General features: G+C 67.8%; 56 protein-coding genes and 4 pseudogenes (1 of these 60 only partly in view). 30 read left to right on the forward strand and 30 right to left on the reverse strand.

Features of this window, described 5'->3' with window-relative positions; translation table 11 throughout:
* Positions 1-768 precede the first annotated feature (768 nt).
* The gene (locus ACFVJQ_RS37065) at positions 769-1,830 is read left to right on the forward strand and encodes a hypothetical protein (RefSeq protein ID WP_385515016.1); all 1,062 of its coding nucleotides are present in this window, start codon (positions 769-771) and stop codon (positions 1,828-1,830) included.
* Here ACFVJQ_RS37065 and ACFVJQ_RS37070 read toward each other — a convergent pair.
* From ACFVJQ_RS37070 to ACFVJQ_RS37095, 6 genes and pseudogenes are all read right to left on the reverse strand, one after another.
* A complete protein-coding gene (locus tag ACFVJQ_RS37070) occupies positions 1,827-2,837 on the reverse strand; it encodes an IS481 family transposase (RefSeq protein WP_385515017.1) in 1,011 nt (336 codons plus the stop codon). The genes ACFVJQ_RS37065 and ACFVJQ_RS37070 overlap by 4 nt on opposite strands.
* Positions 2,834-4,012: a Cmx/CmrA family chloramphenicol efflux MFS transporter gene (locus ACFVJQ_RS37075; RefSeq protein WP_385515018.1), complete on the reverse strand. Its 1,179-nt coding sequence runs from the start codon at positions 4,010-4,012 to the stop codon at positions 2,834-2,836. The genes ACFVJQ_RS37070 and ACFVJQ_RS37075 overlap by 4 nt, the downstream gene beginning before the upstream one ends.
* A gap of 495 nt (positions 4,013-4,507) precedes the next feature.
* The gene (locus ACFVJQ_RS37080) at positions 4,508-4,855 is read right to left on the reverse strand and encodes a transposase (protein ID WP_385790085.1); all 348 of its coding nucleotides are present in this window, start codon (positions 4,853-4,855) and stop codon (positions 4,508-4,510) included.
* Between the two features lie 82 nt (positions 4,856-4,937).
* Positions 4,938-5,045: pseudogene (locus tag ACFVJQ_RS37085) on the reverse strand (transposase); the annotation flags it as partial.
* Between the two features lie 90 nt (positions 5,046-5,135).
* Complete coding sequence (locus ACFVJQ_RS37090) at positions 5,136-5,459, reverse strand: hypothetical protein (RefSeq protein WP_385515020.1); 324 nt, start codon at positions 5,457-5,459, stop codon at positions 5,136-5,138.
* 52 nt (positions 5,460-5,511) lie between these two features.
* Positions 5,512-6,525, reverse strand: a complete 1,014-nt coding sequence (locus ACFVJQ_RS37095; protein WP_385515021.1) for a LacI family DNA-binding transcriptional regulator — start codon at positions 6,523-6,525, stop codon at positions 5,512-5,514.
* Between the two features lie 303 nt (positions 6,526-6,828).
* Between ACFVJQ_RS37095 and ACFVJQ_RS37100 the strand changes: the two genes are divergently transcribed.
* The 4 genes from ACFVJQ_RS37100 (at position 6,829) to ACFVJQ_RS37115 (ending at position 11,695) form a co-directional block, all read left to right on the forward strand.
* The gene (locus ACFVJQ_RS37100; protein ID WP_385515022.1) at positions 6,829-8,139 is read left to right on the forward strand and encodes an ABC transporter substrate-binding protein; all 1,311 of its coding nucleotides are present in this window, start codon (positions 6,829-6,831) and stop codon (positions 8,137-8,139) included.
* 92 nt (positions 8,140-8,231) lie between these two features.
* Positions 8,232-9,230: a carbohydrate ABC transporter permease gene (locus ACFVJQ_RS37105; RefSeq protein ID WP_385515023.1), complete on the forward strand. Its 999-nt coding sequence runs from the start codon at positions 8,232-8,234 to the stop codon at positions 9,228-9,230.
* A gap of 12 nt (positions 9,231-9,242) precedes the next feature.
* Positions 9,243-10,163 carry a carbohydrate ABC transporter permease gene (locus ACFVJQ_RS37110; protein ID WP_385515024.1) on the forward strand — a complete coding sequence of 307 codons (921 nt, stop codon included), beginning with the start codon at positions 9,243-9,245 and terminating at the stop codon, positions 10,161-10,163.
* Positions 10,164-10,255: 92 nt separating this feature from the next.
* A complete protein-coding gene (locus tag ACFVJQ_RS37115; RefSeq protein ID WP_385790089.1) occupies positions 10,256-11,695 on the forward strand; it encodes a GH1 family beta-glucosidase in 1,440 nt (479 codons plus the stop codon).
* Between the two features lie 331 nt (positions 11,696-12,026).
* Here ACFVJQ_RS37115 and ACFVJQ_RS37120 read toward each other — a convergent pair whose 3' ends face one another.
* Positions 12,027-12,245, reverse strand: a complete 219-nt coding sequence (locus ACFVJQ_RS37120) for a DUF6207 family protein (protein WP_385515026.1) — start codon at positions 12,243-12,245, stop codon at positions 12,027-12,029.
* Between the two features lie 439 nt (positions 12,246-12,684).
* Entirely contained in the window at positions 12,685-13,344 is a 660-nt protein-coding gene (locus ACFVJQ_RS37125) for a LysE family translocator (RefSeq protein ID WP_385790091.1), read from the reverse strand.
* 136 nt (positions 13,345-13,480) lie between these two features.
* Between ACFVJQ_RS37125 and ACFVJQ_RS37130 the strand changes: the two are divergent.
* Positions 13,481-13,658: pseudogene (locus ACFVJQ_RS37130) on the forward strand (GNAT family N-acetyltransferase); the annotation flags it as partial.
* 89 nt (positions 13,659-13,747) lie between these two features.
* On the opposite strand, the gene ACFVJQ_RS37135 reads toward ACFVJQ_RS37130, so the two are convergent.
* From ACFVJQ_RS37135 to ACFVJQ_RS37155, 5 genes are all read right to left on the reverse strand, one after another.
* On the reverse strand, positions 13,748-14,305 hold the full coding sequence (locus ACFVJQ_RS37135; RefSeq protein ID WP_385790093.1) for a hypothetical protein: 558 nt from the start codon (positions 14,303-14,305) through the stop codon (positions 13,748-13,750).
* A gap of 170 nt (positions 14,306-14,475) precedes the next feature.
* A complete protein-coding gene (locus tag ACFVJQ_RS37140; protein WP_385790095.1) occupies positions 14,476-14,619 on the reverse strand; it encodes a hypothetical protein in 144 nt (47 codons plus the stop codon).
* A 292-nt stretch (positions 14,620-14,911) separates the two neighbouring features.
* A complete protein-coding gene (locus tag ACFVJQ_RS37145; RefSeq protein WP_385515029.1) occupies positions 14,912-15,472 on the reverse strand; it encodes a hypothetical protein in 561 nt (186 codons plus the stop codon).
* Positions 15,473-15,536: 64 nt separating this feature from the next.
* A complete protein-coding gene (locus ACFVJQ_RS37150) occupies positions 15,537-15,734 on the reverse strand; it encodes a hypothetical protein (RefSeq protein ID WP_385790097.1) in 198 nt (65 codons plus the stop codon).
* Between the two features lie 56 nt (positions 15,735-15,790).
* On the reverse strand, positions 15,791-16,024 hold the full coding sequence (locus tag ACFVJQ_RS37155; protein ID WP_385790099.1) for a hypothetical protein: 234 nt from the start codon (positions 16,022-16,024) through the stop codon (positions 15,791-15,793).
* Between the two features lie 72 nt (positions 16,025-16,096).
* Here ACFVJQ_RS37155 and ACFVJQ_RS37160 point away from each other — a divergent pair, with 72 nt between their 5' ends.
* The 3 genes from ACFVJQ_RS37160 (at position 16,097) to ACFVJQ_RS37170 (ending at position 17,460) form a co-directional block, all read left to right on the forward strand.
* On the forward strand, positions 16,097-16,219 hold the full coding sequence (locus ACFVJQ_RS37160) for a hypothetical protein (RefSeq protein ID WP_385790101.1): 123 nt from the start codon (positions 16,097-16,099) through the stop codon (positions 16,217-16,219).
* A gap of 9 nt (positions 16,220-16,228) precedes the next feature.
* Entirely contained in the window at positions 16,229-16,798 is a 570-nt protein-coding gene (locus ACFVJQ_RS37165; protein ID WP_385790103.1) for a GNAT family N-acetyltransferase, read from the forward strand.
* 125 nt (positions 16,799-16,923) lie between these two features.
* A complete protein-coding gene (locus ACFVJQ_RS37170; protein WP_385790105.1) occupies positions 16,924-17,460 on the forward strand; it encodes a hypothetical protein in 537 nt (178 codons plus the stop codon).
* A gap of 191 nt (positions 17,461-17,651) precedes the next feature.
* On the opposite strand, the gene ACFVJQ_RS37175 is transcribed toward ACFVJQ_RS37170, so the two are convergent.
* Both ACFVJQ_RS37175 and ACFVJQ_RS37180 read right to left on the reverse strand, forming a co-directional pair.
* Entirely contained in the window at positions 17,652-18,560 is a 909-nt protein-coding gene (locus tag ACFVJQ_RS37175) for a class I SAM-dependent methyltransferase (RefSeq protein WP_385790107.1), read from the reverse strand.
* A 646-nt stretch (positions 18,561-19,206) separates the two neighbouring features.
* Positions 19,207-20,274 (reverse strand): hypothetical protein, encoded by a 1,068-nt coding sequence (locus tag ACFVJQ_RS37180; RefSeq protein ID WP_385790143.1) that lies wholly within the window; start codon positions 20,272-20,274, stop codon positions 19,207-19,209.
* Positions 20,275-20,866: 592 nt separating this feature from the next.
* On the opposite strand from ACFVJQ_RS37180, the gene ACFVJQ_RS37185 reads away from it, so the two are divergent.
* Positions 20,867-21,352, forward strand: coding sequence for a hypothetical protein (locus ACFVJQ_RS37185; RefSeq protein ID WP_385515035.1), 486 nt, complete (start codon positions 20,867-20,869; stop codon positions 21,350-21,352).
* A 267-nt stretch (positions 21,353-21,619) separates the two neighbouring features.
* On the opposite strand, the gene ACFVJQ_RS37190 is transcribed toward ACFVJQ_RS37185, so the two are convergent.
* Positions 21,620-22,132 carry a hypothetical protein gene (locus tag ACFVJQ_RS37190; RefSeq protein ID WP_385790109.1) on the reverse strand — a complete coding sequence of 171 codons (513 nt, stop codon included), beginning with the start codon at positions 22,130-22,132 and terminating at the stop codon, positions 21,620-21,622.
* Between the two features lie 138 nt (positions 22,133-22,270).
* On the opposite strand from ACFVJQ_RS37190, the gene ACFVJQ_RS37195 reads away from it, so the two are divergent.
* From ACFVJQ_RS37195 to ACFVJQ_RS37225, 7 genes and pseudogenes are all read left to right on the forward strand, one after another.
* On the forward strand, positions 22,271-22,852 hold the full coding sequence (locus ACFVJQ_RS37195; RefSeq protein ID WP_385790111.1) for an RNA polymerase sigma factor: 582 nt from the start codon (positions 22,271-22,273) through the stop codon (positions 22,850-22,852).
* Complete coding sequence (locus tag ACFVJQ_RS37200; protein ID WP_385515038.1) at positions 22,849-23,076, forward strand: anti-sigma factor family protein; 228 nt, start codon at positions 22,849-22,851, stop codon at positions 23,074-23,076. Before ACFVJQ_RS37195 ends, ACFVJQ_RS37200 begins: the two co-directional genes overlap by 4 nt.
* Positions 23,076-23,888, forward strand: coding sequence for a methyltransferase domain-containing protein (locus tag ACFVJQ_RS37205; RefSeq protein WP_385790113.1), 813 nt, complete (start codon positions 23,076-23,078; stop codon positions 23,886-23,888). The genes ACFVJQ_RS37200 and ACFVJQ_RS37205 overlap by 1 nt, the downstream gene beginning before the upstream one ends.
* A 159-nt stretch (positions 23,889-24,047) precedes the next feature.
* A complete protein-coding gene (locus ACFVJQ_RS37210) occupies positions 24,048-24,473 on the forward strand; it encodes a DUF4259 domain-containing protein (protein ID WP_385515040.1) in 426 nt (141 codons plus the stop codon).
* A 41-nt stretch (positions 24,474-24,514) separates the two neighbouring features.
* Positions 24,515-24,919, forward strand: coding sequence for a hypothetical protein (locus tag ACFVJQ_RS37215; protein ID WP_385515041.1), 405 nt, complete (start codon positions 24,515-24,517; stop codon positions 24,917-24,919).
* Positions 24,920-25,724: 805 nt separating this feature from the next.
* A pseudogene (locus ACFVJQ_RS37220) lies at positions 25,725-26,177 on the forward strand (IS3 family transposase); the annotation flags it as partial.
* Positions 26,178-26,736: 559 nt separating this feature from the next.
* Positions 26,737-27,483 carry a phosphotransferase family protein gene (locus ACFVJQ_RS37225; RefSeq protein WP_385515042.1) on the forward strand — a complete coding sequence of 249 codons (747 nt, stop codon included), beginning with the start codon at positions 26,737-26,739 and terminating at the stop codon, positions 27,481-27,483.
* 76 nt (positions 27,484-27,559) lie between these two features.
* On the opposite strand, the gene ACFVJQ_RS37230 is transcribed toward ACFVJQ_RS37225, so the two are convergent.
* A complete protein-coding gene (locus tag ACFVJQ_RS37230) occupies positions 27,560-28,360 on the reverse strand; it encodes an IS5 family transposase (protein ID WP_385790145.1) in 801 nt (266 codons plus the stop codon).
* 186 nt (positions 28,361-28,546) lie between these two features.
* On the opposite strand from ACFVJQ_RS37230, the gene ACFVJQ_RS37235 reads away from it, so the two are divergent.
* A complete protein-coding gene (locus tag ACFVJQ_RS37235) occupies positions 28,547-29,956 on the forward strand; it encodes an IS701 family transposase (protein WP_385790147.1) in 1,410 nt (469 codons plus the stop codon).
* Between the two features lie 189 nt (positions 29,957-30,145).
* Here ACFVJQ_RS37235 and ACFVJQ_RS37240 read toward each other — a convergent pair whose 3' ends face one another.
* The 4 genes from ACFVJQ_RS37240 to ACFVJQ_RS37255 are packed head-to-tail and all read right to left on the reverse strand — an operon-like array spanning position 30,146 to position 34,254.
* Positions 30,146-31,099 (reverse strand): carbohydrate kinase family protein, encoded by a 954-nt coding sequence (locus tag ACFVJQ_RS37240; protein ID WP_385790116.1) that lies wholly within the window; start codon positions 31,097-31,099, stop codon positions 30,146-30,148.
* A 1-nt stretch (position 31,100) separates the two neighbouring features.
* Positions 31,101-32,294 carry a methionine adenosyltransferase gene (metK, locus tag ACFVJQ_RS37245; RefSeq protein ID WP_385790118.1) on the reverse strand — a complete coding sequence of 398 codons (1,194 nt, stop codon included), beginning with the start codon at positions 32,292-32,294 and terminating at the stop codon, positions 31,101-31,103.
* Positions 32,295-32,332: 38 nt separating this feature from the next.
* The gene (locus tag ACFVJQ_RS37250; RefSeq protein ID WP_385515045.1) at positions 32,333-32,725 is read right to left on the reverse strand and encodes a hypothetical protein; all 393 of its coding nucleotides are present in this window, start codon (positions 32,723-32,725) and stop codon (positions 32,333-32,335) included.
* Complete coding sequence (locus ACFVJQ_RS37255; protein ID WP_385515046.1) at positions 32,722-34,254, reverse strand: MFS transporter; 1,533 nt, start codon at positions 34,252-34,254, stop codon at positions 32,722-32,724. Before ACFVJQ_RS37255 ends, ACFVJQ_RS37250 begins: the two co-directional genes overlap by 4 nt.
* Before the next feature lie 174 nt (positions 34,255-34,428).
* On the opposite strand from ACFVJQ_RS37255, the gene ACFVJQ_RS37260 reads away from it, so the two are divergent.
* The gene (locus tag ACFVJQ_RS37260) at positions 34,429-34,845 is read left to right on the forward strand and encodes a hypothetical protein (protein WP_385515047.1); all 417 of its coding nucleotides are present in this window, start codon (positions 34,429-34,431) and stop codon (positions 34,843-34,845) included.
* Positions 34,846-35,015: 170 nt separating this feature from the next.
* On the opposite strand, the gene ACFVJQ_RS37265 is transcribed toward ACFVJQ_RS37260, so the two are convergent.
* A complete protein-coding gene (locus tag ACFVJQ_RS37265; protein ID WP_385515048.1) occupies positions 35,016-36,062 on the reverse strand; it encodes a methyltransferase in 1,047 nt (348 codons plus the stop codon).
* A 197-nt stretch (positions 36,063-36,259) separates the two neighbouring features.
* Here ACFVJQ_RS37265 and ACFVJQ_RS37270 point away from each other — a divergent pair, with 197 nt between their 5' ends.
* The 8 genes from ACFVJQ_RS37270 to ACFVJQ_RS37305 all read left to right on the forward strand — a co-directional run bounded on the left by ACFVJQ_RS37270 (position 36,260) and on the right by ACFVJQ_RS37305 (position 43,354).
* On the forward strand, positions 36,260-36,580 hold the full coding sequence (locus ACFVJQ_RS37270; RefSeq protein WP_385515049.1) for a TcmI family type II polyketide cyclase: 321 nt from the start codon (positions 36,260-36,262) through the stop codon (positions 36,578-36,580).
* Positions 36,565-37,023: a cupin domain-containing protein gene (locus tag ACFVJQ_RS37275; RefSeq protein WP_385515050.1), complete on the forward strand. Its 459-nt coding sequence runs from the start codon at positions 36,565-36,567 to the stop codon at positions 37,021-37,023. Before ACFVJQ_RS37270 ends, ACFVJQ_RS37275 begins: the two co-directional genes overlap by 16 nt.
* On the forward strand, positions 37,013-38,284 hold the full coding sequence (locus ACFVJQ_RS37280) for a beta-ketoacyl-[acyl-carrier-protein] synthase family protein (RefSeq protein ID WP_385515051.1): 1,272 nt from the start codon (positions 37,013-37,015) through the stop codon (positions 38,282-38,284). Before ACFVJQ_RS37275 ends, ACFVJQ_RS37280 begins: the two co-directional genes overlap by 11 nt.
* Complete coding sequence (locus ACFVJQ_RS37285) at positions 38,281-39,492, forward strand: ketosynthase chain-length factor (RefSeq protein ID WP_385515052.1); 1,212 nt, start codon at positions 38,281-38,283, stop codon at positions 39,490-39,492. The genes ACFVJQ_RS37280 and ACFVJQ_RS37285 overlap by 4 nt, the downstream gene beginning before the upstream one ends.
* An 89-nt stretch (positions 39,493-39,581) precedes the next feature.
* Positions 39,582-39,842: an acyl carrier protein gene (locus ACFVJQ_RS37290; RefSeq protein WP_385515053.1), complete on the forward strand. Its 261-nt coding sequence runs from the start codon at positions 39,582-39,584 to the stop codon at positions 39,840-39,842.
* Between the two features lies 1 nt (position 39,843).
* Positions 39,844-40,683: an antibiotic biosynthesis monooxygenase gene (locus ACFVJQ_RS37295; protein WP_385515054.1), complete on the forward strand. Its 840-nt coding sequence runs from the start codon at positions 39,844-39,846 to the stop codon at positions 40,681-40,683.
* A complete protein-coding gene (locus ACFVJQ_RS37300) occupies positions 40,680-41,024 on the forward strand; it encodes an antibiotic biosynthesis monooxygenase family protein (protein WP_385790122.1) in 345 nt (114 codons plus the stop codon). The genes ACFVJQ_RS37295 and ACFVJQ_RS37300 overlap by 4 nt, the downstream gene beginning before the upstream one ends.
* Before the next feature lie 551 nt (positions 41,025-41,575).
* Positions 41,576-43,354: a BTAD domain-containing putative transcriptional regulator gene (locus tag ACFVJQ_RS37305; protein ID WP_385790124.1), complete on the forward strand. Its 1,779-nt coding sequence runs from the start codon at positions 41,576-41,578 to the stop codon at positions 43,352-43,354.
* Positions 43,355-43,466: 112 nt separating this feature from the next.
* Here ACFVJQ_RS37305 and ACFVJQ_RS37310 read toward each other — a convergent pair whose 3' ends face one another.
* From ACFVJQ_RS37310 to ACFVJQ_RS37320, 3 genes are all read right to left on the reverse strand, one after another.
* Entirely contained in the window at positions 43,467-44,216 is a 750-nt protein-coding gene (locus tag ACFVJQ_RS37310; RefSeq protein ID WP_385790126.1) for an SDR family NAD(P)-dependent oxidoreductase, read from the reverse strand.
* Positions 44,217-44,356: 140 nt separating this feature from the next.
* Entirely contained in the window at positions 44,357-45,367 is a 1,011-nt protein-coding gene (locus ACFVJQ_RS37315; RefSeq protein WP_385790128.1) for a beta-ketoacyl-ACP synthase III, read from the reverse strand.
* A gap of 161 nt (positions 45,368-45,528) precedes the next feature.
* Positions 45,529-47,739 carry an MMPL family transporter gene (locus tag ACFVJQ_RS37320; protein WP_385515059.1) on the reverse strand — a complete coding sequence of 737 codons (2,211 nt, stop codon included), beginning with the start codon at positions 47,737-47,739 and terminating at the stop codon, positions 45,529-45,531.
* Positions 47,740-47,867: 128 nt separating this feature from the next.
* Between ACFVJQ_RS37320 and ACFVJQ_RS37325 the strand changes: the two genes are divergently transcribed.
* Complete coding sequence (locus ACFVJQ_RS37325; protein WP_385790130.1) at positions 47,868-48,497, forward strand: TetR/AcrR family transcriptional regulator; 630 nt, start codon at positions 47,868-47,870, stop codon at positions 48,495-48,497.
* Between the two features lie 57 nt (positions 48,498-48,554).
* Here the strand turns inward: ACFVJQ_RS37325 and ACFVJQ_RS37330 are convergent, their stop codons facing one another.
* The gene (locus ACFVJQ_RS37330) at positions 48,555-48,926 is read right to left on the reverse strand and encodes a CAP domain-containing protein (protein ID WP_385790132.1); all 372 of its coding nucleotides are present in this window, start codon (positions 48,924-48,926) and stop codon (positions 48,555-48,557) included.
* Positions 48,927-49,094: 168 nt separating this feature from the next.
* Here ACFVJQ_RS37330 and ACFVJQ_RS37335 point away from each other — a divergent pair, with 168 nt between their 5' ends.
* A complete protein-coding gene (locus ACFVJQ_RS37335) occupies positions 49,095-49,244 on the forward strand; it encodes a hypothetical protein (RefSeq protein ID WP_385515061.1) in 150 nt (49 codons plus the stop codon).
* 547 nt (positions 49,245-49,791) lie between these two features.
* Here ACFVJQ_RS37335 and ACFVJQ_RS37340 read toward each other — a convergent pair.
* From ACFVJQ_RS37340 to ACFVJQ_RS37355, 4 genes are all read right to left on the reverse strand, one after another.
* Positions 49,792-50,049, reverse strand: coding sequence for an RNA polymerase sigma factor (locus ACFVJQ_RS37340; protein ID WP_385515076.1), 258 nt, complete (start codon positions 50,047-50,049; stop codon positions 49,792-49,794).
* 199 nt (positions 50,050-50,248) lie between these two features.
* Positions 50,249-50,407, reverse strand: a complete 159-nt coding sequence (locus ACFVJQ_RS37345; RefSeq protein ID WP_385515063.1) for a hypothetical protein — start codon at positions 50,405-50,407, stop codon at positions 50,249-50,251.
* A 513-nt stretch (positions 50,408-50,920) separates the two neighbouring features.
* Positions 50,921-52,483 carry a vanadium-dependent haloperoxidase gene (locus ACFVJQ_RS37350; RefSeq protein ID WP_385790135.1) on the reverse strand — a complete coding sequence of 521 codons (1,563 nt, stop codon included), beginning with the start codon at positions 52,481-52,483 and terminating at the stop codon, positions 50,921-50,923.
* Positions 52,484-52,511: 28 nt separating this feature from the next.
* The gene (locus ACFVJQ_RS37355) at positions 52,512-54,164 is read right to left on the reverse strand and encodes a vanadium-dependent haloperoxidase (protein WP_385790137.1); all 1,653 of its coding nucleotides are present in this window, start codon (positions 54,162-54,164) and stop codon (positions 52,512-52,514) included.
* Between the two features lie 830 nt (positions 54,165-54,994).
* Between ACFVJQ_RS37355 and ACFVJQ_RS37360 the strand changes: the two are divergent.
* Positions 54,995-55,467 (forward strand): annotated as a pseudogene (locus tag ACFVJQ_RS37360) (winged helix-turn-helix domain-containing protein) (it continues 9 nt past the right edge of the window).

A 55,467-nucleotide genomic window follows, 5' to 3' on the forward strand; every position in this document is an offset into this window, starting at 1 on the left:
GAGCAACGCCCAGCGCCTGCCCGGGAGCGTCAGTGCTCACTCATGCACGTCAGAACACACTCCCGCGCAGTCAAACCCGAGCAGTTCCCAACCCCGCCCCGATGTCACCCGTGATGTGCATACCCGCTGCGCGGTCAGGTACCTTACAAATGGCGGGAATTCAGCCCTCCCGGGGCGCACTGAAGCGCGCGGGGGCCGGACGGTGACGGCCGCGAGGGCGATGCAGTGGCCTGCCGGAGTGAGCAGTGCCGGCCCGGCTGGCGGCTTTCATCCGGCGTCGGCATGCACGGTGGGCCGCTCGGAGGACTGCTGGGCCGTGGATCCGCCGTCGCCCCTGTACTGAAACCCACCGCCCCACGGCTCGCCCACCAGCGCGCCCGGAGTACCTGCGTCGACGCCCGCGAGCAGCCCGGGGGCCCGACTGGGCGAAGACCGCCGTCACTGCGCTGGGGGAGTACGACGCGGACGCTGGTTCGGCCGAGGCATGTCGAGAGGGCGGCGAAGGCGAGCCGCAGCACGAAGCTGCTGAACGGGGTCACTATCTGGTCGGCTGTCACGGAGCCCGTTGCCCGGCCTGCCCGTTCGGTGATCGGCCGCGGCACTGCGAACAGCAGGGCGCTCCGCGAGAAGCAGGCAAAGCCTTGCTGATCCCGGCGCATCCTGACCTGCGCCGTCAGCACTGGCCGGCCGCCGGGAACCACCAACCCGCCAATCACACTCTGTGTGTGAGGGTCGGCCCTGTTGAACTGCGTAAGTATGGGGGTTGTTGTGAGCCAGGTGCTCTATGGCGAGCGGTCGTGGAACCCGCTGGCGCGAACCGTTGAGTTGACCGAGGACGGGCTGCGCAGGGGCGGCAGGGCCACGCCGTTGAACGAGCTGAACCTTGCTGCCATGGCCGAGGCGTACCAGCGTGGGTACTGGCTCGGAGGCGGCGGGGCGGAACGCCCGCTGGAGCGGCTGGTGGACGGGCCCGGGGTCGTGCCGGTGACCCGCGTTACCGGCACCACCAAGCCGGTGAAGGTGCGGCGGGCCGAGGAGTTCGCCCGCATGCTGGGGGAGTTGGCCGTACGGCACTGTGGCGGGCCGCAGCAGGTGGCCGCCCTGGGGGCGAGGGCCCGGGCCGAGGGCGTACCGCTGTGGATCGCGCGCCGGTTCGCGCCGGGGCCCGCAGGGCCGATCGCGGTGGCCGTGGACCGGCATCTGGTGCGGGTGGACGTGTGGGGGCCGCCCGCTCCCGTCGTACGGATCCGGGCGCCGTTCGGCTTCCACCGCGACGCCTCCGATCCGTCCCAGGGGCTGCGGCTGACCGTCGGCGACGTCTCGGCGGAGCTCAGGCTCAAGCGGAAGAAGCGCAAGTCCAAGAGGCGGGTGGAGGTCGGACTGCCCGGGCAGCACTGGGTGTTGCAGCGGGAGAGCGCCAAGACTTCGCGGCTGCTGCGCGACGAACGGCCTGTCGCCCTGCTGACCCGTCCGCGGGGTCGACAGGTGCCCGAGCCGGGCACCGTCCTGCTGCCGCTGACTCCTGTGCAGTACGAGAGCCCCGACCCGCTGGACGCCGTCATGGCACACGCCTTCGCTGTCGCCTTCGGACTCGGGGACACGACGGGAGCGGCACGGTTCCGCGCGGAGCGGCGCCGGTTCAACAGCGGGGAGCCGATCGCCGTCGACGAATGGTGGGACCGTCCCTGGTTCAGCAACCTCGGGATCGGACGGGACGACAACGAACCCGGCGGCTCCGACGGCTGGGGCGCGGACGGCGGCGACGGCGGGGACTCCGGAGGGGGCGACAGCGGAGGGAGTGACGGCGGCGGGGGCGGCGGTGGCGACTAGTTGTTGCTGGCCATGACGTTGGTGACGCTCGTACGGAGGCGTAAGGCTGGAGGACGGTTACCGGCGGCGGTGTGAGGCCGGTGGTAGTTGTAGTGGATGTTCCAGACCGTGATCGCCCTGGCTCGCTCTGCTTCAGAGGTCCAGGTGCGGGCGTAGAGCAGCTCTTCAGCGAGAATGCGCTGGTAGCGCTCGACCTTGCCGTTGTGCCGGGGCGTGTAGGGCTTGGTCCGCTGGTGGCGGGAGGCCCACGAGATCAGGGAGCGCACGAAGACCGCGGCGCGGTAGTTGGCGCCGTTGTCGGTGACCACACGCACGATCCGGTGGATGCCGTGGGCGGCGAAGAACGCGCGGGCGCGGCTGAAGAACGCCACGGTGGTGGCGGCCTTCTCGTCGGGAAGGGGCTCGGTATAGGCCAGGCGGGAGAACCCGTCGACGGCGGGGTGCAGGTAGACGTATCCACCCTTGGCGCCGACGGTCTTCGCGCGCTGGGCGGCCCTGGCCTGCTGGGAGTCGCGGCCGTGGGCCCGCCACCCGCCGCCGTCCGGGATACGTCCGACCTTCTTGACGTCCAGGTGGACCATGTGGCCCGGGTAGCGGGCCACGATGCATCCCGGCGGACGCCGGTTGGCGGACCCCTCGGGATCGAGGAACCGGCGGTGGTTGATGCCCAGGCGAGCCAGCCACCGACCCACGGTGCGTTCGCTGATCACCACGCCCTGGTTCGCGAGTTCGGTCGCGATCCGGCGGGCGGACCATTTGTTGTCCCGCCGCAGCTGCTCAATCCGTTCAACAACATCGGGTGGGGTCTGGGTCGGTGAGGAGTGCGGGACGCTCGAGCGGTCCTGCAGTCCGACCTCGCCGTAGGTGTCGTACCGGTTCTTCCACTTGGACAGGCAGGCGCGGGAGACACCGGCCTCGGCGGCCACGTGGGCGATCGGGCGGCTGCGGCAGCGCTCCACGAGCCTTCGGCGTCCTTCGATATTCCAGGGAGCGTTCGCATGCGTCATTGGAGCACCTCGGTGCTTCGGCCGGCCGCGACCGCAGTGCGGAGGGGGAACGCGATGAGCAGTGTGATCGCGACGAGCAGGCCGCTTGCCCACAGCGGCCCGAGGTTCCCGAGCTCGGTGCTGAGGGTGGTCGCGGCGATGAGGGGGCCGACGGCGGCGCCGACGTTGAGTGCTGCGGTCGCATACGAGCCGGCCATCGTGGGGGCTCCCGCAGCCTCGTAGAGGACCCGCGTGATCAGCGTGCTGCCCAGCGCGAACGACAACGCGCCCTGCACGAACACGAGAGTGAACAGGGCGACCGGCTCGTTGGCCAGCACCGCCAGGGCCGGCCAGCCGATGAGCAGCAGCGGACCACCGACTGCGATGACCAGACCGGGACGCTGGTCGGACAGTCGGCCGGCGACGGTGACGCCGACGAAGGAACCGGCACCGAAGAGCACCAGAACGACAGAGATCCACAACTCGCCCAGCCCAGCAGTGCCGGTCACAACGGGGGCGAGGAAGGTGAAGCTTGCGAACGTTGCCGCGTTCACCAGCGCGCCGAGCAGCATCACAAGGATCAACCGCCGCCTTGTGAGCTGGGCGAGCTCTGCTCGCAAGGTTGGCCCGCCAGTCGTCTCTTCCTTCACACGTCCCGCTGGGATCCCCTTCAGGATGCCGAGAGCAGCGGGCAGGCAGAGAGCGGCTACCGCCCAAAATGTGGCCCGCCAGCCGAGCAACGTGCCGAGTACCGACCCACCAGGGACACCGGCGATCGTGGCCACCGTCGTGCCTGACAGCAGCACGGCCAGCGCACGTCCCTTCTTGTCGGGCGAGACCAGCGTGGCGGCAGCTGTCAGAGCGACGGCAAGGAACCCTGCGTTCGCGAGCGCGGCGACGACCCGGGTAGCGAACAGGACCGGGAAGCTCGTGGTGACGGCGCCCACAGCGTGAGCTGCCGCGAAAGCGAGGATGAACCCGAGAAGGCTGGAGCGCCTGGGCCAGTTGCGGGCAAACGCGGCCACAAGGGGGGCGCCGACGATCATGCCGATCGCGAAGGCCGAGGTGAGAACGCCTGCTGCCGCGACTGTGACGTCGACATCTGAGGCGATGTCCGGCAAGAGGCCGGCGAGCATGAACTCCGAGGTGCCCATGGCGAAGACCGCCATGGCAAGCAGGTACAGCGGGAGAGGCATCGAGTGGCTCCGAGGTGAGGAGAAGCACGAGAAGGTCATCTCGTCACCGCGGCCAGCCCCAAGGGCACACTCGTCCCACCACAGAATGCGGCGCGACGACAGGGCTACGAGCTCAGTGGTTCAGGGGGCTGACGGCGTGACCGAAAGCCCCCACCTTGTCTGACTCAGGACTCGACATGGTCCGCACGCTACCCGCCCGATGCCCGTCGAGGCACCTCGGTTTCACCGGCATTGATCTGTGCCACCAACGTCATGTCCCGCAACAACTAGTACTGCAATCACAGTTGCGGGGTTTGGCCTCGGCGTTTGTATTGGCTGAGACGAGCGCGGGTCTGACTGAGCCCTCTCCACCATGACCAGTGCAGATGGTGTGGTGGGGTGAGGTGTTGTGGGCGGAGGAGCAGTCCGATCAGGCGGCGGATTTCCGCGACGGACAGGGGTATCAGGTGGGTTTGTCTGGGCTTGACTCTGTCGGGGATCTTGGAGGTGTCGAGGTCAGCTGCTGGTGGCCCGCCAGGACTTCAGCCGGGGGATCTTGCGCTGGTCCAGGTAGTTCTGGAAGGCGGTGGGTGGCGGGGGTGGAGGTGTTTCCCCAGCCGGAGGCGGGCCGCTGAGACGTTTGATGTTCACGGCGATGGCGGTCAGGACGTGCTGGAGGTGGACTTTCGGCTGTCCTCGGTAGCGGCAGCGGCGCATGCCGTGGCCGTGGGCGAACTCGTTGACGGTGCCCTCGACTCCGGAGTGGACCGCATAGCGGGCCTGCCACTCGGGTGTCTGCTGTTCGGTGCGGACGTGGAACGTGGGCGGAGGGACAACGGGCACCTCGACGACTGCATCGGCCATTGGAACGGCCCCGAGCATGCCTTCTGATCATGCTGTCGCACCGGGAAACTTCAAGATCCCGACAGAGTCAAGCTAAGGGTGTACAGCGTGCTCGTGATCCGTACCGCTCGGGTACGTCCCGCCAGGCAGCCCCGGCATGGAACTTCCACACGATCCCGTTGAGGGCCGTCCGGTCGTCCAGCCGTTTCCGACTCCATGAACCCCCGCGGAGCATCAGACAGTTCGTGGCGGCGTATCACCCAACCATGATCCACAAATCGAGATCGGTGGACGGGCAGACTCAGGAACGCGCTGGCAACGTCTTTGGCGGCGCTTCGTATCCGGCGAGGCAGAGCCTGAGGCGGCACTGGTCTTCGGCTTCGACGAGTACCTGCTGCCCCCAGTAGGTGGTGCGGCGGTGCGCGACATCGACGAGCCGACGGCGGTCTTCCGGTGTGTACGCCGGGTAACGTACCCAGCCTTGGTCGGCGATCTTGTTGCCCAGTTCACTGAACAACACAGCCCGGTAGCGCTGCTCTTCCTCGTCGGTCAGCAGTGTGGCAGTGCCCTCCGCGGGCAGCAACCGGACGTTGTAAAGGTCTCGAATCACTGTGCGGCTCGCCATCTGCTCAAGGTCCGTTCGCGACAGCTTACCGACCGACGTTTGACTCCAGCCCCTAGGACGACTCGCGCACCACCAGTTCCGTCGGCAGCGTCAACTGCTGCCGGGCTGCGCCGTGCTGTGTGATGTCGGTGAGTATCTGGGCCATCGTGCGGCCCAGTTCCTCCACCGGCTGACGCACCGTCGTCAGTGGCGGGTTGGTGTGGCGGGCAAGGATGGAGTCCTCGAATCCGACGACGGCGACATCGCCGGGTACCTGCCGCTTCTGGCGGTGCAGTTCGGCCAGGGCGCCGACCGCCATGAGGTCGGAGGCGGCGAAGACGGCGTCCAGATCCGGGGCGCGTTCGAGAAGCGAACGCATCGCGCGGCAGCCGCTCTCCTCGGTGAAGTCGCCCACCTCGATCAGGACTTCCCTTGCAGGCACCCCTGCCTCCTGCAAGGCGGTGCGCCAGCCGGCCAGCCGACTGCGGCCGACGTCCATGTCCAGCGGTCCGGTGATCGTGGCGATCCTGGTCCTTCCGCTGTGCAGCAGGTGCCGGACCGCCTCGGCGGCCCCCCCGGCGTTGTCGGAGTCCACGTAGCTCAGCCGCTCGCCTGCGTCGCGGCGGCCGGCCAGCACGGTGGGCAGACCCATCTCCTCCAGCATGCCCGGCAGCCGGTCGTCGGTATGGACGGAGACCAGGAGGACGCCGTCCACACGGCGCGCCGCCACCGACTCGGTCAGTTGGTCCCGCTCGGCCTGGTCGCGGACGAGCATCAGCTGCAGCTGGGTCCGGCTCTTGGCGAGGGCTCCGCTGACCCCTCGGATCAGCGCGGCGAAGAACGGTTCCGAACCGAGTCGGCTCTCCGATTCCGGGATCACCAGGGCCACCGCGTTGGTGCGGTTGGTCACCAGGCCGCGGGCGACCGAGTTGGGAACGTAGTTGAGCTCCTTGATCGCCGCCAGGACCCTGGATCGCGCGTCGGCACTCACCAGATCCGAGCCGTTGACGACGCGGGACACTGTCGTCCGCCCCACACCGGCACGGGCGGCGACCGTTTTGATCGTGGGACGGCGGTTCCCAGCCATGCGCTCCCCTCCTCGGCAGTCCGCGGCGGCACCGGCCGCGGAGGTGACCAGCGACAATTCTTGCAGACACCACCGCGGGCGGAGCACCCGATGGGCCCAGGAAAACGAACGCCGGGCACACGGACCGCCTAGGAGTTGCCTTCAAGTCATTGACAGATCGGTCCGCTGGGGCGAGTCTTCGTTGCGTTGTTGGGAACGTGCCCACCCTGAAGTGGGCACGTTCCCACTACTCATCAGAGCCGCTGTAGTCATCGCAGAAACTCGTCACTCCGATGTGTCAGCGTCGCCGCTAGGAGGAGATCCATGGGAAGTCTCGGTTCGTTGCGCACAAAGGCGGTGGCGGCAGCCGCAGCCGCCGGCGCGCTGTCACTTGTTGTAGGTTGCAGCAGCGGTGACGACTCGGTTACGGGCGGTGGCAAGAAGGACGGCAAGGTCGTCATCACCATGGGCTTGTTCGGCGTCATGGGCATCGAGGAGACGGGCCTCATCGAGCAGTACGAGAAGGAGAACCCAGGCGTCGACGTCCAGGCCGAGATAGCCGGCGACGAACAGACGTACTACACCGCACTGCAGACCCGGCTCGCCGCCGGGAACGGCCTCAAGGACATCCAGGGTATCGAGATCGGCCGGGCCAAGGAGATCGTCGACACCCAAGCGGACAAGTTCGCGGACTTCTCCGACATGGCGGGCACCGACCACTTCCTGCCCTGGAAGGAGTCCCAGATCAGCACCGCGGACGGCAAGGTGCTGGGCCTCGGCACCGACATCGGCCCGATGGCCGTCTGCTATCGCAAGGACTACTTCGAGCAGGCCGGCCTGCCCACCGACCGCGAGGAGGTCGGCAAGCTGTGGGAGGGCGACTGGGAGAAGTACGTCGAGGTCGGCCGCACCTTCAAGAAGGACTTCAAGGGCGACGACGTGGCGTACATGGACTCGTCCAGCGGCCTGTTCAACGCCATGGTCTACGGCTATCCCGAGCAGTACTACAACGAAAAGGGCGAGCTGATCTACGACAAGAACCCGGCCGTGAAGGAGGCCTGGAACCTTGCCGCCGATGCCGCCGAGGACGACCTCACCGCCAAACTCCGCCAGTTCCAGCCTGGCTGGGACCCGGGGCTGGCCAACGGCACGTTCGCGACCGCCGTGTGTCCGGCGTGGATGCTCAGCCACATCAGTGAGAAGGCCGGTGACGCGAACAAGGGCAAGTGGGACGTCGCCAAGGCGCCCAAGGGTGCCAACTGGGGCGGGACCTTCCTCGGCGTGATCGAGAAGAGCCCGGTGAAGGAGGAGGCCAAGAAGCTCGTCGCCTGGCTGACCGCACCGGAGCAGCAGGCCCACATCTTCAAGGAACTGGGCAACATCCCGTCCTCCGAGACGGCGCTGGAGAGTGACGAAGTGAAGAGCGTCGCCTCGGAGTACTTCAGCAACGCACCGATCGGCCAGATCTTCGGTGACGCCGCCCAGGAGATCCCGGACAAGCAGGTCCTCGGCCGCAAGGACGGCACGATCAAGGACACCTTCACCCAGGGCCTGGCGCTGATCGAGCAGGGCAGCGCCTCGCGTGACGAAGCATGGGACACCACCGCGGAGCGCATCGAGAAGGCCGTCGGCTGACCCGTTGAGCCTCCGGTTGCCCTGGGCGCGCCCGCACCCTGCCGGCGCGCCCGGGGCCCGGCTCACACATCCGCACTCAGGAAGGAAGTCCGGTGGCCACCTCCACCACCAAAGCCCTGGCCGACGAGGAGCGTCCAGGCCCGTCTCCCAAGACGGGCGGCGAGGGCACCGGTCGGCGACGGCGCAGCGCGCTGCTGCACCGGCTGGACGTCAAGGGCGCGCCGTACGCGTTCGTCGCGCCGTTCTTCGTCATCTTCGCCGCGTTCAGTTTCTACCCCCTCATCTACACGTCGTGGATCTCCCTGCACCGGGTGGAACTGGCCACCCTCGACGTCATGGAGTGGCTGGCGTTCGACAACTACGTCGAGCTCTGGGGCGACTCAAGGTTCTGGAACGCACTGCAGAACACCTTCACCATCGGCGTCATCTCCACAGTGCCGCAGCTGCTGATGGCGCTCGGCCTGGCGCACCTGCTCAACTACAGGATGCGCGCCTCGCTGTTCTTCCGCGTCGCGTCGCTGGTCCCCTACGCCACCTCGGTAGGCGCCGCTGCCCTCGTGTTCACCATGCTCTTCGAACGCGACTTCGGCATGATCAACTGGGCGCTCGGCCTGGTCGGCATCGACCCGGTGAACTGGGAGGCCGACAAGTGGCCCGCCCAGATCGCAATCTCCACCATCGTGATCTGGCGCTGGACCGGCTACAACGCGCTGCTCTACCTGGCCGCCATGCAGGCCATCCCGGCCGAGCGGTACGAGGCGGCCTCCATCGACGGCGCCTCGCGGTGGAAGCAGTTCACCCATGTCACCGTTCCCGGGATCCGCTCCACCATCGTCTTCACCATCGTGCTCTCCACGATCGGCGCCACCCAGCTGTTCGGTGAGCCGCTGATCTTCGGCCAGGGACCCAACGGTGTCACCGGCGGCGCGGACAACCAGTACCAGACGCTGGGCCTGCTGCTCTACGAAGAGGGCTGGAGGAATTACCAGATGGGCCGCGCAGCGACCGTCGCCTGGGCGATGTTCCTGCTCCTCATCCTCGTCTTCGTGGTGCAGCGGCTGATCACCCGCCTGCGCAACCGTACGTCCTGACCAGGAGTCGCCATGACCACCAACAGCCTCCCGGTCCGGACGGACACCCAGGTCCGGACCTCCGCCGAGAAGACGGGCCGCGGTGGCCGCCGGCTGCTGCGCCAGCGCGCCGGCCGTCAGCACCATGTGGGCCCGCTCGGCTACATCCTGCTCGCCGTGATGGCGATTCTGTCGATCTTCCCGCTGTACTGGACGATGGTGGCGGCCTCCACCGACAACACCCGGGTCAGCCAGACGCCTCCGCCGTTCCTGCCCGGCCCGAACCTGTTCAGCAACCTCGCCCGGGCCTGGGACGAGGCGGCGATGGGGAAGGCCATGATCAACAGCCTGATCGTGGCCGGGGTGATCGCTCTGTCCACGGTCTTGTTCGCCACCCTGGCGGGCTTCGCCTTCGCCAAGCTGCGGTTCAAGGGCCGCAACGCTCTGCTCATGCTGGTGATCGGCACCATGATGGTGCCGCCGCAGCTCGGCGTCGTCCCGCTGTTCATGATGATGTCCGAGCTCGGCTGGTCCCAGCAGTTGCCCGCCGTCATCTTCCCCACGCTGGTGAGCGCGGTTGGGGTCTTCTTCATGCGGCAGTACCTTTCGGAGGCACTGCCGGACGAGCTCGTCGAGGCCGGACGCGTGGACGGCGCACACTCGCTGCGGATCTTCTGGAGCATCGTGCTGCCCGTCGCGCGACCCGCGATGGCAGTCTTGTTCATGATCACGTTCGTGCATGCGTGGAACGACTTCTTCTGGCCGTTCGTGGTGCTCGACATGACCAACCCGACGGTCCCCGTCGCGCTCACCCAGCTCAGCGCGGGCTATGTCCGCGACCAGTCGCTGATCATGGCAGGCGCGCTGCTCGGCACGCTCCCGCTGCTGGCGATGTTCATCGTCTTCGGCCGTCAGATCGTCAGCGGCATCATGGCGGGCGCCGTCAAGGGCTGACCCGCCGCCCCGGCCCGGCGCGAAGCCGCCGGGCCTCCCCATACCTGTGTCTTTCGCGCGCCCGCGAACCACCCCACCTTGAGAGGACTTACGTGGTCACCGCCGCACAACAGACCGAGTCCGGCCCGGACGCAGCCCGCACCTTCCCCAAGGACTTCCTCTGGGGCTCGGCGACAGCTTCTTACCAGATCGAGGGGGCAGCCGCCGAAGACGGCCGTACGCCGTCCATCTGGGACACCTACGCCCGCACCCCGGGCCGGGTCCGCAACGGCGACACCGGCGACATCGCCACCGACCACTATCACCGCTGGCGCGAGGATGTCGCCCTCATGGCCGACCTCGGCCTGGGCGCCTACCGCTTCTCCCTCGCCTGGCCCCGGATCCAGCCCACCGGCCGCGGCCCCGCCGTGCAGAAGGGCCTGGACTTCTACCGTCGTCTCGTCGATGAGCTGCTGGAAAAGGGCATCAAGCCCGTCGCCACGCTCTACCACTGGGACCTGCCGCAGGAGCTGGAGGACGCGGGAGGCTGGCCCGAGCGGGTTACGGCCGAGCGGTTCGCCGAGTACGCGGCCCTCGCCGCGGACGCCCTCGGTGACCGGGTGAAGACCTGGACCACCCTCAACGAGCCCTGGTGCAGCGCCTTCCTCGGTTATGGTTCCGGCGTCCACGCTCCCGGCCGCACCGACCCGGTCGCCGCGCTGCGTGCCGCCCACCACCTCAACTTGGGCCATGGCCTTGCCGTTCAGGCACTGCGTGACCGCCTTTCCGCCGACGCCCAGTGCTCGGTCACGCTCAACATCCACCATGTCCGCCCGCTCACCGGCGGCGACGCCGACGCTGATGCGGTCAGGCGGATCGACGCGCTCGCCAACCGGGTCTTCACCGGCCCGATGCTGCAGGGCGCGTACCCGGAGGACCTGCTCAAGGACACCGCCGCGCTGACCGACTGGTCCTTCGTACGCGACGGCGACCTGCAGCAGATCCACCAGCCACTGGACTTCCTCGGCGTCAACTACTACACGCCCACCCTTGTCTCAGAGGCCGACGGCAGCGGTACCCACAACTCGGACGGACACGGCAAGAGCGCCCACAGCCCTTGGCCGGGAGCAGACCAGGTCGCCTTCCACCAGCCGCCCGGCGACACCACCGCCATGGGCTGGGCCATCGACCCCACCGGCCTGTACGACCTGCTGCGCCGACTGGCGTCCGACTTCCCGACGCTGCCGCTGGTCATCACGGAGAACGGCGCGGCGTTCGACGACTACGCCGACCCCTCCGGGTGCGTCAAGGACCCCGAGCGGATTGCCTACCTGCGCGGCCACTTGGCCGCGGTCCATCAGGCCGTCGCGGACGGCGCGGATGTACGCGGCTACTTCCTGTGGTCGCTGCTGGACAACTTCGAGTGGGGCCACGGCTACGGCAAGCGCTTCGGTGCCGTCTACGTGGACTACCCGACGGGCACCCGCATCCCCAAGGCCAGCGCCCGCTGGTACTCCGAGGTGGCCCGCACCGGCATCCTGCCCGGCGCCTGACAGGCCCCGGTGCGGCACCCCCGGTCGCCGCCCCGCACGGTGCCGTCACCGTTGAGCCTGCCCCCATGTCCCCGTTTCCCGGGCGGGGGACAGGCTCGTCTCCCCGCTCCCAGGTCCGCCACTCGGGGCAGCGGTCACCTCCATGCGTTCGGGGTGTCCATGACCGCGAGGGTGCCGACCGACCGCACCACAGCGGTTGATCGGGCAGGCCCGCACGATGAGACACCGCAGGTCAGCGGCCCGCACCTCGTACACCAGGCCCACAATCCATGCGCGTTGGGACATGACCGTCGCGGCCCAGCCGTGAGGGGGGGGCTCGCGCCCCGCAGCGCTATGAGCCAGGCTCCCGGCGCAGGTCCGGGTAGCCGTGCAGCCGTACGCCGGGCTCGCCGGGTTCCCGGGTCGTGCGGTTCCGCCGGCATGGCCGCCCATCGCCCGGCGAGCAGTTCCTGGACTGCGAATGCGATCTGGTCGTCGCAGCTGCGACCTCGACCACGGCCAGACCTGACTGCGTCACGTGCATCTTGTTGATCGACCTCAGGCGGGGCACTACTAGGACTCCGTTAGGTCTGTCTCGATCTTGGGGTCGTGTGTCCTGCTGGGCAGGGGCTGTTGGCAGGTGGTGCAGGTGCAGGTCCAGCAGCTCAGGACGTCCTGGAGGGTGTCGAGGACTTGGTAGACACCGAGAACCGGTTCGGGTCAAATTCCTCAAGCGCCAAGGCTACGGCCGAGCCAACTTCGACCTCCTCCGACGCCGCATCCTCTTCACACCGTGAACAGTCACGCTCGGCGATCCCGAAATGTTGATCAGAGCCGAACAAACTGGCCGTGACATTCCGGGCTGCCTTCCAAGTGACCGACCGACTCGCGGGGGTCGGTGCGGACTGTGTGCGGACTGCTCGGAGGGGAGGGACGAGCGCTCCCCAAGCCCGTGTTCGGCGGATCGGGCTTGACGTGTCGCCGAGTCTCCAGGCGGCGGGCTCCGCCGCTCAAGACTCGGTGGCCAGGCGCACCCCCAACCCGACCAGGACCGCCCCGCAGACCTGTTCCATGCGGCGCCGAACGGACTGCCGCTGAAGCACTCCTCCCACCCGCCCGGCCAGCCAGATCAGCGGTAGATACCAGATCAGGTCGACGAGGGCCCAGATCACCGAGAAGGCGAGCAGCGTCAGAAAGACAGGGGCTCCATCCGGAACGAACTGCGGCAGGAAAGAGACGGCGAACACGCCGGCCTTGGGATTGGCGAAGTTGGTGACCAGGCCCTGCCAGTACGCCCGCCGAAGCGACAGCGTGGCCGCTTCCGCCGTTTTCTCATCCGGCCGAGCGGCTCGCCGCGCCTGCCACAAGGCACGCGCTCCCATCCACACCAGCACCGCCGCGCCGGCCATCCGGATGATGTCATAGGCGACCTGCGAGGCCAGCAGCAGGGCCGAGAGACCGACGGCCGAGGCGAGGCCCCACAGCAGCACCCCGCACTCGTTACCCAGGACCGTGGCCATGCCGGTTCTCCGGCCGTTCACCACCGCCCGGCGCAGGATCACGACCGTGCTCGGCCCTGGAACCATGGCGATCAGGAAGGCCGCACCGACGAACGCAACGACGGAAGTCATCATCGACGCAGCATCGCCAAGCTTGTTGATGCCCCACAAGACCTTTTCTCGGCTCAGCCGTGGACGGCTTCCACAGGCCACCCTTCAAGGCGACGCTGAGAGATCGGGTCCACGCCGCGGGAAGGGCGCGGAATTGGATGGACACGGCTCGGCACGGTGACCGTTGTTCTCCGGCATGATCCGGGCTGCCACCGTGAGCGATGTTGCTGAGATCCGCGCGATGGTCCGCGAACTCGCCGAGTACGAACGGGCCGTTGAGCAGGCCCGAGCGACCGAGGAGCAGCTCCGTGAGGCGCTTGTTCGGCGGCCGTCCCGCCGCCTTCGCGCTGATCGCCGAGGACGACGGGACGGGCTCTTCTGCTGAGCGCGGTGCGGTGGCTCGCAGCCTGAGTGGGCTGCGAGCCACCGCGGGGGAGGGGACTTTGACCGGGGCTTGTGCGGTTCAGGCCAGGCGGTTGCGGAAGACCTGGTTGAGGTAGTCACCGACCGGTGAGAGCACCAGGTAATGGTCGTTACCGCTGGGTACGCTGGAGGGGGTGACAGCGAGGGATGTGTCGTTGTAGGGGCGCACGGTGAAGCCCCGTTCGATCCCGGTGTCGGTGGCGTACAGATGCCACCACTGCTGCTTATTGGCGGCCGAGCACGTCTTGGTGGAAATCACCTTGCGGCTCTCCACGCTCGCGGGTTGCAGACAGATGTCGTTGCCGCCCGCGTTCTTGATCAGGAACGTGGTAGTGCTGCCGTCGACCGCCTGGTAGACCCACTTCTCGGTGTCGTAGATGACGCCGTTGTGGTCCTCCCAGATGTCCACGTACGTCGTCGGCCCCTTGGCGAATCCGTCGGGGGTGATGTGCTCCCCGGTCTGCACGTGATCAATGAAGACTTCCTGACCGGTCGGGACGGGGACCTGCGGGGCCGCACTGGCCGAGGTGGGGTACAGCGCCGCGAGACCAGCGAACACGGCGGCGGCGAAAGCCCGAAGAACGGTTGCCTTGGACATGGATGCGTCTCCTTCTTGGCGTGGGAACGGTGGGTCGGCTCCGGGGCACTGGCCCGGGCTGGCGGCGGGAGGGCTATGGAGGCGGACAAGCCGCCTTCGCCCCGGCGGCCAGCTCCGCGCGTCCCGGGGGGATGTGGGGCGCCCGCCCGGTTTCAGAGGTCAGCCTGTCGTCAGCCGATGCTGAACTGGCCGGTGAAAGCAGCTTCCTTCACGCCGCCCATGGGTGCTTCGATGGTGCACTTGCCCGCGCCGCCGAACAGGGCGGTGGTGAGTTCGCCGCTGAAGCCTTGGCCGACGAAGCGGCCGGAGCGCACGTGGCCGGTGATGGTGGCCGTATTGAAAAGGCGGAGGCTGTGGCAAGCGGGTGGGTTTGGGATTTCAGCTTTCGCTCCTTATTGAGAGCAGGCGACAGCGCACACAAATACGCAGCGAGTAGCGGAAAAGGACCGACCGCACCCACGCATGTGCACTGCCGGGCAGATGAGGACCCTTCCACAATCGGGGAGCACCGAGAGTGAGGTCAATAGCACCTGGAGTAATGGAAGGATTTTCCTTCCTGCGGGTGATTTCTGGCCCATAAACCCCTTCTGGTCAGCGCGTTTTACGCTAATCGAGGTTCTCGGGAAGTCTCGCTACTGCGATCCGCCGTCGTACGCGGCGCATATGGGCGGCGTACAATTCCAGCGCCTTTTGAAACTCGTCCCGGCGTGCACCACACCGCGCAGAGACGGCGCGCGTGCTGGACCTCCTGACCGCCTCGCCGACGTCATAACCCGAGGCGCGAGCGTCCTTTTCCAGGTCGCAGAGCCCGTGGCTGCGTCGTAAAGCGGACGTGGGAGTGCAGGCGGCGACCTCCCTCGACTTCGTCGCGGAAGCCGGAGTGCTGGTGCCGGCGTAGCCCTCGAACATCTGGATGCGCTGGTGGCGGTACTGGAGGGCGCTGGCGATGGTGCCGCCGGGGCGGTGGGCGATGAACCAGGCCAGGGTGCGGCGGAACTGCCGGGTGGTCAGGTGCAGCAGCCGTCCCCGATCCTCGGGGATCGTGTCCGCGCGCCCCCGGGCGGCGTAGTAGGCGTTGATCCACTGGGCGAGTGCCGCGATGTCCGTGACGGTGGTGTTGCTGCGCCGGCGGCATCCAGTGCGGTTCGTCCGTCTCCGGGAAGACATGGCACCTGGCGACGTGGCGGCCTTCGGTAAGGGCGCGGTGCCGGCCTCCGGGTGACTGCACCCGTCAGCCGGACGAGCCCTTGGCGGTCGGGTCAGCGGCCACCCGACAGGCCGGGCACAGAACCTGGGCCTTGGGTCCGTAGCGGCGGGTGAGCCCCTGGCAGCGTGGGCAGAAGCCGACCTCTTCCGGTAGGCAGCCGAGCAGGAGCGCGGCGGCGCCCCGGTCCATTGAGGGGTCGATGCGCTGCGGCATCTCGTCCATACGTCCGAATGTACGTCCGGGGCCTCGTCCGGGCAGGCCGACAAGGGTCACGTTGCTCATGCCACGTCGATGCCCAGCACGGTGTCCGGCCGGCAGAACTGGCACGGCTCGATGTTCGGGTCAGTGAGCTCTCTCGTGCGCCCAGCAGAACAAGAGGTGACACCATGACGTAGCGGTGTTCTTGCTGTTCGGAAGCTGGCCGCGGCCGGGCTGAACAGGCCGTGTTGCTGCACGGCGACCAGTTCGCCCGCAATCGGGCCTTGTACCCGGCCGACGTTGCCATTCAGCATGCCGTCAGGGAACGTCCGGAGCCGGAGGCCGCGGCCGAGGCCGCCGGGCGCGTCCTCGCGTACCTTCCGGAGGTGCGTTCCGATCGGCTGTTGCAGCAGCTGCACAACGTGTCGAGTGCGCTGCAGCGGCACGCGTCCATCCCGGCGGTCGCGGACTGGCTGGAGGAGTACCGCACCATCGCCGGCGTCAGCTAGGAGGAGACGGTGACCACCCCGAGCACCCGCACCGACGTGGTGATCCGTACCTACGGGCCCGGCCAGGTCCCGCCGTTGATCGACACGCTCGCCGACATTTGGGCCGACAGCCATCCGGAGCTGGTGGACAACCCGGGCGCGGAGGCGATGGGCCTGTCGGTGCCCGCGCTCCACCGACAGATCACCGGTCACCTCAAGCACCCCGGCTTCGTCCTGGTCGTCGCGTACGCGGGCGGCAGTGCCGTCGGGTTCGGCTACGCGTTCCCCTGCTCGGCGGACTACTGGTTCGGCCCTCTGGTGGAGCAGGTCCCCGAAGGCGCCCGCACCGAGCGGCTGATGGGCTTGTGTGAGCTGGCCGTCCGGCCGCCGTGGCAGTCCCAGGGCATCGGCACTCGGCTGCACACCGCCCTGCTCCAGGCCCTCAACCCGCGCTGCTCCTCGCTGCTCGCGCTCCCGTCCAACCTGCGAGGCCAGGACCTCTACGCACGGCTCGGGTACATGTACGCGGGCCCGTACCGCAACACGCCCGACGGGCCTGAGTTCGACCTGCTGCTCCTTCACGTCCCGGACGCGGCCTGAGGGTCGTCGAGGCGGCGGCCGTCCGTCCAAAGGCCCTTCATCGGGATTCGTCAGACCCTCGGATCATCGGCGGGCTACTGTACGGACACGCTGCGCTGCGCACGGTCAGCTGAGGAGGGAATCCCGTGCCATCGCCCTGCGACCCCGAGCACGCTCCCGCCGGCGATGTGGGTGCAGCGCTCATGATGATCGACTCTCGGCTCAAAGCCATCTACGACGGCAAGACCCAGACCGACGCTGAACAACAAGCGCTGACCGACCAGTTCGCCGGGTCCCTGGGCCCCGGCGGAGTCGACGACGTGCTGGACGGCGCGTGCACGCTCATCTACATGTTCATGCAGTGGCTGCGGATGGCCTACGAGGACCACGGCAAGGACGTCATCGAGTACGTGGTGCCCAACCTCGTGGCCACGCTGCGCATGATGCCCAAGAGCGTCCGTCCCGAGGCCATCCCCACCATGGCCGGCCTGCTGGTCGCTGCGGGCACCGGCCTGAGCCCCAGCCTGTGGCGCAAGCAGTACGGATCCTGGACCGAGGACGAGATGAATCCCCTGGAAGCCACCGCCTTCCTGCTCGCGGAGCACATCAACCGACTCACCGACGACCGTGACTTCGCCACCCGCATGATCACCGAAGCTCTGTCCAGTGCGGACGAAGGCTGACGTGCAGCCTCCCCAGGTGATCAACCTTCAGTGGCAAACGGTTGTCCCGTCTCAAAGGATTTGGTCCCGGCTCAGGCCTGTGGCCTGCGGGGACCAGTTCAGTTGAGACCCGGGGATGCTGGGAATCCCGGGTGATGTGGTCCTGGACCAGCGGATGCCGGACGCTGTCTCAGTTGATCTGGTCGGGTTGCTCAGCCCCTCGGGGTGCCTTCGAGTTGGAAGTGCCAGATGACCACGATCGGGGAATCGTCCAGGGCCACGGCCGACGCTTCCGGGCACCAGTGCAACAGGTCCCAGGACATGCAGGTCGGGAGTGGATCCGGGGCGGTGTCGGAGTCGAGGGAGTGGCGCGGGCGGCGGGGTTCCTCGCAGTGCCGGACCTGGAAGCCCAGTGGGAGGGCTGCGGCGAGGTAGGCGCTGAGCGGGCGGTGGTATTCGGCGAGGAGGGACGGGCGGCCGTCCGGGCCGGGACGGCGGGCCAGGGTCGGCCGGAGGTAGGACACCAGCAGGTGGGCATCCGAGATCACAAGGTTCCCGCCAGGGCGCAGGACACGCGCGAACTCGGCCAGCACGGGGGCCAGGTCGGGGACGTGAGTCAGGGCGAGCGCGCAGACGACGGTGTCGACCGCGTTGTCGGGAAGCGGCAGCTGGTGCAGGTCGGCCTCGTGAAAGTCGACATCTGGCAGGCCCTTGCGGGCCTGGGCGAGCATTTCGGGCGAGGCGTCGACGCCGATCACATCGTGGCCGAGTTCATGCAGGTAGGTGGTGTGGCGGCCGGTCCCGCAGGCCGCGTCCAGCGCCGTGCCGGCGGGCAGGCTGTCCAGGATGCGCCGGACAATGGGCTGCTCGACGTCGATCATCTGGTTGCCGGGGGCGTCATAGTGCGGCGCCCACCCCTGGTAGACGTCGGCCGCGCTGATCGTGCCCGGACTCGCCGTGACCCCCTCGGCATGCGCGAGGGCGGGCGCATCCAGCAGGGTGCGGATCTCGGCGATCCGGGCCTCGACGAACGCCCGGTCGGCGCTCCCCTCCCTGATGCCGCGCAGCAAAGCAGCACCCTCGATGCCCAGCAGATATCCCAGGGGGCTCAGATAGGTCATCCCACGGACGGTACGGACTCATGCTCCGACGGCTCCACCGGTTTTCCGGCGCTTCGAGCGGCCGTCATCGGTGGACCAGATCACCTGCGACCACCGGCGAATCAGACCAGATCATCTGAGACGGAGACCAGATCGTTAGAGACGGGACAACGGTCAAGGTTCGGTGACACCGAACACTCGATGTTCTGTGTCACCGAACCTTGACCGGTTGCCATTGAACCTTGACCAACGGCTGGTTTGTGACAGCGAAGTTGGATCGCTGCCGGTCAGCGACCCAGACGCTGACCGCTGGCGGCGCTCTGAGGGGTCAGTAGTCGAACCTGGGCGGCAGTCCGCCAGGGCGCAGTGGCGCAGGACAGTCGGAACGAGGGTGCAGCGTGGGCCCCGAGCTCCACCCCCAACAACCGACCGCTTTCCAGATCTTCCTGGACCAACGAGGCTTCCCGCGAGCCCAGAGATGGCGTGCCACCGGCTGACCCCACCCACAAGATTCCCGACAGAGTCAGGCACTGACGCCTCTGCCGCCAGGGTGGGCGCCAGGAAGTGGCGGGTAATGATCACCAGCCACGCTGGAAGCGATCTTCATTTGCTGCGGTCATGCCTGGTCAGCGGCGTCCGTGAACACCCCCGGCTTCTCAGCGACGGCTCATTGAATCAGGTCGGTGTGCGGATGGTCTGGGGATGCCGGACAGACATAGAGCTGCAGGTTGTCGGTGCTGCCGACTTCGACCGCGGTCGGCTGCGTGGGATTCTCGCCGGCGACGTAGCTGGGTGAGAGCGCGGCGGCTTGATCCTCGTACGGGGCCCAGCCATGGGTGCCGCCGTCCCATTCGAACGAGGCGATGGTCAGCAGCGGGACCATCTGAGCGTCGCAGACAGCGCAGAAGCGGATGTAGGGGTCGGTGCGGCCCCACGGGGGCCAGCCACCGACCTTCCACCCGGGAGCGTCGGCCAGCTCGCAGTCATAGAACTCTTCCGGGTAGTCCTCGTGCGAGCTGTCCACGCCGACGTCGGCCGCCTGCCATCTGCTCCAGTCCTTGAGCAGTTTCCGCAACTCTCCGCTCAAGTCGGCGGAGTTGGGATACTCGGTGATCTGCTCCGGCGCGAGCAGGCACGGCTCCGGCACATAGCCGTCGTGGTCGGCCTCATACGGGTCGGGGGGTACGGCGAGGACGTCGACGACCTCGGCGGCGGACCGCCAGAACAGCGCGGTCGAAGGTTTGTAATGCGGTTCGTGGTCGTAAGGGCACCACAGCACCTGAAGCAGATCGGCCTGTCCGGGCGGCCGCAACAGGGGTATGTCGCGGAGATACAGCTGGGCCACGGGCAGCATGGGGACCGGACTTTCAGCGGGCCACGGAGGGCCGGCGTCGAGGCGCTCCATGAACACCGCGTCGTTCCGCTCCTTGATTGACGCCTCCTCAGGCGTGTAGTGAGGGCCGTGGGGATCACGGCGCAGCCGGGCCCGCCTGCGCCGCTCCAGCCGTATTTCTGCCGGTGACTTGGACCTGCCGCTGCCGGGGTGCGAGCCGTTGCAGTGCGGCCACGGCTCCTCAGCGGGCCACAGCAACGGCCCCCCGACCGAACTCTCGAACACCGAAGGCGACCCGGCACGAGGATGCAGCCGAATCGCCGCCCGCGCCAACGGAGCCAACTCAGGAAAGACCGCGGCGATGTCGACCGGCCGCGGCGGAGTAGTACGAACGAAGTCCATACCAGCGATCCTGCCACCGGCCACTGAACCTCCCCGCTCGCCCGCGAGCGTGCCTCGCGCGACGCCGCTCCCCTCCTCTCCCGCTTTCCCACCACTGAGCCCGGCGAGGCGGTTCATCAGCAGGTGGGAGGGACCGCAAAACGCTGAGCTACACCTGAACGAAGCCGGTTCGCTCGGCCTGCCCATCCGACAGTTGGGCGAGCCGGGCAACTCCGCTGTACCGACTGCGTCTTCAGGACGGGTGCGGGTGCGGGGAAGCCCGGCACCCGACCGGTGTGCGGCCGGTATCGACGAGGGCTCGGATGGCGGCGGCGCCCACTCGTCGACGGCTACTGTCCGTAACGGCTGAATCGTGGACCGTGGGCACGAAGTCCAGCGTCCCCAGATGCGCGATGACCTCGCGTTCGACGGACCGCTGGTGGTCGAAGTCGAAGTCATCCAGTTATCTGGGGTAGTGAAGGAGTCTTGCAAGTCGCTGTTCAGGACGCTGCGGACGCGTCCGAAGGCAGCTGAGGTTCACCCTCTGACCAGGGCGCTGCTCTGGGAGGTAAGCCGCTGTCCTGTTGGAGTCGTGCATCCGTAGGATCACGTCATGACTGCCGATGCCCCGCTCACCCGAGAGTCGTTCCGGCGCCTCCAGCCGATTAGCGTGCCCAGGCCGGTGTCTCAGTTGCCGGATCGTGTCTGGACTGACGAGGACTGGGGCCGGATCCGGCGCGGATATCGAGCCCGGGACATGGATGAGAAGTGGAACATCTTTGCCGAAGGCGATGTCGTTTTCATGCACAGAAGTTGGACCGGTCACGGCGTCTATGAGGCGTCCTTCGCCCCCGTGACTGGTGGTGGGAGAAGGATCTCCTCTGCTGTGGTGGAGGCCGATGGGGAGCGCTATCGGAGCATGGGCGACGAGTACGATCGTCTGATGCTGGAGCTGATCATCAGCGCGATCGTCCTTGGTGAGCCAGCCGCCGACCTCCGGGCCGGACTCGTGGAGCTGACTGCTCGGGCTTCGGGAAAGAGCGGTCTCCCCTCGGGTGTGGTGGAGCACAGTGCTCTGGGATTGCGCTCTGGATCGTGAACTCTGCAGCCAGGCGAGTGCTGTCACGGCCTCGGGCCATGTGAGGGCATCACTCGTTGCAAGCGCAGGACTCGCCGTGTGCCGCGGCCGGTCGTTGTTCGAGCCCTTGGACGCGCTCGCGGTGGGTGATGCGCTCGCGGCGGAGGGCCGGGATACCGGGGAAGGTTCAGGTGGCGATTCCCCCTCACCTCTGACTCTGTGTGCCAGAGCTGCGCGGTGGCCAGTCCGGCTGCTGCGTTCATGAGGCCAGCGTGGCGAGCAATGCCGTCAGTCCTGCTCCCTTCGTGCCGTGAGCAGAGGCCGCAGTGCGATCAATGCGCCGAGGACGAACACTGCGGTGGCCAGGTAGATGAGGCCGAGATGGCCGAGGGTGTCGAGGTCGTACGGGTAGTGGGCGGGCAGTGCGACGGCCAGACCGAGCACGGGGACGGCGATCGCGGTGAGGTAGGCCCACACAAGGCCGCGGCGGACTCCGAACCAGGCAAGCGCCGTTGTGGCCACTCCGGCTGCCGCGATGAACCCGGACACCGCGATATGCAGGTGCGAGATGTATTCGTACAGGTCGGGGCTGAACGCCTGGATGTCGGATCGGCCGACATCCACCTCGCCCGGACCGATACCGAGTTCCAGGAACGCGCCGGTGAAGTTGCGGACGAAGAAGATCACCGCGTATCCGACGAACGCCAGACCGGCGAGCGCCATGAGCGCGGATCCGAGGCGGAGCATGCCCGGGCTCCCGGCAGCGCCGACTGCGCTCCTCCGATGGGTGACGGTGGTCATGGGATGCCTCCTTGCGGTCCTCGAAGGGCCGAGATTGGTGCTCTCGGCTATGGAGACGGCGCAGGCACTCGAAGTTATTGCAACGAGACAAAACGCAATAAAATCGGCCTCAGGAATCGTCTACGTGGTGTGGCAGGCGTGCAGGTCACCAAGGCCGACCAGAGGGAAGACTTCCGCCGACTGGTGCGAGCAGAGCTTCCCCGCCTCTACACGATCGCCCGTTCCCTGGTCGGCGCTGATGCCGAGGACGCGGTGCAGGACTGCATGGTGAAGGCGTTCGAACGGCTCGACCAGCTCCACGATCTAGCGGCGGGTGCCGGGTGGCTGCGGAGCATTCTCGTCAACTGCTGTCGCGACCGCGGTCGGGCCAGGGCCAGGCAGCCGACGCCGGTGGACTTCGAGGAGGCGGAGAACTTCTCCCTCTATCGAAAGATCGCTTATGAGGATCCCTTCCCCTACTCGGACAGTCTCCACCTGGACTTCCTTCAGGGATTCGGGTGCGAGGACGTGCACGCCGTGCTGCTGCGGCTGCCGGAGATCTACCGGGTCCCGCTCGTCCTGGTCTACATGCACGGCTTCCTGGCCAGGGAAACCGCGGCGATCCTGAAGGTGCCGCTGGGCACCGTACTCGCCCGCCTGCACCGGGGACGCAAGCTCTTCGAGAAGCAGATGTGGGACTACGCGCAAGAGAACGGACTGCTGAAGGAGGGTGTGCGTTGATCACCTGCTCCGAGGCGGTGAGGAAGCTGTGGGAGTACCTCGACGCCGCACTCGACCAGGCGGACCGCGAGGGCGTGGAAGAGCACCTCTCCCTGTGCCGGCGCTGCTGCGGTGAGCTCGAATTCGCCGTGGAGCTCCGCAGGCTCCTGCGCGGCCCGGCCCGTGAAGACATCCCCGCCGACGTCCTGCGACGCCTGAACCAGATCCTGGAGGAGCTGGGCTGATGAGCCGCGATCTGATGCACAGCGACGAAGTCAAGCAGCTGGTCCGCGACGCCTACCGCAACGTCCCCGCATCCACCGCCGCCGTGGCCCGCAAGCTGTACACCCCCGAGGAACTGGCCGAGGTTCCCCAGGCCGCCATCGACCGGGCCCTCGGTGTGGCCGACCACCTCCGCTTCGCCGACGTCCACCCCGGTGACACCGTGCTCGACATCGGCTGCGGCGGCGGCATCGACACCATCCTGGCCGCCCGCCGCACCGGCCCCACCGGCCACGTCATCGCCCTGGACTTCCTGCCCGAGATGCTCCAGCGCACCGCCGACGCCGCAGCCGACGCCGCCCTGACGAACGTCGAGACCCTCGAAGGCGAGATGGAAGCCATCCCGCTCCCCGACGACACGGTGGATCTGATCATCTCCAACGGCGTCATCAACCTCTCCCCCCGCAAAGCCCGCGTGATGGCCGAATGCGCACGCGTCCTGCGCCCCGGTGGCAGGCTCTGCGTCTCCGACCTCACCGTCGGACAAGACGACCTCCCACCACAGATCCTCACCCAGCCCGCCGCCTGGGCCGGCTGCGTGGCCGGGGCACTGTCCGAAGAAGACTTCGTACGCAAGCTCGAGCGTGCCGGGTTCCGGGAGGTCGACGTGCCGTACCGCCACCCCATGAGCGTTGACGACTGCGCGCTGTACCCCCTCTTCAGCACCAAGGTGATCCAGCTCATGAAGAAACTGATCCCAGCGGAACAGCAACAGGCTGTGGCAGTCTCGGTGGTCATCCGAGCTCAGCTTCCGCCGTCACAGGCCGACGGGTGAAGCCAGGCTCCGGGCTCCCAGATGCTCAGTGACAGGTGTCGCGCCCAGGTGACAACTATCTCGCCCAGTCACACGTGCTTCATCCTGGTCTGGACCGCGCAGCCGCTGTCAGTGGCCTCTGTCAGGATTCCTCGGTCAGCACCATGATCGGGAGAGACTATGGGCACTTGGGACGTCGGCCCCTTCGACAACGACACCGCAGCGGACTTCTGCGGCGACCTTGACGAGGCAGCCGCAGGCGAACGAGAGGGCATCGTTCGCGGCGCTCTCACACGTGTGATCGATACTGCGGACTACCTCGAAGCGCCCGAATCGGATGTGGCCGTGGTCGCGGCCGCCCTCGTTGCGGCGCAATGTCCCGGAGGTGAGCCTGCCGATCCCGTTTATGGGCCGAAAGAGCCCCTTCCTGGTCTCACCGGCCTGCGCGATCTCGCCCTCCGCGCCCTCGACCGGGTCCTGACCGAGCCGTCCGAGCTGATGGAGCTATGGGCCGAGTCGGATGGCGGCCCCTGGCGTGCGAACATCCGCCAGTTGCAGAACGTGCTCCTGCCACAGCCTCCCGGAGAACAGCCCAGCCTGATCTGACCCACCGCAACCGCTTCTCGAGTCCTACCTGAAAGGCCACCATGGGCTGGGACGTGCTCCTCCTCCGCCTGCCCGACGACGTCACCTCGATGCACGAGCTTCCCGCCGACTGCACTCCGGCCCCGTTGGGCCGGCAATACGACGTGCTCGCGGCTGTCACCCAGGCCGTTCCCGAAGTTGATCTCTCGGACCCCACATGGGGCGAACTTTCCGGCCCCACTTGGTCCATCGAACTCAACATCGGCTCAGAAGACCCGGTGGACTCGATCATGCTTCACATCCGGGGCTCCGGCGACGACGTGCTGGCACCCGTCTTCCGTCTTGCCGAGGCGCTGCGGTGCAAGGTGCTCGACTGCACGGAAGGGGACCTGATCACTCCGGGGCAACTATCAGGCTGGCACGCCTTCCAGCAGTTCCGCGATCGAGTGCTCGGACCCTCTCAGTGATGCCTCGCGATCGTGGCACTGGCATGCGCCCCATGCACCCTGAAGCCCGATCGATCCTTGAGGGCCTGCTCCCGCCCGGTCGGATGATCACATCCGATGAAGGCGACGGAGACGTACAGCCCCTGTGCTCAGTGACGGACCGACCACGGCTGAGCTGTGGACTCAGATGCTCGCCGAACACTCACGCTCCGGCTTGTGGCCGCTGCTGCTCGACTCGCTGGATCCGAGCGAGGGCGAATTCCGCCCGTGGGGATCTGGGGAGATTTTCCCAAGCAGATGTCTTCCCCAGCGGACCACGACCCTGCTGGCCTTCTCGCACAGTGGTGGGCGACCTATACAGCCGTCGATGAAGACGACGACATGCTCGACACCCGCAGGCGCCTCGCCGTCACGGCTCCCTTCGGGCAGAACTGGCCAGGCCTCGCGCCCAGCCGAGAGACCAAATTGAGCCCCGGCCAACTGGCTGCCGAGTACGCCCAGACGTTCCTTTCCGATCGCCCCAAGTCACGCCTGGGACTGAGGCTTTTCCAACCTGATGGGGCGGCAGGTTGCGGGTAGGGATGGGCTGTACGAATTAGCGAAGCTCCTGGTAGACGGGTTCACGACCAAGATCGCCCGTACGTGCCAGGAGCTTCGCGTGCTTGTGTACCCATCCGCGCTCGATCTGTCCAGTTCGAGCCTGCGGTACCTGACCCGTCACCTGTCCGCCCACCGCGTGCGCATCGGTAGCCGGTGGCGCCGGCTCGGAGCTGGACGCCAAGCTCTGCTTGCCCTCGCGCATCTGCGTTGCGGGGACACCTACGCCCAGCTCGCCACGGTGATCGATATCTGTTCGCGGCGGGTGGTGGGCTGGTCGATCGCCGACCATATGCGCACCTCGCTGGTCACCGACGCGATCGAGATGGCCGTCGCCGCCCGCGGCGGCCAGGTCCACGGCGTCGTCTTCCACACGGACAGGGGCGCCCAGTACAGCGCGGCCGCCTTCGCCGACGCGTGCCGCCGGCACGGCATCCGCCGCAGCATGGGCCGGGTCGGCACCAGCTACGACAACGCCCTGGCCGAGTCGTTCTTCCAGGGCCTCAAGCGCGAGTTGCTCCACGGACGCCGCTGGACCTCGAAAGCGCAGACCCGCCTCGAGCTGTTCCGCTGGCTGGCCTACTACAACTGACGCCGCCGCCACTCCGCCCTCGGCTACCTCACACCAGCCGAGTTCGAACAACAACTCCCCGCATCACATACGCTGTCACTCATCGCATGAAACCCGGTGTCCACTCCCGAGGTTCAGCCCCATGGGACAGCTGGAGATGCCAGATCCACACCGCGACCCGACGGGTGTAGAGCTGGCACGGCACTGACTTGTCCCGCCAGTTCTCCGACGTTGCAGACTGTCCCGTCTTGAATGATCTGGCTCCGCGCGGAGGCTCCGACCTGCGGCGACCAGTTCGGCTGAGACGCGGAGATACTGGGAATCTCAGGTGATGTGGTCCCGAGCGGGTGAGTGCCGGATTTTGTCTCAGCTGATCTGGTCCGGCTCTGCCGTTTCGAACCGATAAGGCCGTTCGCGTAGGTCTGACCGGCACTCCGGCGCCCGTTGGAGATCACTTCCCCGCTTCACAGAAGATCGTTCCTCAGTGTAGGGAGCCCAACCGCCCGCCTCCACGGGTGCTTAGGACTCCTAACAAAAGTGGTGGGCTTTGACCTGGTGAGAGGTCGGTGTCGTGCACGAGGCCGCGAGGTAGGCGGGACGCGGTCAGCCGCGCAATCGCACGTGAGAAACCCGGCGACGTCGACGATCATCCCCGGGATACTGGTCGCCCATGGATGAGGTCAAAGTCGTCGTCGCCCATTCCGAGCGCGCGACCCTGCGCGTCGGCGACGTGTTCCTGAAGGTGGACGCCGATCAGGCGCGCATCGACGTCGAGGTCGAGGCGATGTCCCTCGCGCCAGTCCCAACCCCGGAGGTCCTGTGGCGCAAGCCGCCCGTGCTCGCGATCGCCGCACTCCCAGGGACGACGCTTGGACGCCTCGGCGGGCCGTCGACCGGGTCGCCGACGGCGTGGGCCGCGGCGGGCGCCGCCATCCGGAAGCTGCACGACGCGCCGCTGCCGCCCCGGCCCGGCCGGGCCGGCCGGAGCATCGTCGCGCTGGCGGCGGAACTCGACGACGAGTGCGAGTGGCTCGTGACGAACGGCCTCCTGCCCGCGGACCTGGTCACCCACAACCGCCAGGTCGCCGAGGCCGCGCTCCGGCCGTGGACTCCGGCGTTCACGCACGGCGACCTGCAGATCGCGCACGTCTTCGTCAACGGCGACGAGGTCACGGGCATCATCGACTGGTCCGAGGCGGGCCAGGGTGATGCCCTGTACGACCTCGCCACCTTCACGCTCGGACACGAGGAGCACCTCGACGACGTCATCGCCGGCTACGGCACCGACATCGACCTCGACGTGATCCACGCGTGGTGGTCGTTGCGAAGCCTGCTGATCGTTCGCTGGCTGGTCGAGCACGGTTTCGACCCGTTCGCGCCGGGTTGCGAGGTCGACGTGCTGAGATCCCGCATGTGAGGCTGCGCGGGCCCGGTACTGCTGCGAATGCGTTCTGACGTATCGAGAAGGCCATCTCCTGGGGCACATCGTGCCCTCACCCCCGACGCAGTGCGGTGCGGAGTCGTCGCCAGCAGATGACGGCGCAGCCGAGGGTGACGAACGCGTGGTGGATGTCGTCGCGGATCTCCCAGCGGATGCGCAGGCGGCGGAACCAATGCAGCAGCGCGATCGCTCCTTCCACGACCCAGCGGTACACCCCCAGGCCGGAGCCGTGCCCGGTGCCACGCTGGGCGAGGTGCGGGGTGATCTGGAACCGGCGGACCTTGTCCCGGTAGACCTCGTGGTCGTAGCCGCGGTCGGCATACAGGTGCTTCGGGCGGCGCAGTGGCTGACCGCGCTTGCCGCGGATCGGCGGGACGGCCTGGAGCAGCGGGATCAGTTGGGTGACGTCGTTGCGGTTGCCGCCGGTGGTGATCGCGGCGAGCGTGATGCCCTGCGCTTCGACGATCAGGTGGTGCTTGCTGCCGGACTTGCCCCGGTCCACCGGGGACGGTCCAGTGGCGGGCCCGCCCTTCATCGCGCGGATGTGGCTGGAGTCGACTGCGGCGCGGGAGAAGTCCAGCATGTCCGCGGCCCGCAGCTCGGAGAGCAGCAGCTCGTGCAGGCGCTGCCAGACCCCGGCCTCGTTCCAGTCCCGCAGGCGTCGCCAGCAGGTCATGCCCGAGCCGAAGCCCAGCTCCTGGGGCAGAAACTCCCAGCGGATCCCGGTGTACAGAACGAACAGGATCCCGCACAGCACCTTGCGACTATCCAGACGCTTACGACCCGGACGCCGCGGATTACGCGGGACGACCGGCAGCAGCGGCTCGATGCGCGCCCACAACTCGTCGTCGATCTCCCACGGTCTGGCAGCAGCCTTCCTCGTCTCGACTGACTCGCACCCCCTCCGGCCAGCATCAACGAGAACTGGCACACCGTCATTCCCGGAGGTCCAGAAGCCTCCTTTTGTTAGGAGTCGTTAGCGGTGGTTTGTTGACGTGGGTCAGTGGGCGCAGTAGAAGGACGAGTAGGGGTGGGTGTGATGACTGCTCGTCGTCCGTGTCCGCCGGCTCCGGGCGCGCTGGAACAGTACGCTGCCGGCTTTGATGATCTGTTCGACTCTCTGGCCCAGCGTCGGGGTTTTCGTCAGTACCTGACCGGGTTGCTGGCGCCGCGGGAGCGGAACAAGACGCTGACGTGTCTGGCTGGGGCCGAGCCGGTGACGGGAGCCCAGCATCCCGCGGTGCAGCGGCTGCAGTTCTTCCTCTCCGAATCCCCTTGGGAGCACGAGCGGATCAACGCCCGGCGTCTGCAACGGTTACTGGGTGATCCGCGCACGGCTCCGCATCCGGGTGGAGTGCTGGTCATCGATGATTCTGGCGATCGCAAGGACGGTCGGGCGACGGCGAACGTGGGCCGGCAGTGGTTGGGCCGGTACGGCAAGACCGACAATGCCGTGGTCACGGTGACCACGCTGTGGGCGGACGAGAACGTGTACTACCCCCTGGACGCGGTGCCCTACACACCTGCCCACCACTTCGAAAAGGGCCGCGCTGATCCCGGCTTTCGCACCAAGTGGCGTATCGCTGCCCAACTGGCCCGGCAGGCCCGTGCACGCGACGTGCCATTCCGGGCCGCGGTGGCTGATGGCGCCTACGGTGACGTGGACGACTTCCGCTGTGAACTGCACGCCGCTGACGTGCCGTTCGTGATGGTTGTCAAACGCCGCCGCGGGGTGTGGGCCTACGGCGACCAGGCCCACACCCCCGTCGACGCCGCCCGCGAACTGGCCTGGCACGGCCCCAGCCGGCCCGGCGACTGGACGCCCATCACCCGCACCTTCCGCGACGGGCACACCGCCACATGGTGGGCCGCCGATGCCACCTTGGGATTCTGGGGTCCGGACGGCCTGAACCGGCTGGTGGTGGCCACCACCGACCCGGCGACGCTGCCGGACAAGAGCACCTGGTACCTGGTCACCGACCTGCCCCGCCCCGGCAGCCCATGCGCTGCCCAGTCACCCCACCCGCCCGCCGACCTGGACGAGGTCGTGCGGATCTACGGCATCCGTAACTGGATCGAGCAGAGCTACAAGCAGGTCAAGGACGAGCTCGGGTGGGCCGACTTCCAGGTCCGCACCGACCGCGCCATCCGCCGACACCAGACCCTGGTCAACTGCGCGTTCTCCTTCTGCTGGGAAGCCGGCCTGCCCCCGGCAGCCGCCAACCCACCGGGCCCGGAGAGGGGGCACCTCAACACCCCAACCGGCCCGCTGGCCCCAGGCCCTTCGCGCCGTCCGCAGCTGGCTGACCCCCGCCATCATGCTGCAACGCTGGTGGAAGGCCTGGTCCAGCACGCCCCCACCAGCAGCATTACAGGACTTGATCAACGCCGTCAGCCACGGCCAACAACTCAACCCCTACCTGACCCCGCCCTAACAAACCACCGCTAGTTGACGCCATCAACCCACGGCCCACCCCGCACGAATCCGCCGTCAGCCAACCACAGGTAGCAAAGGCGGGGCAGTCGGCGTGGCTCTGCGAGGGCTGGGCGACGGCCTGACCGCGGTGTAGTGCAGGAGGTCAGGTCGACGTCGGGGCATTCGACGGTCATGGAGCGCGAGCGGGGCATCGTCCCTGGGTCACGTCGCGGTGACCCGGACTGAAGGCGCCGTGATCAGGTCGTCCGATCTGCCGGAGGCCAGCGTGTATGTCTGGGTGCCGACGGTGGCGAGGGCCAGGGCGGCCAGCGCCGAGCCCGCCCGGGCGCACCGAACCGGATCAACTCCTGCGGCGAGGGCCGACAGGTAACCGGCGCGGAACGCGTCACCAACCCCCGTCGGGTCGACCGTCGTGGCGTTGGGCACAGCCGGGACCTCAGCCGGCGGCCTGCCGCTCTGCTCGACGCGGCTGCCCTTCGCAGCGAGGGTCGTCACCCATGTGGAGACCTGGTCCAGTACGTCGTCCGGCGTCCAGCCTGTCTTGGCCAGGAGTAGCTCGCGTTCGTACTCGTTGGTGAACAAGTGGTCAGCCCCGGCGACGAGTTCCCGGATCTGCGCACCGTTGAGCCGTGCGAGCTGCTGGGACGGGTCGGCGACGAAACGCACCCCCAGTGATCGACAGGCCCGGGTGTGGCGCGCCATTGCCTCCGGGTCGTCGGCGCCGATGAGCACGAGATCGGCGCCGCCGCGCCGTTGCAGTACGGCGCTGAGGTCGATGGCGGGCGCATCGCTCATGGCGCCTGGGTAGAAGGAAGCGAGCTGGTTGCCCTCCGTGTCCGTGGTGCACAGAAAGCGGGCGGTATGGCAAGTGGTGGAGACTCGGACGGCGGAGAGGTCCACTCCCACCGCGGCCAGCCGGGCACCGTACGTCTCGAAGTCGGTTCCGACTGAGGCGATCAGGAGTGGTCGGTGGCCGAGGAGGGCCAGCCCGTAGGCGATGTTGGCCCCGACTCCACCGTCCCGGACCTCCAGGGTGTCGACCAGGAAGGAGAGGGAGAGACAGTCCAGGTGATCGGCCAAGAACTGGTCTGCGATGCGGCCGGGGAAGGTCATGAGGTGGTCCGTGGCGACCGAACCGGTGACGGCAATGCGCATGTCAGGCCCCGGCGGCGGCGCGGAGAGCGGGGACCCGGTCGGTCTGCTCCCAGGTGAAGTCCGGCAGCTCGCGACCGAAGTGGCCGTACGCGGAAGTTGGGGCGTAGATCGGGCGGAGCAGGTCGAGGTCACGGATGATCGCGGCGGGACGTAGGTCGAAGACGGTGTCGATGGCCTTCTCGATCGCGGTCGGAGAGACCGTGGCGGTGCCGAAGGTCTCCACGAAGAGACCGACCGGCTCCGCCCTGCCGATGGCGTAGGCGACCTGGACCTCGCAGCGGGAGGCCAGGCCCGCCGCGACCACGTTCTTGGCCACCCAGCGCATGGCGTAGGCGGCGCTGCGGTCCACCTTGGAGGGGTCCTTGCCGGAAAATGCTCCGCCGCCGTGGCGGGCCATGCCGCCGTATGTGTCGATGATGATCTTTCGGCCGGTCAGGCCCGCGTCCCCCATCGGGCCGCCGATGTGGAACCGGCCAGTGGGGTTGACCAGCAACCGGCAGCCCTCGGCGGTGAGCTCGATGCCGTCATTGGCCAGCCGTGCGAGTTCGTGCTCGACGACGTGTCGGCGGACGTCGGGCAGCAGCAGGTCCTCCAGGTCGATGTCCGCCGCGTGCTGGGCGGAGACCACCACGGTGTCGAGACGGACTCGGCCGCCGCCCAGGTATTCGACGGTCACCTGTGTTTTTCCGTCGGGTCGCAGGTACGGCATGGTGCCGCCCTTGCGGACCTGGGCCAGCCGGTACGCGAGCCGGTGTGCCAACTGGATGGGCAGCGGCATCAACTCTGGCGTCTCGCCGCAGGCATAACCGAACATCAGGCCCTGGTCGCCCGCCCCCTGTGCAGTCAGCGGATCGGCGTCCTTCGCGTCGGTGTCCACACCGCGGGCAATGTCGGGCGACTGGGCGCCTATGGAGATCGAGACACCGCAGGAGGCGCCGTCGAACCCCGTCGTGGACGAGTCGTAGCCGATGTCGAGTACCGCGTCGCGGACCAGGCCGGGGATGTCCGCATACGCCGTGGTGGTCACCTCTCCGGCCACATGCACCTGACCGGTGGTGATCAGTGTCTCCACGGCGACCCGCGACAGCGGATCCTCCTTGAGCAGGGCGTCGAGGATCGTGTCGCTGATCCGGTCAGCCATTTTGTCGGGATGCCCCTCGGTCACGGACTCAGAGGTGAACAGCTTGCGGGACATGACACTCCCTCGGGTTTGAAGCGGCTACGGTGTGGGCGTCAGCGGTCGAGGACCAGGGCTGCCCGCCCCGCCTCGGCGGGATCGGTCCCCGGGGCCAGTACGAGCAGCCAGCGGGGCGAGAACCGCATGGCCGTGGCGATGGCGTCCGAGGCGGCGGCGTTTCCCGATGTCCTGGGCAGCAGGACGAGAACGCCGTCCAGCCGTTGGCGGGCCCCGCCTGCGGTAGCGCGTTGGATCGAGCCGCCGGGTGGGTGTAAGGCGACCGTGGCGCCGTGGGCGCCGAGCTTGGCAGCGATGGCGCGGGCGGAGCCGCCCTGACCGAGGACGGCGATGCGCCGTCCGGCCAGTGAGGTCGACTCGGCAGGGATCGGCAAGGGTGGCGGGAGTACGGGGACGGGCACGGCCGGTACGACGACGTCGGGCTGGCTCATGGGTGGTTACCTCCGGAGTTCTTGGGTGGTTGGCGTCGGGCCGAGACTGCTGGGCGGCGTGTCGTCGTGGGGACGTTCCGCCGGCTCAGGTCCGGCGGGGGAGGTGAGGGGCTGCGCCGGGGTGTTGATCGCGAATCCCACGCCGACCGCTCCCCCGGCCGGCAGGGCCGCAACCCAGCCGGACGCCATCGCGAACCCGTGCACCGTGGCGGCCCGTTCGACAACCGCGGCGTACTCCGGCTCCGCGGGCTCTCATACCGCTGTGTCGCGCTGCTCGCCAGCGTGTTCAGTAGCGCGACGCCTATTGATCCGCCGATCTGCTGTGCGGTGGTGAGGGTGGCCGAGGCGATGCCTGTCTCCCGGGGGTCGACGCCCAGCGTGGAACTGCCGATCGCCGCCATGAACGTGGTGCCGGTGCCCAGCCCCACCATGAGCTCGGCCGGCAATACGTGCGACAGATACGCCGGCTCCGTGCCGAGCCCGGTGAGCAGCACCATCCCTCCCGCCGCCAGCAGCATTCCGGGCACGATCAGCCCACGCGGTGGCACCCGGTGGCTGAGCCCGGCGGAGATCCAGGCCGCGCCCAAGATGATGCCGACGGCCGTTGGCAGGAAGGCCAGGCCGGCCTTGAGTGGGGAGTAGCCGAGGACGGTCTGCAGGTAGTACGTGACGGACAGGAACAGGGCGAACAGCCCTACGGTGACGAGCGCCATCGCGACGTACCCACCCGTGCACACGCGACTGCGCACGATGCGCGGCGGCAGCAGCGGCGTTCGGGTGCGTGCTTGCCGCCAGGCGAAGAGAGCGAGCAGGACGGCGCCCCCGGCGAGGAAGCCCAGCACCGCGGCGTCTCCCCATCCGCGTGAGGTGGCCTCCCCGAAGCCTGCGGTGACGGCGACGAGGCCGGTGCCGACCAGGAGCACACCCGGGACGTTCAGGCGGGTACCGCTGTTCCCCCGCCGATCGCGCAGCACGATCAGCGCCCCGGTCACGGCGACAGTGCCGGGTGGCAGATTGGCGTATAGACACCACCGCCGGCTCACGTATTGGGTGAGCAGACCGCCGGCGATGAGGCCGACGACCGAGCCTGCCCCGGCGATCACGCCGAATACGCCCAATGCCTTGGCGCGTTCGCCGGGGTTGTGGAAGGTCGTCGACAGCAGAGCGAGCGCCGACGGCGCGAGCAGCGCGGCGAACACGCCCTGGAGGGCTCGCGCTGCGAACAGCAGTCCCGCCGTGGGTGCCGCGCCGCCCAGCATGGAGGCGACCACGAATCCGATGAGACCGATGACGAAAGCTCGCTCGTACCCGACACGGTCGGCGACCTGGCCGCCGAAGAGCAACAGAGCGCCGAACGCGAGGGTGTAGGCGGTGATGACCCACTGCCGGCTGCCGTCGCTCACGTTCAGGCTGTCCTGGGCGTGAGGGAGGGCGATGCTCATGATCGTGGCGTCGAGCACCACCAACAGCTGGGCGAGGCCTATGACGGCGAGTCCCCACCAGCGTCGCGGATCGGGCGCGGCAGTCATGCGGTCACTGTCGGGCGGTGCGTTGGGGCCCGGCTGGTGTCCGGGGCACCACCGGGTGCCAGGCGGCTCCGAGTAATCGCCTAGCGCGTTGCGTTCGACTCCGGTCAGGGACCCGTGATGGTGGGAGGTATGCGGTGACCGAGGCGTTGAGTGTGCTGTCGCTCGTGGTGAGCGGTGCGTCCTTGGGCGGGTCTGCTGGTCGGCCTGCTCGTGGTCGAGCCCGTACTGCGCGGACTGAATGTCGATCACTACCAGCTGATGAACACGCTGCTCGTGCGCCGGATGGACAGACTGATGCCGGCTCTGGTGGTGCTCGCGGCGCTGGTCGACGTCGCCCTGACGGTCACCGTGGACCGAATGGCTGCCCTGGTGCTGTACGGACTTGCGGCGGCGTGCGTCGGCGGGATCGCCGTCGTCTCCCGGCTCAGGGCACGGCCGCTGTACGAGTGGGTGGAAAAGATCGACGTCGCCGACCCGCTGCCGGAGCGGGGGCACGTACGGCTGAGGTGGCGCACCGTCCACCAGGCGCGCGTCGGGCGCGGCACCGTGGCCGTCTCGCTCGGCACAGTGGCTGCGGCGGTCAGCGTCTGACAGCCGGCTCATGACAGCACTGCGCGCCCGGCACACTGCGCCAGGCACGCGGAAGCGCCTGTCCCCCGTGTGGTGGCGGGGACAGGCGCTTCCTTGCCGCTTCCCTGAGGTTGAGGTCCCGGCCATACCGTGGGGGAGCGGGGCCAGGCCGTCGCGCCGCCAGGGAGCGCTTATCCCCGGTGCAGCAGGCCCTCGACGAGGTGCAGACGAGGCAGTGTGCCCGGGACGGTCTGCACGCTCAGCTTCTTGATTCCGATCTCCGCGAACAGCGGGTCGAAGTCGGCCAGGCTGTGCTTCTGGCCGCCGACGTTCATCATCAGGAACAGGTCGAGCGTGGTGGTGATCCGCATCTCGTCGGGGTGGGCGTCCACCACGCTGTCGATGATGATCACCCGGGCTCCGGGCGGAGCGCTGGCGGTGATGTTGCGGAGCACCGCCAGGGAGTTCTCGTCCGGCCAGTCCAAGAGGTTCTTCAGGATGTAGACGTCCGCCTCGACGGGCACCGACTCCAGGCAGTTGCCCGGCACGATCCTGGTCCGGGAGGCGAGCCTGCCGCCGTCCTTGAGGTCCTCGTGGGCGCCGGCCACTACCTGCTCGAAGTCGAACAGCATGCCGTTGAGGTGCGGGAACCGGTCGAGCAGGGTGCGCAGAAGCAAGCCCTGGCCGCCGCCGATGTCCACGACCGTGCCGACGCCGGTCAGGTCGATGGTCTGCGCGACGACTTCGGAGCTGCGCACGCTGGAGTCCGTCATGGCCCGCGCGAACAGCTGCTCGTCGTCGGGCGCGTCCTCCCGCAGGTAGTCGTAGAACTCCTTGCCGTAGATCGACGGGATGACGGACTTGCCGGTGCGCAGCGCCTCCTCCAGGCGCGGCCACGCCTGCCAGGTCCACGGCGCGCCGATCCACAGAATGAGGTTGCGGATGCCGTCGAGCGAGTCCTCGCGCAGTGGCAGCGACATGTCGGTGTGCGCGAAGCTCCGCTCGCCGACCTCCTCGAACACGCCGTAGGTGGTCAGGGCACGCAACAGCCGGTACAGCAGGTGAGGTTCGAGACCCGCCCTCTCGGCGAGCTCCTCGACCGGGACGGGCTTGTCGCCGATCATGTCGGGGATCTTCAGCCGGGTTGCCGTCTGGACGGCAGCCGCGTTTCCGGCAGCGAATGCCAGCTCACCCAGCCTCCGAATGCCGGCGTCCCCGGCCGGTTGCGAAACGGTCATGGATTCCCTCGCGATCGTTGCGGGCTCCAGGTTCTGACGGCCCGACATTGACCGAGGGCGCTGGTGGGTCGCTGTCCCCGCACTGGTGGCGCGCCGCCCGACCGCGACCAGTGGGCCGCCAGGCGTACCACCCACGATACGCAAGGGCGGTTTTCAGCTCACATGCGACTCACAGAATCGAACTGCCGGGAGGCGGAATGCACCGTACTTTGATCGTGGCGCGGATGAAGCCCGAGGATGCCGACAAGGTCGCAGACCTGTTCCGCTGGTCGGACAGTACAGAACTGCCGCACCTCATCGGCGCGCGGCGACGCACGCTCTTCCGCTTCCACGACCTGTACATGCACCTCGTGGAGGCCGACGAGGACCCCACGAAGAAGCTGTACGCGGCACGGGAGCACCCGCTCTTCGAGGAGCTCCACGAGCGGCTGCTGCCGTTCATCACCGCGTACGACCCCAAGTGGTCCGAGCCCAAGCACGCCATGGCGCTGCCGTTCTACACATGGCAGGCCGACTGATGTCCCCCCAGGACACACACACCGCCGCGCCGACGGGGCCGGCGGAGCCCGCGGTCACCAAGGTCGCCGCGGTGGAGGTCCCGTCGAGCCCTCGGCACGGCGGCGATCTGCGGATCGTCCTCGGCCCGGCAACGACCGGAGTGACCAGCGGCTTCATGGGCACCGGCCTGCTGGCCGTCGGCGAGCGGATCAGGGAGCACTACCACCCGTACTCCGACGAGTTCCTGTACGTGGTGCAGGGCGGTCTGGAGGTGACGACGGACGGCACGGACGTCCACCGGGTGGCGGCGGGCGAGGGCATCCTCATCCCGCGTATGACCAGGCACAAGATGCTCAACGACGGAACCGTGCCGACGTTCGTCGTCTTCCACTCGTGCCCGCTCGCGCCCCGCCCCGAGCTGGGTCATGTCGACACGGAGGAGGCTGATCCCGATGGGGAGTGAACGACGTGCCGTCATCACGGGGATGGGGGTCATCGCCCCAGGCGGAGTCGGCACCCCTGCCTTCTGGTCCGCGGTGACCGCGGGCCGTACGGCCACGCGCCGCATCACCCTGTTCGGCCCCGAGCGGTTCCGTTGCCAGATCGCCGCGGAGTGCGACTTCGACGCGGCCTCGCTGGGCCTTACTCCGCAGGAGATCCGCCGGATGGACCGGGCCGTGCAGATGGCGGTGGCCGCCACCGGGGAGGCACTCGCGGACGCGGGGGTCGGCGAGGGTGACCTGGATCCGGCGCGTACCGGTGTCACCATCGGGAACGCGGTCGGCAGCACGATGATGATGGAGGAGGAGTACGTCGTCATCAGCGATGGCGGGCGCAAGTGGCTGTGCGACGAGGAGTACGGCGTACAGCACCTGTACGGCGCGGTCATCCCGAGCACTGCCGGGGTGGAGGTCGCCCGCCGGGTGGGTGCGGAGGGACCGACAGCCGTGGTGTCGACCGGCTGCACCTCCGGGCTCGACGCCGTCGGGCACGCCGCGCAGCTGATCGAGGAGGGCTCCGCGGACGTCGTGATCGGTGGTGCCACGGACGCCCCGATCTCGCCGATCACCGTGGCCTGTTTCGACTCGCTGAAAGCCACCTCGACCCGTAACGACGACGCTGAGCACGCTTGCCGTCCCTTTGACCGGGACCGTGACGGACTGGTACTGGGGGAGGGAGCCGCGGTCTTCGTGATGGAGGCCAGGGAACGGGCCGTACGGCGCGGTGCGAAGATCTACTGCGAGGTGGCCGGCTACGCCGGACGCGCCAACGCGTACCACATGACGGGCCTGAAGCCGGATGGCCGGGAACTCGCCGAGGCCATCGACCGAGCCATGGAGCAGGCCGGTATCTCGGCTGAGGACATCGACTACGTCAACGCGCACGGATCGGGCACCAGGCAGAACGATCGGCACGAGACAGCCGCGTTCAAGCGGAGCCTGAGGGACCATGCCCGCCGGGTACCGGTCAGCTCGATCAAGTCGATGGTGGGGCACTCCTTGGGCGCCATCGGCGCGATCGAGGTGGCCGCCTCCGCACTCGCCATCGAGCACGGAGTGGTGCCACCGACGGCGAACCTCACCACCCCGGACCCCGAGTGCGATCTCGACTACGTCCCGCGCGAGGCGCGCGAGCACCCCACCGACGTGGTGCTCAGCGTCGGCAGCGGCTTCGGCGGCTTCCAGAGCGCGGTCGTACTGATCTCTCCGAGGAGCAGGCGATGACAGTGATCACCGGTCTGGGCGTGGTTGCCCCCACGGGTGTGGGCCTGGACAACTACTGGGCCACCACGCTCGCGGGCAAGAGCGGCATCGACCGCATCCGCCGTTTCGACCCCTCCGGCTACACCACTCAACTCGCCGGACAGGTCGACGACTTCGAGGCGACCGACCACGTCCCGTCCAGGCTGCTCGCACAGACCGACCGGATGACGCATTTCGCGTTCGCCGGTGCGAACATGGCACTGGCGGACGCCCAGGTCGACCTCGCCGACTTCCCTGAGTACGAGAGGGCCGTGGTCACCGCGAACTCCTCCGGGGGCGTCGAATACGGTCAGCACGAACTGCAGAAGATGTGGAGCGGCGGCCCCATGCGGGTGAGCGCCTACATGTCGGTGGCCTGGTTCTACGCGGCCACCACCGGGCAGCTGTCGATCCATCACGGCCTGCGCGGCCCCTGCGGGCTGATCGCGACCGAGCAGGCCGGGGGGCTGGACGCCATCGGGCACGCCCGGCGGCAGCTGCGGCGCGGTGCCCGCATCGCCGTGACCGGTGGCACCGACGCCCCGCTCTCCCCGGCCTGCATGGTCGCGCAGCTGGCGACCGGGCTGCTCAGTCCGAGCGCGGACCCGACGGCCGCCTACCTGCCGTTCGACGACCGTGCAGCGGGCTACGTGCCGGGCGAGGGGGGCGCGATCATGATCATGGAACGGCGCGAGGACGCAGTGCGACGCGGTGCCGAGCGGATCTACGGCGAGATCGCCGGCTACGCGGCGACCTTCGATCCCGCCCCAGGCACCGGACGCGGTCCGACGCTCGGCCGGGCGATCCGCAACGCGCTCGGCGATGCCCGGATCGCCCCGGGCGACATCGACCTGGTCTTCGCGGACGGCTGCGGGATGTCGACTCTGGACCGCGCGGAAGCCGCGGCACTGACGGAGGTGTTCGGCCCGCGCGGTGTGCCCGTCACCGTGCCAAAGGCCGCAACGGGGCGGATGTACTCGGGCGGCGGCGCTCTCGATGTCGCCACAGCTCTGTTGGCCATCCGCGACGGCGTGGTGCCACCCACTCCGCATGTGGGCGAACTCGCCTCGGGCTGCCCACTGGATCTTGTCCGTGCTGAGCCGCGGGAGCTGCCGATACGTCATGCACTCGTCTGCGCCAGGGGTGTGGGCGGGTTCAACGCAGCCCTGGTGCTGCGTGCGGCGGCCTGACGAGCCCGGAGCACGGACCTGTCTCATGACCCACGGGTTTCGGCAGGGCCCGTGGGCGACTGAACCCACCAACCTACGAGGGAGCGAACGTGAGCACATTGACTGTAGAAAAGCTGCTCGAGATCATGCGGGCCACCCAGGGCGAGTCCGGGGACGCGTCAAGCCTGACCGAGGACGTCCTCGACAAGCCGTTCACCGACTTGAACGTCGACTCGCTGGCCGTCCTTGAGGTCGTCACCCAGATCCAGGACGAGTTCAAGCTGCGCATACCGGACTCCGCCATGGAAGAGATGGAGACCCCTCGGCAGGTGCTCGACTACGTCAACGCGCGCCTGGAAGAGGCGGCCTGAGATGGCCGGCCGTACCGACAACTCCATCGTCATCGACGCCCCCATGGGACTGGTCTGGGACATGACCAACGACGTTTCCCAGTGGGCTGTTCTGTTCGAGGAGTACACCGAGTCGGAGGTGCTCGCCGTCGAGGGCGACACGGTCCGCTTCCGGCTCACGACCCAGCCGGACGAGGACGGGAAGCAGTGGAGCTGGGTCTCCGAGCGGACTCCCGATCTTGAGAGCCGCACGGTCACCGCACACCGGCTCGACAACGGCCTGTTCGAGTACATGAATATTCGCTGGGAGTACACGGAGGGCCCGGACGGCGTTCGAATGCGCTGGGTCCAGGAGTTCACCATGAAGCAGTCCGCGCCCGTGGACGACTCCGGCGCCGAGGATCATCTGAACCGGCAGACGGTCAAGGAAATGGCCCGCATCAAGAAGCTGATCGAAGAGGCCGCCCAGGCCGACGCCGAGGGCAGCACCCTGGCAGCGGGGAACGACAGCGTGAAGGAAGCGTCGATGCCGAACGGCGGCCGCGGACCGGTCTTCAGGGTGCTGCTGCGAGCCGAGATCTCCGAGGGCAGGGAGAAGGAGTTCGAGGATGCATGGCGGGAGATTGGCGAGATTATCACCGGCCAGCCCGCCAACCTCGGCCAATGGCTCATGCGTAGCCACGATGAGCCCAGCGTCTACTACATCATCAGCGACTGGACCGACGAAGAGTGCTTCCGCGCGTTCGAGCGCAGCGAGGAGCACGTCGGACACCGGAGCAAGCTTCAGCCGTTCCGGACGAAGGGCTCCATGGTGACCACCGACGTCATTGCCGAGATGACGAAGGCGGGAGTGACACGGTGAGCACCGGCATCGAGCGGGGCACGGTTCGCGTCACCATCTACGTTCGGGTGCGGAACGAACAGGATCCGGACGAGGTCGAGAAGTTGGTGCGGGCGTACCACGAGTCCAGCAAGGCATTGCAGGGTACGTCCGGCCTGCTCCGCAACGAACTGCTGCGCGACTTGAAGGAACCGGTCCGTTTCGCCGTGCTGAGCGAGTGGGAGGATCGGCATGCGTTCCTGGAATGGGAGGAGGGTGCCCGGCACAAGGGGCAGACGGCGCCGATCCGCGAGTTCGCCGACCCGAGTCCATCCGGAAGGCCCTTCGCCGTTTACGACGTGATCGCGGCCTACTCGACATGACCGATATTCTCCATGAAGGGGGTGTGCCGGCTTGCGGGCACCCCCCTTTTTTGGACTCGCCAGTAGTTACATCCTGAACGATTTCTGGCCCGGTCCGCCGGCCGCAGTTATATCTACTGCGGAGGTTTCTTCGCAGGTCCCACTTGCGTAAGCGCTTGCCGACGCATCGGGTTTCCGTGAGGCTGTGAACAATTTATTCCTGTGACATGCCTTCGAAACTCTAGGGGCTTCAAGTGCCCCTAGGATAGGATGACTTATGGTGAGTGTCCGCCCTCGATCGGAGATATCAATTCGGCTGGCACGGTAATCCGTTACTTGGACTTTTCGTGACTGAGGCGATCACGCCCAGCAGGGGGATCACGCGGATGAGTAATGTGGATGAGGTGCGGCTTCGTGTACTGGGGCCTCTGGAAGTAATCGGCAGCGAAGATCACGAATTGACGCCGAGCGCACCAAAGTTGCGGCAACTGGTGGCGCTCTTGGTTGTGTCTGGGAACCGGATCGTAGGTATACACGAGATGATGGATGAGTTATGGGGAAGCCGCCCACCTGTGAGCGCGCTCGCCACTCTCCAGTCGTACATCTACAAGATCCGGAAGAACGTCTTTGAAGCGCTCGGGGGCGCGGGTGTCACGCTGCACACCAAGCCGAACGGCTACCGGTTGGATATTCCGGCAGGCGTCCTCGATGTGCATCGTTTTGAGGAGCTGATCGACCAGGGCCGGAAGGCGCTTGACGGCGGAGACGCCGAGACCGCCGCCGAACTCCTGGCGGACGCCCTCGCCTTCTGGCGTGGTGGTCCGCTCGCGAACGTCGAACCAGGCGATCAGCTCGGTGTCCAGATCACGCGCTTCCAGGAGCGCCGGATGCGCGCAGTGGAGCTGCGGCTCGAGGCCGAACTCCAGCTCGGTCGGCACCGCGAGCTGATCAGTGAACTGAAGACGCTGTGCTCCACCCATCCCCTCGACGAGGGGATGCACGGCAAACTCATGATCGCGCTGTACCGCTCCGGCCGGCGGCACGAAGCCCTGGAGACGTATCAGACCTTTCGACGGGGCATGATCGACGAGCTGGGACTGGAGCCCTCGCCCATGCTGGCCCGACTGCACACCGCCGTGCTGGTGGCCGAACCTGAACTGCATCTCGAGGGTGAGCCCGCACCCGAACTGGGACTGCGTCCGTTGCAGACCATGCCGGACGGCACCGATGCGGCGTCCGGGCGCACCGGCAACGGCGACGACGGGGAGTTGGCGGAGGCCGCCGGATCGCGGATCGCGGCCGCGGTCGGACTGTCGGTGGGGGGCCCGACCCAGCAGGTCCGCTCTGTCCCGCATCCGGCTCAGCTCCCGCCCGACATAGCGGACTTCACCGGACGGACGAAGGTGCTCGCCCGGCTGGAGAGCCGCCTCGCGGAATGCCGTGAGCTGCACGCCCCGCTGCCTGTCCTGTGGATCACCGGCATGCCGGGCGTAGGTAAGTCGGCTCTGGCCATCCGACTCGCACACCGGGTGCGCGACCGGTTCCCGGACGGTCAGCTCTACGTGGACCTGCGCGGCGACAGCGCCGATCCGGTCCGCCCGCGCACCGTGCTGCACCGCTTCCTCGCCGCACTTGGCGAGCCCCGCTCCGCTCTCCCCGACGACATCGACGAAGCCAGTGAGTTGTTCCGCAGCCGCTGTGCCTCCCGGTCGCTTCTCTTTCTCCTCGACAGTGCCGCGACCACTGCCCAGGTCAAGTCGCTGCTGCCGGGCAGCGGCGACTGCGCGGTCATCGTGACCAGCCTCGCGCACGGACTCGCCGGCTCCGATCTGGTACTCCTCGACCCGCTTCCCGATGACGAGGCCCACCAGTTGCTCACCTCGATCATCGGACCACAGCGAGCGGGCGAGGACCCGCCCGCCGTCGACCGTATCGTCGAGCTCTGCGGGGGACTTCCCGTCGCGCTGCGGGCAGTCGGCACCCGGCTCGGCCGGCTGCCGGGCTGGCCGCTTGGCCAGTTCGCCGAGAGGCTCGCCGACCCTCGCCGCCGTCTTGACGAGTCCAGCCTCCCCGACCTCGACCTGCGCGCCTCGTATCATGCGGGGTTCCGGCAGCTGGACGAGCGAGACCGGCTGGCCATGCAGTTGTTCGCGATGCGCACCGGGGGTCCGTTCACCGCGGAGGACGCCGCCAAGCAGCTCGGCTGCGACCTGGTGAGCGCTGAGGGGGTGCTCGCCCGGCTCGCTGAGCGGCATCTGCTGCAGGCGGCGGGAACCAAGGACGGTCCGCTGGGCTACTCCGTCCATGAACTGGTGAGGGTTTACACGCTGCAACGACTGGCCGGGAACTGACGACTGACCGCCGACCCATCGGCGGACGATGGGACACGAACTCGGAAGACGGAAAGGTGGACGCGGCCGTGTCGCACGCGGAACATCCGCCGGCGCGACACGGCCGCACGCATCAGATCCCCCCGTCCACGTTGATCGTCTGGCCCGTCACGTATGAGGACAGATCGCCGGCAAGGAAGAGCGCGGCGTCGGCGATCTCATCTGTTGCGCCGAGCCGCCCGAGCGCAGTCTTCTCGCTGTAGCGAGCGACCAGTTGGGCACGTCGTTCGGCCAGGATCGCCTTGGTGTCGTCGCTGTCGATCACTCCGGGCGCGATCACGTTGACCCGCACCCCGCGCCCGCCCAGCTCCTTCGCCGCCGAGCGAGCGAACCCTTCCAGGCCTGCCTTGGCCGCCGTGTAGTGACTCCGCAGAGCGATGCCGCGAGCCGCGGACCGCGAGCCGATCAGTATGACGGAGGACCGTTCCCCGTACAGGGGAAGGGTCTTCTGCACCACCATGAAGGCCGCGGTCAGGCTGGTGTCCAGCACCCGGTGCCACTCCTCCAACTCCAGTTCCGACAGCGGGACATGGCTGATCACGCCGGCGTTGTGCACGACGACGTCCAGCGACCCGTACCTGGCTTTCGCCTCGTCGGCCAGCCGGTCGACGTCGGCCGGGTTGTTGACGTCGGCCCGCAGCAGGTGGTGGTCCCCGTCGATCTTCTTCAGTTCGTTCGCCAACTGGTCCGCCTGCGCGCTCGGGTACTGGTGGCAGGCCAGGACGTCGGCTCCCGATCGGGCAAGGGCGAGCACGATGGCCCGACCGATGCCTCGACTGCCGCCCGTGACGAGCGCATGTTTGCCGGTGAGGGGCAGATTCATACGGGGTGCTCCCAATTCGCATGCGAGGACCGGATGGTTGCATCGGATACTTTCGGACCCCGCTGGTCACGGGCTGGGGGCAGGACACCAGCGGGTCACCATCAGATAGCACGACGGGAGCCCGTCTTGATGAGCGGCACCTAGGGGAGCAGAACGACCTGCCCGGCGTGCACCAGTCCGGAGCCGAAACCGATGAGCAGGGCCGCTTCCCCGGACCGGGCCTGGCCCGAGGCGAGCAGGCGTTCCATCGCCATCGGAATCGAGGCGCCGGAGGTGTTGCCGCTGTCGGTGATGTCCCGGGCAACAGCCGTGTCGGCGGGCAGGCCGATGTCCTTGACCAGCGCGTCGGTGATGAGTCCGTTCGCCTGGTGCGGGATGAAGGCGGACAGCTCGTCGGGTGTGAGACCGGCTCGTTCGATGGCGTCACGGGCCGCCTGGCCCATGGTCTCGGTGGCCCATCGGAAAACCTTCCAGCCCGTCATGCACAGGTAGGGCCAGGGAAGTTCAGGATTCTCGCGCAGACTCGGCGTCCAGTGGCCGGTCATGGTGATGGCGTCCATCCGCTCGCCGTCCGCCCCCCAGGCCACCGGGCCGATGCCCGGCGTCTCGGACGGGCCGATGACAACGGCGCCCGCACCATCCGCGAAGAGGAAGGCGGTGGCCGGATCGTCGGCGTCCACCACATCCGTCATCCGGTCTGCCCCGACCAGCAGCACGTTGCGGGCGGTGCCCGACCGGACCATGCTGTCCGCGACAGCGACGCCGTGGCAGAACCCGGCACAGGCCGCCGACAGATCGAATGCCGCGGTGGGCGCGGCGCCGAGCCGATACGCCACGTCCACCGCCAGCGCGGGCATCTGAAGGAGATGGCTGATCGTCGCGACCAGGACGCAGTCCACCTCGTCGGTCGACAGTCCGGCCGCGGCCAGGGCCTTCTCCGAGGCCGTAGCCGCCATCATCGCCAGCGGCTCGTCGGGCCCGGCGAACCGCCGGGTGTGGATGCCCGACCGGCGCGCGATCCACTCGGGATCCACTCCGATCCGCGGGGCGATCTCCTCGTTGGTGACGACGCGCGCGGGCCGGTACGCTCCGACGCCCCGAATACGGCTGCCGCCGACCGGAGCCGCCTGAGACAACGACAACTGAGACATCTGCGCTCCTTCGTACGGATCCACCAGCGAGGCGATGCTCGCAGTGCCGCATCGCGGCCCGATGGGGTGTACAGACGGCCGTCACCAGTGGCGGAACAAGCCGTTCACCACTGATCCCCCAGCGGGCGTAGCCGCTGAGGGACCGAGGCGTGGACACGCCGTCAATTCGCCCGCAGATCCGAGGCCTTCGTCGGCGCGGGAGGTGGGGATGGGGAAGACGGGGGTGCATCCGTCGGTTCGACCGCCAGGTGTGGCAGCCGCTTGTCGAGCCAGCCGGGCAGCCACCAGTTGGCGGTGCCCAGTACCCGCATGACGGCCGGCACCAGCATGGTGCGGATGACGAACGCGTCCAGTGCCACGGCCGCCGCCAGGCCCACGCCGAACTCGGCGATGATCCGCTCGTCGCGGAAGACGAACGCCGAGAACACGCAGATCATGATGACCGCAGCCGCGTTGATGACCCGGCTGGTGTTCGTCAGGCCCACCGTCACGGCCCTGGGGTTGTCGTGGGAGTGCACCCACTCCTCGTGCATCCGGCTGACCAGGAACACCTGGTAGTCCATCGACAGCCCGAACAGCACCGCCAGCATGACCGTCGGCAGGAACGCCTCGACCGGTCCGGCCCCGCCGACCCCGAGGGGTCCCGAGAGCCAGCCCCACTGGAAGAGCGCCACCAGCACGCCGAACGAGGCCGCTGCGGCGAGCAGGTTCATCACCGCGGCAGTCAGAGGGATCACGAGACTGCGGAAGGCCGCGAGCAGCAGCAGGAACCCGAGCGCCACCACGATCAGCACGAACCATGGCAGCTTGCCGAGCATGACGGTGGCGAAGTCGTCGAAGGTCGCGGTCTGTCCTCCGACGTAGACGTTCATCGTGGTGCCGCGCTCGGCGGCCGGGATCGTCGTGTCGCGCAATCGTGCGATGAGATCCGATGTCGCCTCGTCCTGCGGGGCGGTTTTCGGGATCACCTGGACCACGGCCGTCGTGGCGCCCGGCTGTGCGGGCAGTGCCACCACCGAGGCCACGTCCGCGTCGTTCCGTACGGTGTCGGCAAGTTGCCGTAGGGCGTCCTTATCGCCTTGGCCGTCGAGTTCGGCGACCAGTTGCAGCGGGCCGTTGAAGCCCGGTCCGAAGCCGTTCTCCAGCATGTCGTATGCCTGGCGAGTGGTGTTCGACTCGGGGCGGTTGCCCTGGTCGGAGATGCCGAGCCGGAGCGAGAAGAACGGGATGCTCAGAATGGTGAGCACGACCACGGCGGCGGTCAGCAGCCCGCCCGGACGGCGCTGGACGAACGCCGCCCACCGCACCGCAAGTCCGCGCGGTTCCTCCTGGCTCGAGCCCTCGTCGGCCAGTCGCCGCCGCTCCCGGCGGCTGAGCACCCGCATGCCGCACAGCCCCAGCATCGCCGGCATGAATGTCACCGAGGCGGCCATGGTGAGCACCACCACCGTGGTGGTGGCGATAGCGACGCCGGTAAGGAACTCAAGCCTGAGTGCCAGCAGGCCGAGCAGCGCGATGCACACCGTGGCACCGGCGAAGAGCACCGCGCGGCCCGACGTGTTGAGCGCCCGGACGGCAGCATCTTCCGGGTCGAGGCCCGCCTTCAGCCCCTGCCGGTGGCGGGTGATGATGAACAGCGCGTAGTCGATTCCCACGCCGAGGCCGATCAGTGTCGAGAGGGTGGCGGCCAGTTCCGGTACGTCGGTGCCGTGCGACAGAAGCTTGATCGTCATCACGCCGGTGCCGACGCTGAACAGGGCGCTGATCAGTGGCAGCAGCATCGCGAGCAGCGACCCGAATGCGAGATAGAGCACGATCGCGGCGGCCACGAGGCCCACGAACTCGGCGATGTTGCCGGCCTGCCCCTCCTCGATCTTCTCCGTGACGGGTCCTGAGACCTCGACCTCGATCCCCTCGGTACGGGCCGCGGCCGCGGTGTCGACGACGCGCTCGGCCTCGTCCACCGACAGTTCCTCGGCCGTCTTGTGGTAGGTGATCCTGGCGTAGGCGGTACGGCCGTCGCGGCTGATCTGGGTGGCGCCGGCCTGGGAGTACGGACTGGTCACCGAGCCGACGGTGTCGAGTCGGCCGATCTCATCGAGTGTCGTGGACAGCCGCTCGCGTACCGCGGCATCCCGGACGTTCCCGTCGGCCACGTGCCAGACAACGGTGTCCATGTCGCCCGCGCGCTCCGGGAACGCGGACTCGACGAGGTCCTGTGCCTTCTCCGATTCGGTGCCGGGGACGGAGAAGACGTTCGCGTAAGCGGGGCCTGCGGCCTGGCTGGCCACAGAGACGCCGCCCAACACCAACAGCCACATGAGCAGAACTAAGAGGCGATGCCGGAAGCACCAGCGAGCCAGCGGGGTCATGCCGCTCCTCAGAATTAATCGGCCGATCGATTAATACTTGCGAAGGTAGCATACCGAGGCAGAGCCCAGGTGACGGCACGACACATGTGCGACACCTCCCAAGCCCCAGAACGGGAGTTGGAAGAACGATGGCGCGGATCGCCGGAAGCACCGCCGGAGTTACCCGGCAGCGGATCCTGGACGCCGCGAGCGTGCTGTTCGCGGAGCACGGCTACGCCGGAACTTCGATGCGCGACCTCGCGCAGTACCTGGGAATGACCAGCGCGGCCCTCTACTACCACTTCCCGGCCAAGGAGGAGCTGCTCTCGGCGCTCGTGGGCCCGGTCGTGGAGGCCCTGGACCAGTTCGCCGACCAGGTCGAGGACGCCGAGTTCGACCAGGAGAGGCTGGTCCGCGGCATCATCGCGGCCCTGGAGAACAGCGGTCGCACCCTGCAGGCCATCGCGACCGAGCCCGCCGCGCTCCGCATCCTGGTCGACCGCCACGACCTCGGACGGCGACTGGCGCGGCTGGAGCGGCTCATCGCCGGTACGGACGACCCCGAGATGATGCTGCGCTGTCGCTGTGCGCTCGGCGCGATCCGCATCGGCGTCATGTCGATACACGCGAAGGTGCCGGGTCCGGGCGTCTCGGCGGACACAACCCCGGAGTCGGGCCCGACGCCGCCCCGACTCACCGATGTCGAGCGCGAGTTGCTCGTGTCGATCGCGCTGGCGGTGCTCAACGCGCCGGCGTCGAGCGGTGGCCGGGCCGCCTGACTCCACCGGTGTGGCCGGCACGGAAGCACGGCCTCGTCCGCTCCTTCCTGGCGCCCACTAGAAGCCGAACACCTGGGTCCAGGTCGAGTTGTCGTCGACCAGACCGAGGCCCATAGTGGTGAGGGAGCAGTTGAGGATGTTCTCGCGGTGACCTGGTGAGTTCATCCACGACCCCATCACGGACTCGGGGGAGTTCTGTCCACGGGCGATGTTCTCGGCACCGGGAGCCTGATAGCCCTGGGCGATGGCCCGGTCGGCGAAGCTGCGGCCGTCCAGACTGGTGTGGTCGAAGTAGTGGTTGGCCGACATGTCCTCACTGTGCAGCTGGGCGGCACGCGCGAGACGGTCGTCGAGCTTCAGGTAGCTACAACCGGCCTTGGCCCGCTCGGTGTTGGTGATCGCCAAGACCTGCTCGGCCGGAGCGTCCACGGGATCGACGGCGGGAGTGGGAGTGGGGGGCGACCTGGGCTTGGGGTGCGCCCCATTCGGCTTCGACGGTGTCGGCGAGGGCCGCATCTGGGAAGCACTGGGCGTGGGCGCGTGTGACGTCCTGGGTGAAGGGGAGGGGGTGCCGGAGCAGTGCGAGGGGTTGAGGACATGGGTGCCGTGGGTATGGCGGACCGCGAGTCGGCCGCGGACTGCACCGTGTTCCCCTCCCCGTCCGGCGGCATGATCAAGCTCGCGAGCGTGCCCCCGATGATCAGCACAGCTACCGCGGCGGCCAGGCCGGTGATGCGGCGCCGCTGATGTATTCGCCTTTGGACGCGGCGTCCGCGTCGGTCGGACGTGCGGGCGCCGTGGACCGGCTCGAACACGGCGGTTTGATCGCCCGGCCCGGATGTCGTACCCGTGTCCGGCCGGGAGGTGCCTACATGGTCGTGGCCTCCCATAACCGTGAGATTGCTCCTGCCTTGGTGTCCCGGCGCGTCGAAGGCCATGGGCTCGGCAGGTGCTCGGCGTCGTTGAGGGCGGTCAGCCCAGCGAGATCGGTCAGCGTGGTGGGCATGGGCACCAGGCCCAGGCCCGCCAACAGCCCCTCGGCGGGCACCAGTCCGGCCTGGTGACCCGAGCAGAGTGAACAGTCCCGTGCGTGCTGAGCGATGCGCTTGCGCCACCGTGCAGACGGGCGGCCGTCCCAGCTTCCGATCACTCGATCGAAGTGCACCCACAACGGCGTCGCAGACAGCGCGCGTACAACAAGGAGCGCGGTCTCCAGCTGCGCCTTTCATCCGCTGCACATGCACGGCCGTGCGCTGCGCTGACAGCTCCACCGCGGTGGCCACCTCGAGCCTGCTCATCTCGCCGGCGGCCTCCAGCCACCACAGCGACAACAACGTGCGGTCGTCGTGGTCCAGCCAACGGGTGGCCTCCGCCGGTCGCCGAGCGCACGGAGCATGGTCTCCTGCACGACGTCATCGACGTCGGCATGCCCGTTCAGCGCCCGCCCCACGATGTTGTACACCAGCGGCAGATAGGCACCGACCAGCTCGTCCTGCGCCCAGAGGGCGCCACGCTGCGCCGCCTCGACCACCGCGTACTCGTGCTCTCCCATTGCCGCCACGCCTGACCCATCCCTTTCCGGTTCCCGCATTTTTTCGCCCGGTACAAGGGGAGACCTTGAGGTGTAGACCTCATCACAGAAAATTGGTTAGTGCTTGGCGTCGTTCACTCGAGCAGGTCGCCGAGTTACTGAGGCGGCAGCGAGGCCGACTCCCGCGGTACCGACGGCGGCAGATCAGACGCAGGCCGGGTCAGGTGTACTGGCGTACAACGAGACGAGCCTCACAGACGCCCTCCGCGTCGGTGTCGTCATCCCGCTGAGTGGGTTGCGGGCCCGCCAGATCCGCATCGACGGGGGCTTCCTGCAGCACGGTTCGAATCGCCGGCGCGGCCTCGATCTGGGTGGCCACCACCGCAGGCCGAGAGCGACGCACCAGGTCGATCAGTCCATAACGGCTGGGTGCTTCGTGGCCGGTGCTGCGGTGGGTGCAAAGCCTACGCGGGTGTCCCCGGCCGCGACCGGGGCGGTCACGGTCACCTCGACCCCCGTGTCCGGTCAGGGCCGAGGCACCTGCGACTTCGACTTCGCCGCATTCGGGGCGCCGTGAACCGCTCCGGGGCAGGCGGAGCCCCCACCAATCGCGGAGCGGTTCATATTCTGCTGGGGCCAGTGGTTCGCGACACTCGGACCCGTCGATCCCTCCGGGTCGGCCCCCTGCCCCGACGACCGGCCCAAGAGGGGACCGACCAAACGCCACCTGAGCCATACGTTCGGTCCGCTCCTGACTCATCCCGGTCCCACCACCTTGAACCGCTTGGGGCGAGCCTGGACCGAGGAGGACCGCTCGGCGAACTCTAGGCCCTGATTAACGCGCTCACCACCGGACACTGCCTTGATCTCTACTGCGGGATCAGCGAAGCACCTAGTGGTCGACCTTGCCCTTGATGTGCCTGACCACGAACTCGTAGGCGCGGTCACCCACCCGGGCACCGAGATCCCATCCGGCCTCGATCGCCGACATGAAGTGCACGCCGCCCCACAACCTACTCATGCCACAGGCTTGGTTCAGCTCAGTCCAGGTGTCGAAGTGCACTACGAGATCCTTGACCGGTGTGACACCCGGTTCCGCCAATGACGAGCCCTTGGCGTACGGCAACGTGAAATCCACGGTGTCCGAGTCGAGGAAACGGTGCGTCACCTGTGCCTGAGCGGCCATCAGGCTCGTCGATCCGGACGGGTATTCCGGATGATCCCCCACCAGCAGGTAGCCTCGCCACTGGTCGGCTGGGATATCGCTCACTGTGCCCTCCCCGGGCCCGCCCCAGGCCGTGACCTTTTTGCCACCGTACACATGTCGAATCGCGGTGAACGGCCGCGGCGCGTCGTAGCGGAGCTTGTTCTTCCATACCGCGATGCAGGTGTCGAACGCGGCAGTGGCCGCCAGCATGTGTGCCTGAATCCATCCGTCGAGATCCAGGTCATGGGCCGCGCATGCTTCTCCGATGGAGAGACCGATCCCGAGAAACTTGTCATCGAAGATCTCCGCCATCAGTTTCTGCTCGTCCGTGAGCTCCGCTGATGCCGCCAGCACTTCATCCACCTGACGTTTGTACGCCCTGGCGTTGGTGTGGTCGCTGTTCTTCGGAGGCGCGACACGGAATTCGTCGGGGTGTGCGTAGGAGTACGGCTTGGCGACGCTCAGTTGGGGCGTCACAAACTGCTGTACAACGAATGCGCCGACGTCCCCGGTTCCTTGCTGGAGTCGGCGATCGTGGGGGCCGAGGAGGGGCTGCCAGCGTGAGGGGTTTCGGATCTCGAAGGCCGAGTTGACGGGGCGGTATCCGAGGTAGTCCGCGTAGGGCTGTGGGTTGTACTTGCGGCCGCCTTCGTCGCCGAGCTGGTTCATGCCGTCGCGCTGCCGGTTCGCGAGGATGGCCTTCGCGGCGAGATTTCCGATGCCGATAGGAGTGGTTTTGTTTTCCGTCTTGTCGTCCGGGTCCAGGCCGACGGAGGTCATGATCTTGCGCCACTCCGCAGTCTGCGTCGGCAGCAGGGTTTCGAGTATCCGGTGGGAGGCGTAGAGAAGGGCGATGTTCTTGTTCCTGTTGGTGGCGCGCTCGCTGGCGGGGCGACGGCCCAGCTTGGAGTACACGCCGACTGCTGTCGGGTGGTAAGGCGCCACAGCGTCGAACCACGCGAGTTGCGCCATTTGTGTGACGCGAATCATCATGGTGACGTCCATGGGCGCGATGGCCTTGAGGCCACCTGCCGCCTGCCTCCCCTCGACGAACAGTTCTCTGACGGAGTTTCCGGTGTCGAAGTTGAAATCGGGTGCCGGATCCGCCGCTGTGCCGCTCGACCGAGCGGCCAGGGCCGTGCCGGCGTTTCCGACGAGGCTGAGCCCGGCACCGCCGAGCATGCCGAGAAGAAGGGTGCGGCGCTGCGGGGTGAGTCGGTCGCTGCGGGATTTCTGGTGCGGGTTCACTTCGATGTCCTTTCCAGCGGATGCGGTACTAGTGGACTTTGCCGTCGATGTGCTTGCGTACGAACTCGTAAGCGCGGTCGCCGACCCGCCGGCCGACATCCCAGCCGGCAGTGATCGACGGCATGAAGTGCACGCCGCCCCACAGCCTGCTGAGTCCGCAGTCCTGGGTGAACTGGGTCCAGGTGTCGAAGCGCAGCACCAGTTCCTTGGCGGGTGCGATGCCTGGTTCCACCTGCGAGGCGCCCTGCGGAACGGGCAGCGAGAACCCGAGTTCGTCCGAGCCGAGGAAGCGTCGCGACGCCTGTGCCTGCGCGGCACACAGGCTCGCCGACCCGGAGGGGTACTCGGGGTGGTCCGCCGTGTTCAGATACGGGCGCCACTGGTTGGCGGGGATATCGTTGACGGTCCCCATGCCCCGTCCGCCCCAGGCGGTGACCGGCTTACTGCCGTACAGATAGCGAATCGCGCTGAACGGCCGCACCGCGTCATAGCGGTGCTTGTCATTCCAAGCCGCGATGGCGGAGTCAAAGGTTGCGACGGAGGCAACCATCTGCAACTGGATCCACCCATCGAGGTCCAGATCATGATGCTCGGCCGCGGCAGCGACTGAGAGGCCGATTCCAAGGAACTTGTTGTCGAAGATCTCGGCCATCATCTTGCGCTCGTCCGTGAGCTCCGCTGATGCCGCCAGAACCTCGTCCGCCTGATGCTTGTACGCCTGGCGGTTGTTGTGGTCGCTGTTCCGTGGTGGCGGACTGCGGAACTCATCGGGGTCGCTGTAGGAGTACGGCTTGACGACGCGGAATTGCGGCGTTGCGAAGTTCTGCACGATGAACGCGCCGACGTCCCCGGTTCCTTGCTGGAGTCGGCGATCGTGGGGGCCGAGGAGGGGCTGCCAGCGTGAGGGGTTTCGGATCTCGAAGGCCGAGTTGACGGGGCGGTATCCGAGGTAGTCCGCGTAGGGCTGTGGGTTGTACTTGCGGCCGCCTTCGTCGCCGAGCTGGTTCATGCCGTCGCGCTGCCGGTTCGCGAGGATGGCCTTCGCGGCGAGATTTCCGATGCCGATAGGAGTGGTTTTGTTTTCCGTCTTGTCGTCCGGGTCCAGGCCGACGGAGGTCATGATCTTGCGCCACTCCGCAGTCTGCGTCGGCAGCAGGGTTTCGAGTATCCGGTGGGAGGCGTAGAGAAGGGCGATGTTCTTGTTCCTGTTGGTGGCGCGCTCGCTGGCGGGGCGACGGCCCAGCTTGGAGTACACGCCGACTGCTGTCGGGTGGTAAGGCGCCACAGCGTCGAACCACGCGTTGTGCGTCAGATGGGTGACGCGAATCAGCACGGTGGCGTCCATGGGGGCAACAACCGCAAAGCCTTTGGCCAATGCCATTCCACCGAGCACATCTCTGATCGCGTTGCCCGTGTCGAAGTTGAAATCGACGGCCTGGCCTGAGGCATCGTCATCCGGTGAATCCGCCGCCGCCACCCCGGCGTTCGCGACCATGGCGATCCCGGCACCTGAGAGTATGCCGAGAAGTACATTGCGGCGCGGTGCGGTGAAGCCGTTGTTTTCGGGCTTCTGAGATGGGTTCACGTCGGTCCCCTTTCCGGCGGACGCATCTCCGCCAGGCTGGCAATGATGATCACTCTGTTCACCGGGCGGGCCGCCGGCAGTGATGCTGCGGGGCACGGATGCGAGGGTTCTCGTTCGGAGAGACCACGAGGTTCTTTAGGGCCTGGACGACCATGGGGAAGTGGCGGATGCTGAGCGTCATCCCCCGTGCGCAGAGTTGCTCGTCGTCGGGAGTGCGTCCTCGCGCAGGCAGCCGCTGAACACCGTGCCCGAAGACGTCCGGGATGACGGATCAGCCCGTGCGCATCGCTTCCCCCAGGATCCGGCCGTGCCCCCGGGTCCATGATGCGCAGATCCACAACACCGGGTTGCGGATGCCATCCGGTCAGTCCTCGCGCAGTGGCAACGAGGTGTCGGTATGCGAAGAACCGCCCACCGACCTCTCTAAAACGCCGCAGGTGGTCACGGCGTCCAGTAGCCGGTACAGGCAGATCAGGGTCGAGACCCGTCTTCCTGGCGAACTTCTCAACCGGCACGACCTTGTCATCGATCAGATCCGGGATCTTCAACCGGGCCGCCGCGCGGATGACTGCCGCATTCCCGGCCTCGCAGCCTCCTGTTGGCCGTTGCCGTGAGCTGGTTGAGAAACGCTCATGGATTCCCTCGCGATCGATGGGGTTTCCGGGCTCTGACGGCTCCGAGATTTACCGAGGACTCTGGTGAGCCGCTGTCTCGGCACTGGTGGCCACTGTCACCGCAGTGGTGCGCCACTGTTTCGCGCTGGTGGCCCAGCACCTGGCCGGCCCCAACCAGTGGGCCGGCGCTGGGGGAACCAACGCAGTGACGCAACCAAACCGCTCCCTTGGCCGGACCGCACAAACCCGGACCGGGTCGTCGCGCGAACTTGGAAGCCTGCCAGCCTCTGAGTCGGGCCGGTAGCCGGGGGTGTGGGATATGCGCAGGGCGGCGGCTTGACCGACGCCAAGAGGGCTGCGAGGGAGCGGATCCGGCTGGAAGCGGTCGGTCGCTTCGAGAGCGGAGCGAAGAACAGGGAGATCGCGGCCGTGCTGCGGGTGAGTGAGCGGTCGGTGGAGCGCTGGCGCCGTCAGTGGCGCGAGCGGGGCCAGGAGGGTGTCCGGGCGAAGGGCTCGCCGGAGCGCCCGAGGCTGGTGGGTGTGCAGATGGCCAGGCTGGAAAGGGAGTTGGAGCGTGGCCCGCTCGCCCATGGCTGGGCTGACCAGCGGTGGACGCTGGCCCGGGTGAAGACGCTGATCGGACGGTTGTTCCACGTCAACTACACGGTGGAGGGGACATGGCGGCTACTCAAACGCCATGCCTGGTCGTGGAGCAGCCGGCCCGGCGGGCAACCGAACGTGATGACGGAGCGGTTGAGTTGTGGAAGAAGGGCGTGTGGCCGCAG

The sequence above is a fragment of the Streptomyces sp. NPDC127197 genome (genome assembly GCF_042672405.1).
Classification (GTDB): Bacteria; Actinomycetota; Actinomycetes; order Streptomycetales; family Streptomycetaceae; genus Streptomyces; species Streptomyces flavusporus.

Excerpts from the sequence above, each read along its gene's own strand:
- ACFVJQ_RS37070 (WP_385515017.1), bottom strand. The coding sequence starts at position 2,837 with ATGACGCATGCGAACGCTCCCTGGAATATCGAAGGACGCCGAAGGCTC.
- ACFVJQ_RS37075 (WP_385515018.1), bottom strand. The coding sequence starts at position 4,012 with ATGCCTCTCCCGCTGTACCTGCTTGCCATGGCGGTCTTCGCCATGGGC.
- ACFVJQ_RS37080 (WP_385790085.1), bottom strand. The coding sequence starts at position 4,855 with ATGGCCGATGCAGTCGTCGAGGTGCCCGTTGTCCCTCCGCCCACGTTC.
- ACFVJQ_RS37090 (WP_385515020.1), bottom strand. The coding sequence starts at position 5,459 with ATGGCGAGCCGCACAGTGATTCGAGACCTTTACAACGTCCGGTTGCTG.
- ACFVJQ_RS37095 (WP_385515021.1), bottom strand. The coding sequence starts at position 6,525 with ATGGCTGGGAACCGCCGTCCCACGATCAAAACGGTCGCCGCCCGTGCC.
- ACFVJQ_RS37100 (WP_385515022.1), top strand. The coding sequence starts at position 6,829 with ATGGGAAGTCTCGGTTCGTTGCGCACAAAGGCGGTGGCGGCAGCCGCA.
- ACFVJQ_RS37110 (WP_385515024.1), top strand. The coding sequence starts at position 9,243 with ATGACCACCAACAGCCTCCCGGTCCGGACGGACACCCAGGTCCGGACC.
- ACFVJQ_RS37135 (WP_385790093.1), bottom strand. The coding sequence starts at position 14,305 with ATGTCCAAGGCAACCGTTCTTCGGGCTTTCGCCGCCGCCGTGTTCGCT.
- ACFVJQ_RS37145 (WP_385515029.1), bottom strand. The coding sequence starts at position 15,472 with ATGTCTTCCCGGAGACGGACGAACCGCACTGGATGCCGCCGGCGCAGC.
- ACFVJQ_RS37150 (WP_385790097.1), bottom strand. The coding sequence starts at position 15,734 with ATGGACGAGATGCCGCAGCGCATCGACCCCTCAATGGACCGGGGCGCC.
- ACFVJQ_RS37155 (WP_385790099.1), bottom strand. The coding sequence starts at position 16,024 with ATGCTGAATGGCAACGTCGGCCGGGTACAAGGCCCGATTGCGGGCGAA.
- ACFVJQ_RS37175 (WP_385790107.1), bottom strand. The coding sequence starts at position 18,560 with ATGACCTATCTGAGCCCCCTGGGATATCTGCTGGGCATCGAGGGTGCT.
- ACFVJQ_RS37180 (WP_385790143.1), bottom strand. The coding sequence starts at position 20,274 with ATGGACTTCGTTCGTACTACTCCGCCGCGGCCGGTCGACATCGCCGCG.
- ACFVJQ_RS37185 (WP_385515035.1), top strand. The coding sequence starts at position 20,867 with ATGACTGCCGATGCCCCGCTCACCCGAGAGTCGTTCCGGCGCCTCCAG.
- ACFVJQ_RS37190 (WP_385790109.1), bottom strand. The coding sequence starts at position 22,132 with ATGACCACCGTCACCCATCGGAGGAGCGCAGTCGGCGCTGCCGGGAGC.
- ACFVJQ_RS37205 (WP_385790113.1), top strand. The coding sequence starts at position 23,076 with ATGAGCCGCGATCTGATGCACAGCGACGAAGTCAAGCAGCTGGTCCGC.
- ACFVJQ_RS37210 (WP_385515040.1), top strand. The coding sequence starts at position 24,048 with ATGGGCACTTGGGACGTCGGCCCCTTCGACAACGACACCGCAGCGGAC.
- ACFVJQ_RS37215 (WP_385515041.1), top strand. The coding sequence starts at position 24,515 with ATGGGCTGGGACGTGCTCCTCCTCCGCCTGCCCGACGACGTCACCTCG.
- ACFVJQ_RS37225 (WP_385515042.1), top strand. The coding sequence starts at position 26,737 with ATGGATGAGGTCAAAGTCGTCGTCGCCCATTCCGAGCGCGCGACCCTG.
- ACFVJQ_RS37235 (WP_385790147.1), top strand. The coding sequence starts at position 28,547 with ATGACTGCTCGTCGTCCGTGTCCGCCGGCTCCGGGCGCGCTGGAACAG.
- ACFVJQ_RS37240 (WP_385790116.1), bottom strand. The coding sequence starts at position 31,099 with ATGCGCATTGCCGTCACCGGTTCGGTCGCCACGGACCACCTCATGACC.
- metK (WP_385790118.1), bottom strand. The coding sequence starts at position 32,294 with ATGTCCCGCAAGCTGTTCACCTCTGAGTCCGTGACCGAGGGGCATCCC.
- ACFVJQ_RS37250 (WP_385515045.1), bottom strand. The coding sequence starts at position 32,725 with ATGAGCCAGCCCGACGTCGTCGTACCGGCCGTGCCCGTCCCCGTACTC.
- ACFVJQ_RS37255 (WP_385515046.1), bottom strand. The coding sequence starts at position 34,254 with ATGACTGCCGCGCCCGATCCGCGACGCTGGTGGGGACTCGCCGTCATA.
- ACFVJQ_RS37265 (WP_385515048.1), bottom strand. The coding sequence starts at position 36,062 with ATGACCGTTTCGCAACCGGCCGGGGACGCCGGCATTCGGAGGCTGGGT.
- ACFVJQ_RS37270 (WP_385515049.1), top strand. The coding sequence starts at position 36,260 with ATGCACCGTACTTTGATCGTGGCGCGGATGAAGCCCGAGGATGCCGAC.
- ACFVJQ_RS37275 (WP_385515050.1), top strand. The coding sequence starts at position 36,565 with ATGGCAGGCCGACTGATGTCCCCCCAGGACACACACACCGCCGCGCCG.
- ACFVJQ_RS37280 (WP_385515051.1), top strand. The coding sequence starts at position 37,013 with ATGGGGAGTGAACGACGTGCCGTCATCACGGGGATGGGGGTCATCGCC.
- ACFVJQ_RS37285 (WP_385515052.1), top strand. The coding sequence starts at position 38,281 with ATGACAGTGATCACCGGTCTGGGCGTGGTTGCCCCCACGGGTGTGGGC.
- ACFVJQ_RS37295 (WP_385515054.1), top strand. The coding sequence starts at position 39,844 with ATGGCCGGCCGTACCGACAACTCCATCGTCATCGACGCCCCCATGGGA.
- ACFVJQ_RS37310 (WP_385790126.1), bottom strand. The coding sequence starts at position 44,216 with ATGAATCTGCCCCTCACCGGCAAACATGCGCTCGTCACGGGCGGCAGT.
- ACFVJQ_RS37315 (WP_385790128.1), bottom strand. The coding sequence starts at position 45,367 with ATGTCTCAGTTGTCGTTGTCTCAGGCGGCTCCGGTCGGCGGCAGCCGT.
- ACFVJQ_RS37320 (WP_385515059.1), bottom strand. The coding sequence starts at position 47,739 with ATGACCCCGCTGGCTCGCTGGTGCTTCCGGCATCGCCTCTTAGTTCTG.
- ACFVJQ_RS37325 (WP_385790130.1), top strand. The coding sequence starts at position 47,868 with ATGGCGCGGATCGCCGGAAGCACCGCCGGAGTTACCCGGCAGCGGATC.
- ACFVJQ_RS37335 (WP_385515061.1), top strand. The coding sequence starts at position 49,095 with ATGGGTGCCGTGGGTATGGCGGACCGCGAGTCGGCCGCGGACTGCACC.
- ACFVJQ_RS37340 (WP_385515076.1), bottom strand. The coding sequence starts at position 50,049 with ATGGGAGAGCACGAGTACGCGGTGGTCGAGGCGGCGCAGCGTGGCGCC.